Origin of the sequence: Caballeronia sp. LZ034LL (assembly GCF_031451215.1) — a bacterium.
Taxonomy (GTDB): domain Bacteria; phylum Pseudomonadota; class Gammaproteobacteria; order Burkholderiales; family Burkholderiaceae; genus Caballeronia.
The window spans coordinates 2,665,517-2,721,371 of the sequence record NZ_JARUXR010000001.1; the positions used below are offsets into that span (position 1 = coordinate 2,665,517).

A 55,855-nucleotide genomic window follows, 5' to 3' on the forward strand; every position below is an offset into this window, starting at 1 on the left:
AACCACTGCACTTCTGTCTTGCGTCGCTGCATCAGCAGCAGAGAAACGAGATTATGAACAACGTTTTGAAGTCTGTCAACAAGAAATTCGAACTTTCTTATCAACCAAAACTACTTGCTTCGATCTGCCACACTTAAAGCAAACGGGCCGTGCGGACTTCACACGACCCGTCGACAGACTTGGTGCCGGCTGCAGGACTCGAACCCGCCACCTCATGATTACAAGTCAAGCGCTCTACCTGATGAGCTAAGCCGGCGAAGGACGAAATTCTACTTCATTTGACGACTTTGAGGTGGGACCTCACAGCCGATTTCGAAGCGTCTTCTTCGAGCCCGGACTGCGGCTCATCGCGCGCGGCATCGGCCGCCTCACCCGGCGATTCCTCGACCTGGCGAGGAGCGCGCTCAGCGGGACGCGGCGCAAGCGGCGCACCGACCGGCTCCGCGCCAGGATGCGCCGCCGGCTCGACCGGGAACGCCATGCCCTGCCCATTCTCTCGTGCATAAATGGCGAGCACATTCGCCACCTGCACTTCGATCTTGTGCGACTTGCCAGAAAACCGCGCGCTGAACTCGATCCATTCATTGCCCATCTGCAACTGGCTCGTCGCCTCGAAGCTGATGTTCAACACGATCTCGTCGTTGCGGACGAACTGCCGCGGCACGCGCGTGGCCGCGTCGACCCGCACCGCGATGTGTGGCGTGAACCCGTTATCCGTGCACCATTCGTACAGCGCGCGCAACAGATAAGGCTTGGTGGAAATCTCTTGCATCAACTTTCCTCCGCCGGGAGCGCCGCGCCGCACAATGCGCGCCGCCGCGTCCCAACGCTCTCAGACTAGCGACGCATCACCTTTTCGGAAGGCGTCAGCGCTTCAATATAAGCCGGTCGGCTGAAGATCCGCTCGGCATACTTCATCAACGGCGCTGCATTCTTCGACAGCTCGATGCCATAGTGATCCAGACGCCACAACAGCGGTGCGATTGCCACGTCGAGCATCGAGAATTCTTCGCCCAGCATGTACTTGTTCTTCAGGAAGATCGGTGCGAGCTGCGTGAGACGGTCGCGGATGGCACTGCGCGCCTTCTCGTGGTTCTTCTCAGCGGCCTTGCCCTTCTCGTTCTCGAGCGTCCCGACGTGCACGAACAACTCTTTCTCGAAATTGAGCAGGAACAGCCGCGCACGAGCGCGCTGCACGGGATCCGCGGGCATCAGCTGCGGATGCGGAAAGCGCTCGTCGATATATTCGTTGATGATATTCGACTCGTACAGGATCAGGTCCCGCTCGACGAGAATCGGCACCTGGCCGTACGGATTCATCACCGCGATGTCTTCCGGCTTGTTGAACAGGTCAACGTCGCGAATCTCGAAATCCATGCCCTTTTCGAACAACACCAGCCGGCAGCGCTGGGAGAACGGGCAAGTAGTGCCGGAATACAGAACCATCATGTTTTTAAAGTTCCTTCAGTAAACTCGAAGGGCCGGCCGCGGCATTTTCCTGAGAAAACGCCGTCGCGCCGACCCACGCCGTTGAAGGCGCGCTATTTGATATCTTTCCAGTATGCCGCGTTCAGGCGCCACGCGAGGAAACTCAAGAGCGCCAGGAACAGCAGAACCCAGACGCCGAGCCGCTTGCGCGTCTGCTGCGCGGGTTCCGACATCCACGACATGTACGAAACGAGATCGGCTACAGCAGAATCATAATCCACGGACGACATGGCGCCCGGTGTAACCTGAGTGTAACCCACGAATCTTCTTACCTTTTCGCCGGTGTGCTCGTCCGTATCAGTCTCGAACTTCGCGTCCCGGATGCCCTGCAGCGTCCACAACACATGGGGCATGCCGACGTTCTCATACACGAGATTGTTCCAGCCCGTAGGCCGGGTCGGATCACGGTAGAAGCTCCGCAGATACGTGTACAACCAGTCCTTGCCGCGCGCCCGCGCCTCCACCGACAAATCCGGCGGCGCCGCGCCGAGCCACGCCTTCGCGTCATCCGGACGCATCGCAATGGACATGGTATTGCCGACCTTGTCCGTCGTGAAGAGCAGATTTTCCTGAATTTGCTTCTCGCTGAGGCCGATGTCCGTCAGCCGGTTGTACCGCATCAGCGTCGCGCTATGGCAGTTCAGGCAGTAGTTTACAAAAATCTGCGCGCCATGCTGCAGGGACGCGAGGTTGTCGGAGCTGTCCGGCGCGCGATCGAGGACGGCGCCCTCCTGGGCATGCACCGTCGTCGCCGTTCCGAACGCAAACAGCACCGCACCGATCATCGATATTGTAGAGAGCCATTTTTTCATCGTATTCGTCTCCGGACGTGAGCTCAGTGAGGTTTGTAGTGCACTCGCTCCGGCGGCGTCTTGAATTTGCCGCGCGGCGTCCAGAACGGCATGCCGAGGAAAAACGCGAAGTAGATCAGCGCACAGATCTGCGCGATCAGCGTCGCGGCGGGCGATGGCGGTCGCGTCCCCAAAAAGCCCAGCAGCAGGAAGGCGAACACGAAGATCCCGTAGAACACCTTGTGGAACAGCGGCCGGTAGCGGATCGACTTGACCGGACTGCGGTCGAGCCACGGCAGGAAGAACAGCGACACCACCGCCGCGCCCATCACCACCACGCCCCAGAATTTCGATTCGGTCAGCGCCATGAAGATCAGCACGAGCACCGCCAGCACCGGCAGGCCCAGCCGCCACTTGCCGCGCGCCTTCAGCAACGCGAGCAGGCCGAGCACCGCGATCACGATCATCAGCACGATCTTGAACGGATCCGTGGTCGCGCGGAGCATTGCGTAGAACGCCGTGAAGTACCAGACCGGCGCGATTTCCGGCGGCGTCTGCAACGGATTGGCCGGCACGAAGTTGTTGGCTTCGAGGAAATACCCGCCCATTTCCGGCGCGAAGAAGATGATCGCCGCGAAGATCAGCAGGAACACGCTCACGCCCATGAAGTCGTGCACGGAGTAGTACGGGTGAAACGGAATGCCGTCGACCGGAATGCCGTTCGCGTCCTTCTTCGCCTTGATCTCGATGCCGTCCGGATTGTTCGAGCCCACTTCATGCAGCGCGACCAGATGCGCGACCACGAGACCGAGCAGCACCAGCGGAATCGCAATGACATGGAACGCGAAGAAGCGGTTGAGCGTGACATCGGAGACGACGTAATCGCCGCGGATCCACAGCGACAGGTCCGGCCCGATGAACGGAATCGCCGAGAACAGGTTCACGATCACCTGCGCGCCCCAGAACGACATCTGCCCCCACGGCAGCAGATAGCCGAAGAACGCCTCGGCCATGAGGCACAGGAAGATGGCGCAGCCGAAGATCCACACGAGTTCGCGCGGCTTGCGGTACGAGCCGTACATCAGCCCGCGGAACATGTGCAAGTAGACGACGACGAAGAACATCGAGGCGCCCGTCGAGTGCATGTAGCGGATCAGCCAGCCCCAAGGCACTTCGCGCATGATGTACTCGACCGATGCGAACGCAAGCGTCGCATCGGGCTTGTAGTTCATCGTCAGGAAGATGCCGGTGACGATCTGGTTCACCAGCACCAGCATGGCAAGCGAGCCGAAGAAGTACCAGAAGTTGAAGTTCTTCGGTGCGTAGTATTCGGAAACGTGCTTCTTCCACGTGGAGGTCAGCGGAAACCGGCGATCGATCCAGCCGATCAGGCCCGTGGTCTCCACTTCCTTGTCTGCGGTCGCCATTTACGCCTCTCCCTTTTCGTCCTTGCCGATCACGAGTTGCGTCGCGGAGGTGAACATGAACGGGGGAATGTCCAGGTTCTGCGGCGCAGGCTTGTTTTTGAAGACGCGGCCCGCCAGGTCGTACGTGGAGCCGTGACACGGGCAGAGGAAACCGCCCGGCCAGTTATCGGGGAGATTGGGTTGGGCACCTTCCTGGAAGCGCGGCGTCGGCGTGCAGCCCAAATGGGTGCACACGGCGACCGCCACGAGAATGTTCTTGCGATCGGTACGGGACCGATACTCGTTGTTGCAGTACTCCGGCAACGGCATCGAGAATTCCATCTTGGACTTCGGGTCGGCCACTTCGTTGTCGGCCTTCTTGATGTCCGCGAGCATCTCGTCGGTGCGGTTGAGGATCCACACCGGTTTGCCGCGCCAGGCAACCGTCATCATTTCGCCCGGCTTGAGTCCGCTGATGTCGACCTCGACGGGCGCGCCCGCCGCCTTGGCCTTCTCCGATGGAGCGAACGAGCCCACGAAGGGCACGAGCGTTGCCACACCTCCGACACCACCTGCTACGGTCGTCGCAATCAGCCAGGTACGGCGGCCGCCGTCGACGCGTTTCTCATCCTTGTCTCGCATCACACGCCCCACTTCTGAGTTGGATTTATACCGTCACATCAGTGTTCCGCCGTTAGTGTGCGCGAATGGACTTGGCATTTACAAGGGCTGACTAGCAAAAATCACTCGAAGTAATTGATGCTTCAGGGTTTTCCCCACGTTTTTCGCGCAATCTCGTGAAGCATTCTTTTAACGCTGTTAAGGCGGTTGCAAGCAGAAATAATCGACGCTGCGACTTAATGGCGCATTAAACCGGGTTATCGATGTCGATAAAAAGATGCTCGATATCGAACTGCTCGGAGAGGTGTGCGCCCAGCGCCTGCACGCCATAACGTTCGGTGGCGTGATGACCCGCGCCGATATACGCGACGCCCGATTCCGCCGCCGTGTGCATGGTCTGCTCGGAGACCTCGCCGCTCAGATACACATCGGCGCCGGCCGCGATGGCTTCGTCGAAATAACCTTGCGCGCCGCCGGTGCACCATGCCACGCGGCGTAGTTCGCGGTCCGCGTCGCCGAATACGAGCGGCTTGCGGCCGAGCGCATTCTCGACCATCGCGCTGAAGTGCTCGAGCGAAAGCGGCATCCCGAGCGTCGCGATCCAGCCGAGGTCCTGATCCGCGAAACGATTGTCCGCGATCAACCCGAGCCGCGCGCCGATCTGCGCATTGTTGCCAAACTCCGGATGCGAATCGAGCGGCAGATGGTAGGCGAACAGGTTGACGTCGTTGGCGATCAGCGTGCGCAGCCTGCGATGCTTGCGCCCCGTGATCTGCGGCGCCTCGTTGCGCCAGAAGTAGCCGTGATGCACGAGCACGGTGTCGGCGCCCCATTCCAGCGCGGCTTCGAGGAACGCGAGCGAGGCCGTCACGCCGGTCGCGATCTTCTGCACGCGGCGCGTGCCTTCAACCTGCAGACCGTTCGGGCAATAGTCCTTGAAGCGGCCGATTTCCAGCAGATTGTTCAGATACAATTCGAGTTCGATCCGATCCATGAAATCCTCTATCCCTTCAAATGCTTAGACGCTTCTGGCTATTTTTTGCCCAAGCGGTCACCGTGCTTTTGGCCCTGATGTTCATCATTGCGACCTTGAAACCGCAGTGGCTTCAGCGCCAGGGCCAGTTCGGCAAGCAGCTTGCCGAGCCGATCGTCGCGTTGCAGGAAGTGGCGCCGAGCATCGGCTCACGCCCCGTTCAATCGTCCTATTCGGAAGGCGCGCAAAAGGCGATGCCGGCCGTCGTGAACGTGTTCTCCAGCAAGGACGGCAACCTGCCGCCCGACCCGCGCGCGAAAGACCCGCTGTTCCGCTATTTCTTCGGTGACAAGAACAAGCGCAAGAGCGACGAGCCGCCAGCGTCGAATCTCGGCTCAGGTGTCATCGTCAGCTCGGAAGGTTACATTCTAACGAACCAGCATGTCGTCGACGGCGCGGATCAGATCGAGGTTGCGCTCGCCGACGGCCGCACGTCCAGCGCAAAAGTGATCGGCGTCGATCCGGAGACCGATCTCGCGGTGCTGAAGATCAACATGACCAACCTGCCGTCCATTACGCTCGGCCGCATGGACCAGACGCGCGTCGGCGACGTCGTGCTGGCGATCGGCAATCCGTTCGGCGTCGGGCAGACGGTCACGATGGGCATCGTCAGCGCGCTCGGCCGCAATCACCTCGGCATCAACACGTTCGAGAACTTCATCCAGACCGACGCGGCCATCAACCCGGGCAATTCCGGCGGCGCGCTCGTCGACGTCAACGGCAACCTGCTCGGCATCAATACCGCAATCTACTCCCGCAGCGGCGGTTCGCTCGGTATCGGCTTCGCGATTCCGGTGTCCACGGCGCGCAGCGTGCTTGAAAGCATCATCACGACGGGCAGCGTGACGCGCGGCTGGATCGGCGTGGAGCCGCAGGACGTGACGCCGGAGATCGCCGAATCGTTCGGGCTGGACCAGAAGGCGGGGGCAATCGTGGCGGGCGTGCTGCAAGGCGGCCCGGCCGACAAGGCCGGCATCAAGCCGGGCGACATCCTCGTGTCCATCAACGACGACACGATCACCGACACCACGCGCCTGCTCAACGTGGTTGCGCAGATCAAGCCGGGCACCTCGGTGAAGGTTCACCTGATGCGCAAGAACAAGGAGCTCGACGTCAACGTGATGATCGGCAAGCGCCCCGCCCCGCCGCGCGCGCCGCAGATGCCGGAAGACGATCAGGGCGACCAGGGCGATCAGAACGACGAGTAAGCGGCGCCGCATCTGAATAGCGAAAAAGGCAGCTTCGATGACTCGAAGCTGCCTTTTTTATTTACCAGCAAGCGCAGGACGCGACAATCCGCCGCACCGCTTCGGCTATTCCGTTGCCGCTTCGTCCTTCTTGACGCCATCCTTGCCGATCACGATCCGCGCCGCAATGATGCCGGCTTCGTAGAGAATCACGAGCGGAATGGCGAGGATCAGTTGCGAGAACACGTCGGGCGGCGTGACCACCGCCGAAATGACGAACGCAGCGACGATCACGTAAGGGCGGATCTGCTTGAGCTTCTGAATGGACACGACGCCCATGCGCGCGAGCAGCACCACGACGATCGGGACCTCGAAGGTCACGCCGAACGCCAGGAACATGGTCAGCACGAAGCTGAGGTAGTTGTCGATATCCGTCGTCATTTCCGCGCCGAGCGGCGCGTTGTAGTGCGCCATCACGCGGAAGATGGTCGGGAACACGACGAAGTACGCGAACGCCATGCCGCACAGGAACAGCGAGTAGCTGCTGAACACGAGCGGGGCGACCAGCTTCTTCTCGTGCTGGTACAGACCCGGCGCGACAAACGCCCAGATCTGGTACAGCACGAACGGCAAGGCAATGACGAAGGCGACGAGCATGGTCACCTTCATCGGCACGAAGAACGAGCCGGTGACGTCGGTGACGATCATCTTGCCGTCGCGCGGCAGGTTCTGCATCAGCGGGCGCGCCAGCAGCCGGAAGATGTCCGGCGCCCAGTACACCAGCCCGATGAACACCACGATCACCGACGCACCCGCGCGAATGATGCGGTCACGCAGTTCGACCAGATGGGAAATGAACGTCTCTTCGACGGGCTCTTGCTTTGTTTCTTGCGGGTCGCTCACGCCGCCCTCGGTTGGAGTCATCGGTGAAGGAAGTGCGGCTCTCAGAAGAACTTCGTCGGCCGGCGCAGGGTGGCCGGCGTATGGCGGGCAACGCGCGCCGCGCCCGATTGCACGCGCGTGCGATGCACGGTGGTGCGCTTGTACCAGTTGGGGATTGCGCCCTGCTTGACGCGCCAGTTCTTGCGCTTCGCCGTGCCGGAAGTGGACGACGACCGCGCCCAGGGCTTGTCCGATGCAGCCGACGCCATGTCCACCGCTTCATCCGCGCCGCCCGCAATGCTCGGCGCGACCGACGTGCCCTGATTCCAAGCGTCGTTGAGTTCGGTTTCGTGGCGCTTCAGATTCTCGTGGATCGACGTTTCGACGTTGGACGCCGCCGTCTCGAACTCGGTGCGCATCTTCTTGAGCTCGTCGAGCTCCATCTCGCGCACGACTTCCGACTTGACGTCGTTGATGTAGCGTTGCGCGCGCCCGAACAGCGCGCCCGCCGTGCGAGCCACGCCGGGCAGGCGCTCCGGCCCGAGGACCACCAGCGCCACGACGCCGATGACCGCCATTTTTGTCAGACCGAGATCGAGCATTGAACGAGCTGTGAAGAGTTGCGGTCGGCGGACGGATTAACGGTAGTCGCCCGAACGGGACTTGTCCTTCGCTTCGACGTCCACCGCGCCGTCACGCGGCAGTTCGCGCTGGTCGGCCGGAGTGCCGGTCGTCTCGTTCTCGCGCATGCCTTCCTTGAAACCCTTCACCGCGCCGCCCAGATCGCCGCCGATATTGCGCAGCTTCTTCGTGCCGAAGACCAGCGCCACGATCAACAAGACGATCAACCAATGCCAAATGCTCAACGAACCCATGAATGAAAACTCTCCGTGATTCCGCCCCGATTGGGATTCGGGGACGGAAGGTCGGCCTTTCAGCCCGTGCCGAGACAAATCGCCTCTGCATCAATTATCGATTTTGCTCGCCCAATATTTCATTGGAAAGGAGAAAGCCAACAAACCTTTCAGTTTTAGCCCATCCTGCGCCACGGACGGTCGCCCGCCAGCAGATGCGCATGAATGTGGTAGACCTCCTGGCCGCCCCCTGGTCCGGTATTGATGACCGTGCGAAAGCCGGTTTCGCCGCCCGTATAGGCCACGCCCAGGTCTTTCGCCAGCCGTCCGACGAGGCTCACCATTCTACCAAGCAGCGGGGTATCGCTTTCCGTGCAGTGCGAAAGTGTCTCGATGTGTTTCCGCGGAATCACCAGCACATGCACGGGCGCCGCCGGATTGATGTCGTTGAAAGCGACGAATTCATCGTCTTCGTAGACTTTCGTGCTCGGTAACTGGCCCGAAGCAATCTTGCAGAAGATGCAGTTGTCTTGGCTCATGAATGTCCCGTGGATCAGAACCACGCGCGCGGTTCGATCGTCTTGTTTTCGTAGAGGAACAGCCAGCCCTTGACGACGCGGTAAAGCGTCCAGATGCTGACCGCGGCAAGAATCAGGAAGCCGACGCCGATCCAGATCGTCACGAGTCCGATCACGTGGCCGAGCAACGCCCACCAGAACGTGCGGATCTGCCAGGTGAAGTGATCTTCGTACGGCGTGCCGGCGGCGTCGCCGCGCTTGATGTAGTTGAGAATGATGGCGATCAGGCCGGTCAGCCCGCCCGTCAGCCAGTAGACGGCGTACAGCGCGTACAGCACATGGGTGAAGGTGCGCATGTTGCGCGGATCGCTCGAATCCTGCACGACAGGCGGCGGATACGGTTCATAAGGCCGGTTCATGCTTGCCCTCCTTCGCATCAAAGCGAAAAGCTCGTCAGCCGCCGTTCTGCTCGCGCTCGCGCGACTTGCGCAGCGCCTTCTCCTCGATTCCCGACAAACCTTCGCGCCGCTCCAGTTCCGCGATCACATCGGCAGGGCTCAAGTCGAAGTGCGACAGCATCACGAGACAATGAAACCACAAATCGGCGACTTCGCTGACGAGCGCCTTCGGCGCGCCGCCATGACGCGCGTCCTTCGCGGCGAGCACAACTTCCGTCGCTTCCTCGCCGATCTTCTTCAGGACCGCGTCGTCACCTTTGTGAAAGAGTCGCGAAACGTAGGATTGTTCCGGATCGCCGCCCTTGCGGCCGTCGATGACGGCGGCAAGGCGCAACAACGTGTCCAGCGTGGTGGCTTGCGTCATTTGTAGATGCGTTCGGGGTCTTTCAGCACGGGCTCGACGGCAACCCACTCGCCGCTGTCCGCCGTGCCTTCGAATTTCTGGAAAAAACAGGAATGGCGGCCGGTGTGGCACGCAATGCCCGACACCTGCTCGACCTTGAGCAGCACGACGTCCTCGTCGCAATCGAGGCGCACGTCGTGGACGTGCTGCACGTGTCCGGATTCCTCGCCCTTGAACCACAGGCGCTGGCGCGAGCGCGAGAAATACACCGCGCGCTTGAGTTCGATGGTCTTCGCGAGCGCCTCGCGGTTCATCCACGCGAACATCAGCACGTCGTTGGTCGAGGCTTCCTGCGCGATCACCGGCACGAGGCCGTTCGCGTCCCACTTGACGTGGTCGAGCCAGCTGGCGTTGTCAGTCATGCTTCAGGTCCTCACCGCGATGCCCTGCCCGGCCATGAAGCGCTTCGCTTCGCCGACCGTGTGCTCGCCGTAGTGGAAGATGCTGGCCGCCAGCACGGCGTCCGCGTGACCTTGCACGACGCCGTCCGCGAGATGCTGAAGCGAACCCACGCCGCCCGACGCGATCACCGGCACCGGCACTGCGTCCGAGACGGCGCGCGTCAGGGCGAGATCGAAGCCGGACTTGGTGCCGTCGCGGTCCATGCTGGTCAGGAGAATTTCGCCCGCGCCGAACTCGGCCATCTTGCGCGCCCATTCGATCGCGTCGATGCCGGTCGCCTTGCGGCCGCCGTGCGTGAAGACTTCCCAGCGCGACGGCTCGCCGTCCGCCGACACGCGCTTGGCGTCGATGGCGACCACGATGCACTGCGAGCCGTGTTTGTCCGAAGCGTCGCGCACGAGCTGCGGGTTCGCGACCGCCGACGAGTTCATGCTGATCTTGTCCGCGCCGGCATTGAGCAGGCGCCGCACGTCTTCCACGGCGCGCACGCCGCCGCCGACGGTCAGCGGAATGAACACCTGGGACGCGACGGCCTCGATGATCGGCAGGATCAGGTCGCGCTGGTCCGAGGTGGCGGTGATGTCGAGAAAGGTGAGTTCGTCGGCGCCCTGGTCGTCATAGCGGCGCGCGATTTCGACGGGATCGCCGGCGTCGCGCAGCTCGACGAAGTTGACGCCCTTCACGACGCGGCCCGCGGTCACGTCGAGACAGGGAATGATGCGTTTAGCGAGAGCCATGTTCTGCCACTACTGGTTCGGTACGAAGTGAGGGCGGCTCGCGCCGCCCGATGCGCTTCTCAACATGTCCGCGCTGCAACGGCTTCAGGCGCCGTCGGCCTCGCGCAGCGCGTCGGCGCGCGTCTGGGCCGACTGGAAGTCGAGGTCGCCGGAGTAGATCGCGCGGCCGCAGATCACGCCTTCGATGCCTTCCGACTCGACCTCGCAGAGCGATTCGATGTCCGCCAGGTTCGACAGGCCGCCGCTCGCGATCACCGGAATCTTCACCGACTGCGCGAGCCGCACGGTGGCGTCGATGTTGATGCCCTGAAGCATGCCGTCACGGCCGATGTCGGTGTAGATGATCGACTCGCAGCCGTAGTCCTCGAACTTGCGCGCGAGATCGACGACTTCGTGACCGGTCAGCTTGCTCCAGCCGTCGGTGGCGACCTTGCCGTCCTTGGCGTCGAGCCCGACGATGATATGCCCGCCGAACGCGCTGCAGGCATCGCGCAGGAAACCCGGATTCTTCACCGCCGCCGTGCCGATGATCACATAGGCGAGGCCGTCGTCCAGATAGCGCTCGATGGTCTCGAGATCGCGGATGCCGCCGCCCAGCTGCACGGGGATCTGGCCGCCGACTTCATCGACGATGGCGCGGATCGCGTCGCCGTTACGCGGCTTGCCTGCGAATGCGCCGTTCAGATCGACGAGATGAAGCCGCCGTGCGCCGCGATCGACCCAATGTCGGGCCATGGCCGCTGGATCTTCTGAAAAAATGGTCGCCTGGTCCATATCGCCCTGCTTGAGGCGCACGCACTGACCGTCCTTGAGATCGATGGCCGGAATGAGCAGCATAGGTATCGCGTATCTTCTGGGTGGAGTTGATCAAAACGGCGCCGGGCCGGTGCCCTTGCGGAGGCCTGCCCCGCGCGCCGTCTCGCTAGTGTAGTACAAGTCTTGCAGCGGTCATGCGCCCGTAGCAATACGCGCAAACGCAAGCGTATGCACGGTTTTACGGGTTCCAGTGCACGAAGTTCCGATACACGCGCAAGCCCGCTTCCGCGCTCTTCTCGGGGTGAAACTGGGTGGCGAAGAGGTTGTCGCGCGCCACGGCCGACGTGAACGCAGCGCCGTAGACGGTTTCGCCCGACGTATGCGCCGGATTCGCTGGCACCACGTGGTAGCTGTGCACGAAGTAGAAGAACGCGCCGTCCGCGACGCCGTCCCACAGCGGATGCCGCTGCGTCTGGCGCACGCGGTTCCAGCCCATCTGCGGCACCTTGAAGCGCGAGCCGTCGTCCTGCAGCTGGCCGTCCAGCTGGAAGCGCACGACCTTGCCCGGCAGCAGGCCGAGGCCCTTCGTGTCGCCTTCCTCGCTCCAGTCGAACAGCATCTGCTCGCCGACGCACACGCCGAGCATCGGTTTTTCGCGCGCCGCCTGCAGCACCGCTTCCTGCAAGCCGGATTCGCCCAGATGCGCCATGCAGTCGCGCATCGCGCCCTGCCCCGGCAGCACCACGCGATCCGCCGTGCGAATGCCTTCCGGCTGGGCGACGATCGCCACCTCCGCTTCGGGAGCCGCCTTCTTCAGCGCCTGGTAGACCGAGCGCAGGTTGCCCATTCCGTAATCAACAATCGCAATCGAAGTTTTCATTTCAAAGATGGCATCAGAGCCTTCAGACCGTTGACGATGAACTCCACCGCCAGCGCGGACAACATCAAACCCATGAGACGCGTCCCGATATTGATTCCGGTGCGTCCGACCCAGCGCGCGATGGGCTCCGCGAGATTCAGCGCGCCGAAGCACAGCCCCGCGATGATCGCGCCCAGCAGGACCAGTCCGAAGCGGTCGTACCAGTGCTGCGCATTGGCAGCATAGACGATCACCGTGCTGATCGAACCGGGGCCGGTGAGCAGCGGAATGGCGAGCGGCACGACCGCGATGCTGTTGCGTTCCTCGGCTTCCATGCGTTCTTCCGGCGTGGAGCGCGCGTTGCCGACCTGCGCGTTCAACATGCTGATCGCCATGAGCAGCATGATGATGCCGCCGCCCACTTCGAACGAGCCCACCGAGATGCCGAAGAACGCGATGATCTGCTGGCCGAGCAGCGCCGTCACCCCGATCACGCAGAACACCGAAATGGACGCGACGCGGATGGTATTGCGCCGTTCGATATCGGATTGCTGCGACGTCAGGCTGAGAAAAAACGGGATCGCGCCGATCGGATTGATCAGCGCGAGCAACGAGATGAACGACTTGAACAGATCCATCGTGGTCGCGGCACGCGCGCTCCGGGACAGCGTGATCGCTTAGAGACTGCCCTTGGTCGACGGAATCTGCCCCGCCGCGCGTTCGTCCAGTTCCACGGCCATGCGCAGCGCGCGGCCGAAGGCCTTGAAGACGGTCTCGACCTGATGGTGCGTGTTGAGGCCGCGCAGGTTGTCGATATGCAGCGTGACGCCCGCGTGATTCACGAAGCCGCGGAAGAATTCGATGGTGAGATCGACGTCGAAGGTGCCGATGCGCGCACGCGTGAACGGCACGTGGAACTCGAGACCGGGCCGGCCGGAGAAGTCGATGACGACACGCGACAGCGCTTCGTCCAGCGGCACGTACGAATGACCGTAGCGGCGAATGCCCTTGCGGTCGCCGATGGCCTTCGCCACCGCCTGCCCGAGCGTGATGCCGGTGTCTTCCACCGTGTGATGGTCGTCGATATGGAGGTCGCCATGCGCTTCGATGTCGAGATCGATGAGCCCGTGACGGGCAATCTGGTCGAGCATGTGATCGAGGAACGGGACGCCGGTGGCGAGCTTCTGCTTGCCGGTGCCGTCCAGATCGAGCTTCACACGGATCTGCGTTTCGCTGGTGTTGCGAACGACTTCCGCAATGCGCATGGTGATTCCTTGAGACTGATCGAATGTGGGGGTTAGTTTGGGGCGAGCGGTGCGAGCTTTTTCAGCGCCGCGACCATGTGCGCGTTCTCTTCAGCCGTTCCGACCGTCAAACGCACGCAATTTGCCAGCAATGGGTGCATTTTACCCACGTTTTTGATCAAAACCCGCGAAGTCAAAAGGGTTTCGAAAGCCACCGCTGCATCCGGCACGCGCACCAGCAGGAAGTTGCCGGCGCTCGGAAAAACCGTCATGCCGGGCAAGGCGGCGACTTCCGCCGCGAGCTGCGCGCGCTGGCGGCGCAACTCGGCGGCCTGGGCGTCGAGCACATCGAGGTGATCGAGCAGGAAGGCGACGGTCGCCTGCGTCAGCACGTTGATGTTGTACGGCGGGCGCACCTTGTCGAACTGCATGATCCAGCCGGGACGCGCCGCCATGTAGCCCAGCCGGATGCCCGCGAGCCCCAGCTTCGACACGGTGCGCATCACGACCACGTTGTCGAACTCCGCCGCGCGCGGCATCCAGCTCTTTTCCGCGAACGGCTGGTAGGCCTCGTCGATCACGACCAGACTCCGGCTCGCCGCGGCGATCACGCGCTCGATGTCGGCGTCGTCGTAGAGCGTGCCGGTCGGATTGTTCGGGTACGCGAGGTACACCAGCGCGGGCGCGTGCGTTTCGATGGCGGCGATCAGCGCGTCGATGTCCAGCGTGAAGTCCGTCTTCAGCGGCACGCCGATGAAGTCGAGATGCGCGAACTTCGCCGACATCTCGTACATGACGAAGCCCGGCACCGGCGCGACGATCTTCGCGCCCGGCTTCGAGCACGCCACCGACATCATGCTGATGAGTTCATCCGAACCGTTGCCGAGCAGCACGTCGCAGGCATCGGGCACCTGCATCGTGCGCTTGATCTTCGCGAGCAGTTCGGCGGGACGCGGCGCCGGATAGCGGTTCAGCGCGACGCCGGCGAGATGCTCGCCCAGCGCCTTCGCGAGACTCTCCGGCAGCGTCCACGGATTCTCCATCGCGTCGAGCTTGATGAGGCCCGTGGCGTCGGGCACGGGATAGCTCGCCATCGCGAGGACGTCGGTACGAATGATGTCTTGTGCTGTGGTCATGTTGTTCCAGCGTCTCTCTCGCCGGTCAGACGGCAACTCTCAGGTTGCCTCGTTCAGTGGGCCGGCCTCGTTCAGCCGACGTTCTTCATCCGGTATTCCGCGCTGCGCGCATGCGCCTGCAAGCCTTCGCCGTAAGCCAGTTCCGCGGCGATCTCGCCGAGCGTCTGCGCCCCGTCCGCGCTCACTTCGATCACGCTCGAACGCTTCATGAAATCGTACACGCCGAGCGGCGACGAGAAGCGCGCCGTGCGCGAAGTGGGCAACACGTGATTCGGTCCGGCGCAGTAGTCGCCCAGGCTCTCGCTCGTGTAGCGGCCGAGGAACATCGCGCCCGCGTTGTGGATCTGCGCGGCCCATTGATGCGGGTCGAGCGCGGAAATCTCCAGGTGTTCCGGCGCGATGTCGTTCGCGATCGCGCACGCTTCGGCCATGTCCTTCACCTTGATGAGCGCGCCACGGTCTTCCAGCGAACGCTGGATGACGTCGCGGCGCGGCATCGCCGGCAGCAGTTCGATGATCGCTTCCTCGACGCGCCGGATGAACGCCTCGTCCGGGCACAGCAGGATGGATTGCGCAAGTTCGTCGTGCTCGGCTTGCGAGAACAGGTCCATCGCGACCCAGCGCGGGTCCGTGGTGGCGTCGCAGATCACGAGAATTTCCGACGGTCCCGCGATCATGTCGATGCCGACCGTGCCGAACACGCGCCGCTTCGCCGACGCCACGTAGGCATTGCCGGGGCCGCAGATCTTGTCGACCGCCGGCACGGTCTTGGTGCCATAGGCAAGCGCAGCCACGGCCTGCGCGCCGCCGATCGTGAACACGCGGTCCACGCCGCCCAGCAGCGCGGCCGCGAGCACGAGCGGATTCTTCACGCCGTCGGGCGTCGGCACGACCATGACGATTTCCTTCACGCCCGCGACGCGCGCCGGAATCGCATTCATCAGCACCGACGACGGATACGCCGCCTTGCCGCCCGGCACGTAGATGCCCGCGCGGTCGAGCGGCGTGACCTTCTGGCCGAGGACGGTGCCGTCGGCTTCCGTGTATTGCCAGCTATGGCTGCCGCACTCGATGCGCTGCTTCTCGTGATAGCCGCGCACGCGCGCCGCCGCCGCTTCGAGCGCCGCGCGGCGCTTCGGTTCGAGCCCTTCGAGCGCGGCTTCCATCTCGGCGAACGGCAGTTCGAGCGCGGCTACGCTGTCCGCCTTCAGGCGGTCGAACTTGTTGGTGTAGTCGAGCACGGCTGCGTCGCCGCGCGCTTTCACATCGGCGAGGATCTGCGCGACCGAGCGCTCGATCGCTTCGTCTTCACTGGCCTCGAAGGCGAGCACCGCGCGCAGCGCCTGCTGGAAGCCGTCGGTGCTGGAATCGAGTTTGCGAATCTTGATGGACATGCCGGTTTTCCGTTTTGCTGATGGCGCGCCGCGCGTGCGGCCCGTCTAATTGCCTGACCCGCCGGTGGCGCGCTCGAACGCGTCGAGGTACGGCTTCAGCGCCGCCCGCTTGAGCTTCAGCGCCGCCTGATTCACGACGAGGCGCGACGAAATCTGCATGATCTCCTCCACCTCGACCAGATTGTTCGCCTTGAGCGTGCCGCCCGAGCTGACCAGGTCGACGATCGCATCCGCGAGTCCGACCAGCGGCGCCAGTTCCATGGAGCCGTACAGCTTGATCAAATCCACGTGCACGCCCTTCGACGCGAAATGCTGCCGCGCCGTCTCGGTGTATTTGGTCGCAACCCGCAGGCGCGCGCCCTGGCGCACCGCGCTCGCGTAGTCGAAACCGGCCTTGACCGCCACCGACATCCGGCATCGCGCGATATCCAGATCCACCGGCTGATACAGGCCGCCGCCGCCATGCTCGATCAGCACGTCCTTGCCCGCCACGCCGAAGTCCGCCGCGCCGTATTCGACGTAGGTGGGGACATCGGTTGCGCGCACGATGATGACGCGCAGATTCGGGTTGGTGGTCGGCAGAATGAGCTTGCGCGAGCTTTCCGGATCCTCGGCCACCTGCACGCCGGCCGCCGCGAGCAGCGGCAGCGTTTCCTCGAAGATACGCCCTTTCGACAAGGCGAGCGTCAGCGGCGCGCTCGCCGCCAGCGACGACGACGTCTGCGGCAACGAACTCATTGTTCGCCTCCGCTGCCCGCGATACGGCGCACGTTGGCGCCGACCGCCGTCAGCTTCGCTTCCATGCGGTCGTAGCCGCGGTCGAGATGGTAAATGCGGTCGATCAAGGTTTCGCCGTCCGCGCACATCGCCGCGATCACGAGGCAGGCCGAGGCCCGCAGGTCCGTTGCCATGACCTTCGCGCCGGACAGCTTCTCGACGCCGGCGACCAGCGCCGTATTGCCGTCGATGGTGATGCTCGCGCCCAGACGGTTCAGCTCCTGCACGTGCATGAAGCGGTTCTCGAAGATCGTCTCGACCACTTGCGAGGTGCCGTTGGCAATGGTGTTGAGCGCCATGAACTGCGCCTGCATGTCGGTCGGGAACGCCGGGTATTCGGAGGTGCGGATGTTCACCGCTTCGGCGCGCTGCGCCATGCGCACGCGCATCCAGTCGTCGCCTTCCTCGATGCTCACGCCCGCCTCGCGCAGCTTGGCCGTCACGGCATCGAGCAGATGCGGCCTGACGTGACGCAGCGTGACGTCGCCGCCCGCCGCCGCGACCGCGCACAGGAACGTGCCCGCTTCGATCCGGTCCGGCACGACCGCATGCTGCGCGCGGTGCAGTTTCTCGACGCCCTGGATCACGAGCCGGTCCGTGCCGATGCCGTCGATCTTCGCGCCCATCTTCACGAGCAGTTGCGCGAGGTCGGTCACTTCCGGTTCGCGCGCGGCGTTCTCGATCACCGTCTCGCCATCGGCGAGGACCGCTGCCATCAGCAGGTTCTCGGTGCCGGTCACGGTGATCATGTCGGTGATGATGCGCGCGCCCTTCAGACGCTTCGCGCGCGCTTCGATGAAGCCGTGCTCGATGTTGATCTCGGCGCCCATCGCCTGCAGGCCCTTGATGTGCTGATCGACCGGACGCGCGCCGATCGCGCAGCCGCCCGGCAGCGACACCTTCGCCTCGCCGAAGCGCGCGACCAGCGGCCCGAGCACGAGGATCGACGCGCGCATCGTCTTCACGAGTTCGTACGGCGCGACGAGGTTGTCGACCTTCGATGCATTGAGCGTCACGCGGCCGTCCGCCGACACTTCCGACTGCACGCCCATCTGCTTGAGCAGCTTGAGCGTGGTGCGCACGTCCTGCAGGTTCGGCACGTTCGACAGATGAACGTCGTCCGCGGTGAGCAGGCAAGCGCAAAGAATCGGCAGCGCCGCGTTCTTGGCGCCCGAGACGGTGATTTCGCCGGAAAGCTGGGTGCCTCCCGTAATGACCAGTTTATCCATGATGACGTGTCCTTCGACCGAGCTTCCTGCTGCGGAGCCGCTTTCGACGCCGCGGTTGTCTTTGATGATTCGCACTGTCTACTGCCTATGTCTGCGTGATTCTCCCGGCGATGCCGGCATGGCCGGCCGGTTTCAGGCCGCTTGCCACTCCTCGGGCGTGAGCGTCTTCATGCTGAGCGCGTGAATTTCCTCGCGCATGCGCTCGCCGAGCGCGGCATAGACGAGTTGATGACGCGCGATCGGCCGCTTGCCGGCGAACGCGTCGCTCACGATGGTCGCGAAGAAGTGCTGGCCGTCGCCCTCCACTTCGAGATGCTGGCAGGCGAGACCGGCTGCGATATAGCCTTTCACCTGCTCCGGAGTCGGTTGCATGGAAGTCTCCTTGAATTTAATGACGCAGCTTGAAGCCGCTCGCGAGCATGCGCGCGGCGATCAACGCCAGCGCGGCCAGGAATGCGCCGACGATGCACAGGCTCACCAGCGGATTCACGTCCGAGACGCCGAAGAAGCCGTAGCGAAAGCCGTCGATCATGTAGAAGAACGGGTTCAGATGCGACACCGCGCGCCACAGCGGCGGCAGCGAATGTGTCGAGTAGAACACGCCGGAAAGAAACGTGAGCGGCATGATCAGGAAGTTCTGAAATGCGGACAGATGGTCGAACTTGTCGGCCCAGATGCCCGCGATCAGGCCCAGCGTGCCGAGGATGCCCGAGCCGAGGACCGCGAACGCAATGATGTAGAACGGCGCGGAAAAAGACATCGGGATGAACCATATCGTCACGATGAACACGCCCAGCCCGACGCACAGGCCGCGCGCCACCGACGCCAGCACATAGGCGAAGAACATTTCCCAGTGCGCGATGGGCGGCAGCAGCACGAACACCAGATTGCCGGTGATCTTCGACTGGATCAGCGACGACGAGCTGTTGGCGAACGCGTTCTGCAACACGCTCATCATGACGAGGCCGGGCACGAGGAAGCTCGTGTAGCCGACGCCCGGATAGACCTGTACGTGCCCCGACAACGCATGACCGAAGATGGTCAGGTACAGGAGCGCCGTCACCACCGGCGCGAGCACGGTCTGGAACGATACCTTCCAGAAGCGCAGCAGCTCCTTGTAGAACAACGTCTGGAAACCGCTCATGAAAGTCCCTCGACCACTTCGGGCCCGTTCATCACCTGCATGAACACGTCTTCGAGATCCGCCTTGCGCACTTCGATTTCGTCGAAGGTGCAGCCCGCTGCGCGGCATTTGGCGAGGATCGGCTCGACGTCGTCGTAGCTCGTGAGCCGCAGCAGATGCTGGGCGCCGGACACGGCCTGCGGATCCACTTCGAGCGCACGCAGTTCGGCGGGCAACGGGCCATTCGCCAGACGCAGGTAGAGCTGCATGCCGGCGAAGCGCTGCAACAGCGTGCTCGTGCGTTCCAGCGCGACGACTTCGCCGCGCCGCAGCATCGCGAGGCGGTCGCACAGGGATTCGGCTTCTTCGAGATAGTGCGTGGTCAGCACGATGGTGTGACCTTCGCGATTCAGGCGCGAGATGAATTTCCAGAGCGTCTGGCGCAATTCGACGTCGACGCCGGCAGTGGGCTCGTCGAGCACGATCACCGGCGGCCGGTGCACCAGCGCCTGCGCCACCAGCACGCGGCGCTTCATGCCGCCCGACAGCGCGCGCGTGTTGACGTCGGCTTTCTCGGTGAGATCGAGATTGGCCATCACTTCATCGATCCAGTCGTCGTTGCGGCGCAGGCCGAAGTAGCCCGACTGGATCCGCAGCGACTCGCGGACGGTGAAAAAAGGATCGAACACGAGTTCCTGCGGCACCACGCCCAGCGCGCGGCGCGCCGCGCGAAAGTCGCTGACGACGTCGTGTCCGCGCACGGAGATCGTGCCGCTATCGGCACGGGCAAGGCCGGCCAGGATGCTGATCAAGGTGGTTTTGCCCGCGCCGTTCGGGCCGAGCAGGCCGAAGAACTCGCCCTCTTCGACCGTGAGGCTCACGCCTTTGAGCGCCTGGAGCTCCTTGTAGCGCTTCCTGACGTTTCGGATTTCTATCGCTGACATGGACTGTGCGCGGGCCACGTTCGGCCGCGCCTCGATTTGTGCGGGGATGGCGCTTTCGGGCCCGCTCGAACCGGCTCGCATAAAGAGGGCCGGGGCAACGCCCGAAAAAACGTTTGATTATAGGGCAAAGCGGCCTGAGCCGACCTCGCGGCGATCCTGCTGGCGTGAACGCAGCGGCCACCTGGGCCGCTGCGAGTTCAGTGCAGGATCAATGTCGGAAGGAGAGAAGCGTATCGACGCCATAGGCTCGCGCAAGACTCTCGAGCCCGGAGGGAAGATTGAAGACGCCGAGCGCGGCGCCACGCGCCGACGCGGCGCGCTGCCATGCAAGCAGCACGGCGAGCGCGGAGGAATCGAACTGCGTGAGCGGTGCGCAATCCACCTCGCTCGCGCCTGCCGCGATGCGCGACAGGCCGGCTTCGAGCGCGGCCTTCGCGCTCTCATGCGTCAGCGACGCGGCCGTCTGGAAACGGCCGCCCGTGGCCGGCGTACTCACGATGCCTTGCCGCTCGCGAGTTGCTGATTGCGCTGCGTGAGGAACTGCAGGAGGCCGCTCACGCCATGCTGCTGGATCTGCTCGTTAAACTGCTGCTGATACGCCTGGATCAGCCACGCGCCGAGCACGTTGATGTCGTACACGCGCCAGCCTTGCGGCGTCTTGTACAGACGGTAGTCCAGCTCGACCGGCGAACCGTTGTTCATCACGACCGAGCGGACCACGACATCGTTATCTTCCGGCGACGCGCGGAACGGCTTGTACTGGATGGTCTGGTTGCGCACTTGCGCCAGGGCGCCCGCGTAGGTGCGGATCAGCAGCATCTTGAACTGCTCGACGATCTGCTTCTGCTGTTCCGGCGTAGCCGTGTTCCAGTTGCGGCCCATCACGAGACGCGTGGTGCGCGTGAAATCCGTATAAGGCAGGATCTTTTCGTTGACGAGCTTGGTGATCTCGTTGATGTTGCCCGACTGGATCTGCTTGTCGGACTTGAGTTGATCGAGCACTTGCGTGGTCACGGTCTTGATCAGCTGGTCCGGCGAATTCGCATCCACCGACTGCGCCGACGCCGAACCGCAGAAAGCCACCAACATGGCGAGAAGGGGAAGAAGGAATAGTTTTTTCATCGCAAACCCTGCAGAGATAGAGGCTTCAGTTTGAGCGTGCTGCCTGAATCGAGTTCAGGCGAGACACGCTCCAAATCGTAAGAAATGACGTCAGCTATGTTACCGCGCGTTAGCAAACCACCGCTCAACGCAGGCGGAACGAAGGGAACCCGGGCGGCGCGCGCGGCGGCACGTACTGGTTGCCGGGCACGGTACCGCTGACGTCGCTCGCCGGAGCAGGTGCAGCCGCCGTGCCTGATGCCGGCGCGGCGCCCTCCGCTGCCGCTGACGCCGACGCAGACTCGGCGGGTGCTGCGGTTTCCGATGCCCCGGTCGCGGCGGCCGCGCCTTCGCTGTCGGAATAGTTCGGCGGCGGCGTTTCGTAGTCGGACATGCTGCTGCCGCCACCGGTGATCAGGAACTGGCGGCGCTGCAGGTACGTGTTGCGCACGAACGTGTATTTGTCGAGGGCGGCGTCGGCCAGCAGGTCGGAGACGTCCAGCAGATTCGCCCGCGTGTTGATGAGGTTCACGCCGTACAGCGCCCAGCTCACCGAATCCGGGCTGACGTAGGTCAGCGGATTACCGAAATAGTCGACCACCAGGCCGGCGGAATCGCGCACGGTGCTCGGGCCGAGCAGCGGCAGCACGACATACGGACCGGGCGGCACGCCGTAATGGCCCATGGTCAGGCCGAAATCGCCCACGTGCTTCGGCAGCTTCGCGAGGGTCGCGACGTCGAACAGGCCGCCGACGCCGAACACCGTGTTGATCGCAACGCGCATGATGTCCGACACGCCGTCCGCGATCTTCAACTGCATCAGATTGTTCGCGGCGATGTACACGTCGCCGATGTTCGAGAAGAAGTTGGTCACGCTGTTGCGCACCGGCTCCGGCACCGCCCACACGTAGCCCTTCGCCACCGGCTTCAGCGCGTAGCGGTCCACCGTGTCGTTGATCGTGAACATCGTGCGGTTGTAGCTCTCGAACGGATCGCCCTTGCTGGGCGTCGTCACGGTGGCACACCCGCCGAGTGCCGCTGCGCACACGATCATCGCCGCGCACCGCATCCCCATGGCCTGCATGTTCTTCTCCTTATTGAGCCGCGCCCGATGCGGGCGACGCAGCCGATGCACCCATTGCGCTCGCCGCGCCCGGGAAGGCCGGTGCTGCGGGAGCCGGCGCCGGTGCAGCCGGCGCCTTCGATGCGCCGGAATCCGCCGCCTTGTTATAGAGGAACTGGCCGATCAGGTTTTCGAGCACCACGGCGGACTGCGTCATCGTGATGGTGTCGCCGTTCTTGAGCATCTGGTCGTCGCCGCCGGGATCGAGGCCGATGTACTGCTCGCCGAGCAGGCCCGAGGTCAGGATCTTCGCCGACGAGTCCTTCGGAAACTGATACTGCTTGTCAATGTCGATGGTGACCACGGCCTGGTACGTGTTCTGGTCGAAGCCGATGCTGCCGACCCGTCCCACGGTCACGCCCGCGCTCTTGACCGGCGCGCGCGGCTTCAGCCCGCCGATGTTGTCGAACTTGAGCTTCACCGCATAGGTTTGCTGGAACGACAGGGAACTCATGTTGCCCGCCTTCAGCGCGAGAAACAGCAGCGCCACGAAACCGAGCACCACGAACAGGCCGACCCAAAAGTCGAGAGCAGTCTTTTTCATCGTCTTCCCAAAGAGAATCTTTTCGCAGATGGCGCGTGACGGTCTGTGGCCTTCACAACGCCCGCGCCGGATCCGGCGCCTGGCACCGGGTTCTAGCTGAACATCAGCGCGGTCAGCAGGAAATCGAGCCCGAGCACGGCCAGCGACGCGTACACGACCGTTTTCGTCGTCGCGCGCGACACGCCTTCCGGCGTCGGCCTCGCTTCGTAGCCCTGGAACAGCGCGATGAACGTCACCGCGAAACCGAACACCACACTCTTGAGGACGCCGTTGCCGACGTCGCGCCAGACATCCACGCCGCTTTGCATCTGCGACCAGAATGCGCCCGGATCTACGCCGATCAACATCACTCCGACCACATAGCCGCCGAGGATGCCCACCGCGCTGAAGATTGCCGCGAGCACCGGCATGGCGATGATGCCCGCCCACAGGCGCGGCGCCACGACCACGCGAAGCGGGTCGACGGCCATCATTTCCATGGCCGTGAGCTGCTCGCCGGCCTTCATCAAGCCGATTTCAGCCGTCAGCGACGTGCCCGCGCGCCCGGCGAACAGCAGCGCGGTGACGACCGGGCCGAGTTCGCGCACCAGCGACAGCGCGACCAGCAGGCCGAGCGCCTGTTCGGAACCGTAGCGACTCAGTGTGTAATAGCCCTGCAAGCCGAGCACGAAGCCGACGAACAAGCCCGACACCGCGATGATGACGAGCGAATAATTGCCGACGAAGTGAATCTGTTTCGTGACGAGCCGCGGACGGCGCAGCAGCGGGAAGAATTCGAGCACGAGCCGCGCGAACATGCGCGTGGCGTAGCCCGCGGTGCCCAAGCCGTCCAGCACCCAGCGTCCGATTGCGCTGATCATGCGCGCCCTCCGATGCCGAAATCATCAGCCAGCGCAGTGCTCGCGTAATGGAACTTGAACGGGCCGTCCGGCGTGCCGTCGATGAACTGGCGGACGGTCGGGTCTTCCGACGCCCGCAGTTGCGCCGGCGTGCCTTCGGCGTGAATGCCGCCGTTCGCGATGAAGTACACGTAGTCGGCGATGGCGAACGATTCGGGCACGTCGTGCGTGACCAGAATGGACGTGGCGCCGAGGGCGTCGTTGAGCGTGCGGATGAGCTGCGCCGTGATGCCGAGCGAGATGGGATCGAGGCCGGCGAAGGGCTCGTCGTACATCATCAATTGCGGATCCAGTGCGATGGCGCGCGCCAGCGCCACGCGCCGCGCCATGCCGCCGGAGATCTCCGACGGCGCGAGGTCGCGCGCGCCGCGCAGGCCGACCGCGTTCAGCTTCATCAGCACGAGGTCGCGGATCAGATCTTCCGGAAGATCGGTGTGCTCGCGCAGCGCGAACGCGACGTTTTCGAACACGGTCTGGTCGGTAAACAGCGCGCCGAACTGGAACAGCATGCCCATCTTGCGACGCAGTGCGTAGAGGCCCTCGCGCGTCTGCGCGCCGACGTCCTGGCCGCCGAACATTACCTGACCGCGGCTCGCCTTCACGAGGCCGCCGATCAGACGCAGGGTGGTGGTCTTGCCACAGCCTGAGCCGCCCATGACGGCGACCACCTGCCCACGCGTGAAACGCATGTTCAGGTTGGATAGAACGAGCCGGTCGCCGTAGCCGAAATCGACGTCGCGCAGCTCCAGCAGAGTCTCGGAAGAAGCAGGCACTGGGTAAGAGATTCCGTTGACGCAAGAGGCCGAATTATAGGGCCTGCGCGCAATCGGTGCTTTGCCTAGGGCCGTGCCTCCGCCTTTTTGAGAGTTTTCATGGTTGACCAGCAAACATTTGTTGCAATGTCGAAACCGCTGCGACGGTATCCGGCGCCTCGGTGACGGCACGCACGACCGCGCCACTGCCGACGCCCGTCGCGAGCACGCCGGGCATCGCCCGGGCATCGATTCCGCCGATCGCCACCAGCGGCACGCGGCCCGACAGCAGCTGCACGTAGCGCGCGAGCCGCGCCAGGCCCTGCGGTTTGGTGGGCATGACCTTGGTCGTGGTCGGGAACACGGCGCCGAGCGCGAGATAGCTCGGCCGGAAATGCAGCGCGCGCAGCATCTCGTAGTAGCCGTGCGTAGACAGCCCGAGCCGCAAGCCGGCCCGCGCGATCGCGTTCAGATCCGCCGTCTGCACGTCTTCCTGGCCGAGATGCACGCCATAGGCGCCCGCCTCGATCGCCTCGCGCCAGTGATCGTTGATGAATAGCTGAGCGCCGTGCCGGCGCCCTGCTTCGACCGAAAGCGAGATTTGCTCGCGCAGAACGGCGGGCGTGTCGGATGCGGTCGACTTGCGGCGCAGCTGCGCCGTGCGCACGCCGAGATCGAGTACCCGTTCCACCCAGGCGGCATCCGGCAGCACCGGATACAGCCCGAGCCGGTCCGGACACGGCGCGAAGCCGCCTTCCGGCGCGGGCGGCAGCTCCGCGACGCGCGGGAACGTGGCGAAATCGACGGGCCATGCGTCGTCGCGCGCCTCGTCGCCGGCACGCCACGCGAGCGCGAGCACCAGCGCGTCGTGCGGCTCGAAGTTGCAATCGAGGAACGCCGCGAGCGCGGCGAGCCAGTCGTCGCTGCGCGCGCCTTCCAGCGCGAAACGCTCGCCGCCCCGGCGCAGCACCGTGTGCTCCCCGTGGGCGTCGAGCACGGCCGCGCCCTGCTTCGAGATGCGTTCGGCATCGGCGTCGCGCGCTTCGGTGAACACGATCAGGTCGTTCGCCTGCGGCGCTTCGGGCGCGGTCAGGCAAATGCGCCAACGCGTTTCCGCGGCGGGCCAGTCGCCCAGCCGGGCACGGATCTGTTCGGCGACCTCGATCAGCTCGTCCGCCGGCGGCCAGAAAACTTCACGGTTCAGGAGACTCATGCCGCGCCTCCTTCCTGATGCCAGAACGGCATGCCGACCACCGGCGTGCTCGCCTGCGCGCTGTCGCGCTCGGCCATCGGTCCGGCGAGAAACGCCGTGCGTCCCGCCTCGACGCCCAGCGCGAACGCCCGCGCCATCTGCGGCGGAAAGGTCGCCTGCGACACCGCCGTGTTGAGCAGCACGCCGTCGAAGCCCCATTCCATCACCTGACTGGCGTGCGACGGCACACCGAGCCCGGCATCGACGATCAGCGGCACGTCCGGCAAACGCTCGCGCAGCGTGCGCAGCCCGTACGGATTGGTCACGCCGCGACCGGTGCCGATCGGCGCGCCCCATGGCATCAGGGCCTCACAGCCCACGTCGAGCAGGCGCCGGCCGATCACGAGGTCTTCCGTGCAATAGGGCAGCACCTTGAAGCCATCGCGGATCAGCTTCGACGCCGCCTCGACCAGACCGATCGGATCGGGCTGCAAGGTGTAGTCATCGCCGATCAGTTCGAGCTTGATCCAGGGCGTCTCGAACACTTCACGGGCCATGTAGGCCGTGGTCAGCACCTCGTCGACGCTCTGGCAGCCCGCCGTGTTCGGCAGCAGCGCGACGCCGTGACGCTTGAGCACGTCGAAGAAGCCGGCCTCGCCGGTCTCCGACTGGCGCCGCAGCGCCACCGTCACCATGCCGGGACGTGCGGCGTCGATGGCGTCCGACAGCGATTGCAGCGACGGATAACGCGACGTGCCGAGCAAGAGCCGGCTCGGGAACGACTGGCCGTAGAGCGTGAGCACGTCGGCGGTCTGTGTGGTCATGATGGGATCCTTCGATTCTTCGGTGTGCGTCATGCGACTCAGCCGCCCGCGACGGGCGACACGACGTCGAGCCGGTCGCCGGCGGAAAGCGTACGGATGGCGTGCTCGCCGCGCGCGACGAACTGGCCGTTGAGCGCGACGGCGAACGGCGGTTTCGCGCCGAAGGCGGCGAGCGCCTCGCCGACAGTGGCGGCGTCGGGCAGATCGAAGGCGCGCTGATTGATGTGGATGTTCATGGCTTTATGTCTCTTGTCTAGTGCGACAGCGCCGGCGCCGCTGCCGGCCTGGCAACGGTGTCGGCCGCGCCATGCAGCAGTTCCGGCCAGCGGGCGGCGCGGCGATGTTCATCGAAGCTCGCGTGATTGGCCACGTCGCCGACGATGAGCGCTTCTGCCAGCCGGCACGCGGTGTCCGCGACTTCGGGCGCAATCATGAAGCCGTGCCGATACAGCCCATTCACGCGCACCGTCCGCGCCCCGTCCCAGACGATGGCCGGGCGGTGATCCGGCAAGGTCGGCCGGCAGTGGGCATTGAGTTCGAGAATGCGCGCCTCGCCGAAACCCGGATGCACGGCGAACGCGGCGCTCAGCAGTTCGAGCGCCGACCGCACGCTCACGGGCGACATGTCCTCGCCTTCGACTTCCGTCGCGCCGATCACGTAGAGATCGTCCTGCTTCGGCGCGATATAGAGCGGATAGCGCGGATGCAGCAGCCGCACCGGCCGCGACAGCCCGATGCCCGGCGCGTGCACCCGCGCCACCTCGCCGCGAATCCCGCGCAGCGCGGGCCAGGCGGGCTTGCCGCCGAGGCCGCGGCAATCGATGATCCAGCGCGCGTCGGGCATGGCCTCGACCGTCGTGTTCCAGTGCGTGCGCACGCCGCGCGCGGCGAGTCCCGCGGCCAATGCGGCGAGCGCCTGGCGGTTGTCGAGCTGGCCTTCGTTCGGCAGCAGCCAGCCTTGCGCGAAACGCGTGCCGAGCGCCGGTTCCGCCTGCGCGACCTGGTCGCCGGCGAGCTTGACGAAACCGCCGTCGAGCAGACCGGCGGGCGAATTGGCGCGCAGCCGGGGTTCGAGCAAGGGCGCCTCGGCGCGATCCGCGCCATGCCAGACGACGAGCGTGCCGTTGCGCTGGAAGAAGACCGGCTCGGGCAATTGCGCGATGAGCCCCGGCCAGCGTTCGAGCGACGCCGCGCCGAGCCCGACCACGAGTGGTTCCGCGCTGGCCGCTTCGGCGAGCGGCGCCAGCATCGCGGCCGCGACCCAGGCGGCCGATTGCGTGCCGGGCGCGTCGCCGCGCTCGAAAAGACTCACTCGATGCCCCGCGCCCGCCAGCTGCCAGGCCACGAGCCGGCCGACGAGCCCGCCGCCGATCACGGCAAAATCCGCCTGGGGGTCGGCGGTCTGATGGATTCTGTTCAATTCGATGTCTCCTAACGGCCGGCGCGGGCACGTGGAGCGTGCGCACGAGGCTCATGCCTGGCGCTGCATCGGAAAGGAGAAAGGCAGGAATGGCCTGATCCGTCCGTGCAGGCGCTGCGGCACATCACAAGGACGACATGGGCGGAGAGACCGGCCCGGCTGCGGATGCGCGCCGGACGGAAAGGACAAGGTGCGGAAGAAACTGGAGGAATGGCGCGGGTGGCGCGCGTTCTCCGGAAACTTCCCTCGCCGGTATTACCCGGATCGGGTGCAAAGGGTCTCTCTCAGCCTCGCTGCGTGAGGGCCGGTTCCGACCGTCGATGCATGCAAAGCACCCCTGTTTCGTCGAAGGTCATTAGAACATGAAAGGCGAAGGCGCTGCAAACCGGGATTGTGCCCTGCTTTTTTCCTGTGCGGCAGCACTCTGGCACAATGCCGCGAACATGGTTCAGCCGGCGAGCGCGCGAAATTAAGTGAGCGTTAAGGCAAACCCGGAACAATTTGCAGGCCCGAAACTGGCTGCCCGGAAGATAACGGCGGGCCGCAGCCGGCCGCACCGCGCAGCACGCCCGTCGCGCGACCACGCAACAATCCGCCGCCCGAAGGGCGCATCGGCAGGAAGCTCATGATCGACACCCGTACTGAAAACACGCAGCAGAAGGCCGACGAAGTCTCGGCGTGGAGCCTCATCAAGCCCTACTGGGTTTCCGAGGAACGCGGCTTCGCGTGGGGCCTGCTCGTGGCGATCATCGCGATCAACATGACGGTCGTGTGGATCAACGTCCGGCTCAACAGCTGGAACGCGGACTTCTACAACGCGCTGCAGAACAAGAACGTCAAGGATTTCCCGCACCTGCTGCTGATCTTCACCGGTCTGGCCTTCGCGTACATCCTGCTCGCGGTGTACGGACGGTATCTGCGGCAGATGCTGGCGTTCCGCTGGCGCCAATGGCTGACGAACAAGTATCTCGAACAGTGGTTCGGCGACAAGGCGTTCTACCGCATCGAACGCGACCGGCTCGCCGACAACCCCGACCAGCGTATCAGCGACGACCTGCAATCCTTCGCGACCACGACGCTTTCGCTCTCGCTCGATTTGCTCTCGACGCTCGTCACGCTGGTCACGTTCATCACGATCCTGTGGACCATCGCGGGCGCGCTGACCTTCTCGCTCGGCGGCACGCCGATCACGATTCCGGGCTACATGGTCTGGGCCGCCGCGCTGTACGCGATCCTGGGCTCGCTGATCATCCAGAAGGTCGGACATCCGCTGGTGTCGATCAACTACCAGCAGCAGAAGGTGGAGGCAGACTTCCGCTTCGGGCTGATCCGCGTGCGCGAGAACGCCGAACAGATCGCCTTCTATGACGGCATCACGACCGAAACGGCGAACGCCAAATCCATTTTCCAGCGCATTCGCGACAACTGGTGGCTGATCATGAAGTACACGAAGCGCATGACCTTCGTGCTGAGCTTCTATGGCCAGATCGCCATCATCTTCCCGATCATGGTCGCGGCGCCGCGCTACTTCGCGGGCGCGTTCTCGTTTGGCGTGCTGATGCAGATTTCATCGGCGTTCGGCACGGTCAGCGACTCGTTTTCCTGGTTCATCAATAGTTATTCGACCTTGGTCGAATGGCGCGCCACGGTGAATCGTCTGCGTGAATTCAAGCGCGTGATGCGTTCCACCCACATCCGCGAGGAAAACTCGCCGGCGACCGCGCGCGGCGGCATCAACCTGCACTACACGAGCACGCCGTCGCTCACGACCCAGGATCTCACGCTCGCGCTGCCGAACGGCACGCCGCTGTCGCGGGTGGCGAACGTGTCGGTGGAGCCGGGCTCGCGCTGGCTGGTGGTCGGGCCGTCGGGCTCGGGCAAGAGCACCCTGATGCGGGCGCTCGCGGGACTGTGGCCGTTCGGCGACGGCACCATCGACGCACCCGTCGACGCGAAGATGATGTTCATCCCGCAAGTAAGCTATCTGCCGATCGGCACGCTGCGCGCGGCGCTCGCGTATCCGTCGCCGGGCGGCACGTTCAGCGACGAAGAAACCCGCGAGGCGCTGCGTCTCTGCAATCTCGGGTCGTATGTGGATCGGCTGGAGGAAAGTGCGCATTGGGCGCGGAGTTTGTCGCCGGGTGAGCAGCAACGTCTGGCCGCGGCGCGCGTGCTGCTGCACAAGCCGGATTTCCTGTTCCTCGACGAGGCGACCAGCGCGCTCGACGCGGAGAACGAACTGCACATCTACAACACGGTGCTGGAGAAGCTGCCGAAGGCGGCGATTCTGAGCGTCGCGCATCGTGAGTCGGTGGCGATGTTCCATGACTACAAGATCGAGATCGAAAGGACGATGGCGGAGGCTTGAAGCGGGCTTGATGGTTCGGGCTGGTCGTGAGGACCGCATCGGTGAGGGATCGCTGGTGCGGTTTTGTCTTATTTGTTGGGTGGGTTGGTTGAGGCTGTGTCGCTGAATCTAGACTGTCTAGTCCTGTTCACATCACATTGAGACAACGGATGGACTTCCGGCTTTTAACCGACGACGACCTTAACGCCATGCGACTTGCACCGAAGCTGATTGTGAACCCGCGAGCAAGGTGGGTGATAAAAGGCACCCATCGGGAAAAGAATTTTGTGCTGCATGACGCCCGGGACGCCACGCAGGCATACCGGATCTTTCTGCGCGTTTCGTCCACGAATCCCTCGGTTTTCTCAGTCGGACTGACGCGGGTCTGGTCTGCCGAAATGACCCTGATCCTCGCCCGGTACAACGGTCCCTATCATTCACACAGGAACATCCTGGAACGCATCAAAGTCCCAGTGGGCCATCATCGACATCTGGCAACCCATCGTTACATCAATGCGGGCCTCGACGCGGACGGGTACGCCGAGTCGGTGTCCGACTACAACTCGGTCGGGAGCGCGTTCGAACGTCTATGCAGAGATTGCGGCATCGCCTGGTTCGAATCCAGCTCCTTCCAACCTGAATTAGCGGTCTGACATGTTGCCTAACACTCCAGACGCAGTGAAGCGACTGCTGTGCGAGTCGTGGTGTTCCGAACTCGACGTAGCGCAAGACGGCGAGGCGTTGCGGCTCTCCATGCCCTTGCTCGAACCGGACGGTGACTGCGTGACAGTCTGGCTCCGACAAACGATGGGCGGCTGGCGGCTCGAAGATGCTGGCGCAACGCTCATGCGCGTCTCATACGACTCCGACGTGTCCGCCCTCATGCGAGGTCCGCGTCGGGTCTTGCTCGACAGGATGCTCGCGGAGCACGGCGCGCGTCTCGCTGATGATGGCCAGATCGTGGCTGAGGCGGACGAACAATTACTCGGCGTTTCACTGCTGCGTTACGGCCAAGCCTTGTTGCGCATCAGTGACTTGAAGAGCTGGACTCGGACGCGCGTTGCATCAACATTTTTTGACGATCTTCGGCTAAACCTCACAGAGATCGTCGGCGTCGACCATGTGATCGAGAATTACCACGCGCCCGAAGTGCCCGATGCGTCCGATTATCCAATCGATTTCGCCATCACAGGCGCGAGTACGCCGCTTTTTGTCTTCGGTGTGACTGGTCAGGAGCGGGCACGGCTGGCGACAATCGTGCTTCAACACATCGAGCCATTCATCGAGCGCTACGACTCGATTGTCGTGTTCCAGGACGCAAGCGCCATCCCGAGCAGCGATCTGCGCCGCCTCATGAACGCGGCGAACGACATGGTCGACTCGATCGATGCCAAGGCTGCGCTGGCCAAAAAAATCCAGCACCGAATGCGCTCAGCCTGAAAACCAAAAAGGCGGACAGCCTTTCGACCATCCGCCTTCTCTCAACCCTTCCGGGACAAGCCCTTTACCGCGGCAACTCACTGCTCCCCATCAGGAACGCATCGACCGACCGCGCGCACTGGCGTCCTTCGCGAATCGCCCACACCACCAGCGACTGGCCGCGCCGCATATCGCCCGCCGTGAACACCTTGTCCACCGACGTGTAATACGCCTTGTCGCCTTCGGTCGAAGCACGCACGTTGCCGCGCGCATCCTTCTCGACGCCGAACGCTTCCAGCACCGGCGACACCGGCTGCGTGAAACCCATCGCGAGCAGCACGAGATCGGCCTTCATCTCGAACTCCGAACCCGGCACTTCCTGCATCTTGCCGCCCTTCCACTCGACGCGCACCGCAATCAGCTTCTCGACCTTGCCGTTCTTGCCTTCGAAGCGCTTCGTCGCCACCGACCAGTCACGCTCGCAGCCCTCTTCATGCGACGAGGACGTGCGCAGCTTGATCGGCCAGTACGGCCACACGAGCGGCTTGTTCTCTTCTTCAGGCGGTTGCGCCAGCAGTTCGAACTGCGTCACGCCCTTCGCGCCATGCCGGTTCGACGTGCCGACGCAATCCGAACCCGTATCGCCGCCGCCGATCACGACCACATGCTTGCCCTTGGCCAGCAGCTGGTCCGGGACCTTGTCGCCGGCATTGACCTTGTTCTGCTGCGGCAGAAATTCCATCGCGTAGTAGATGCCCTGCAGCTCGCGGCCGGGCACCGGCAGATCACGCGGCGTTTCCGAACCGCCGGCGATCACCACGGCGTCGAACTGTTCCTTCAGCTCGTCCGGCGTGATGGTTTCCTTCGCCGTGTTGGCGATGTAGTCCGGCATCGCTTCCTTGCCGATGAACACATTGGTGCGGAACGACACGCCTTCCGCTTCCATCTGGCGCATGCGGCGGTCGATCAGCCACTTCTCCAGCTTGAAGTCGGGAATGCCGTAGCGCAGCAGGCCGCCGATGCGGTCGTTCTTCTCGAACACGACGACGTCATGTCCCGCGCGCCCGAGTTGCTGCGCGGCGGCCAAGCCCGCCGGACCCGAACCCACCACGGCCACCTTCTTGCCCGTCTTGTGCTTCGGCGGCTGCGGCACGACCCAGCCTTCGGCGAAGGCCTTGTCGATGATCGCGTGCTCGATCGACTTGATGCCGACCGGATCGTCGTTGATGCCCAACGTACACGCCGATTCGCACGGCGCCGGGCAGATGCGGCCCGTGAACTCCGGGAAGTTGTTGGTGGAATGCAGCACGTTGATCGCGCTCTTCCAGTCCTGCTGGAACACCAGATCGTTGAAGTCCGGAATGATGTTGTTGACCGGACAGCCGTTGTTGCAGAACGGAATGCCGCAGTCCATGCAGCGCGCGCCCTGAACCTTCGCGTCTTCATCGGTCAGCGCTGCAACAAATTCCTTGTAGTGCTTGACGCGGGTCAGCGGTGCTTCGTACGCCTCGTGCTGGCGCTCGAACTCGAGAAAACCGGTTGCCTTGCCCATTTCTTTCTCTGTATTTGGTGAGGATCACGCGCTCTGACGTCTTTGCGGCAGAGCGCGCTTGTTTCTGTGTGAACGAGGCGTCAAGCCGCGATGGCGTCCTTCGACTTCTTCGCGCCAATTTCAGCCAGCGCGCGCTTGTACTCCGTCGGGAAGACCTTGACGAACTGGCGGCGCGACGCGTCCCAGTTTTCAAGCAAGGCCTTCGCGCGCGGCGAGCCGGTGAACTGGAAGTGACGCTCGATCAGCCCCTTGAGCAGCGCTTCGTCGGTCTTGCCGGCGTGCCACAGCGCGCGATCCACCGTGCGCTCCTGTTCGGCCTGCTGCAGCACCGGATCGAGTGCGACCATCGACTTGTTGCACTTGCCCGCGAAGCTGCCATCCGGGTCGTACACGAACGAGATGCCGCCCGACATGCCCGCCGCGAAGTTGCGGCCGGTCTCGCCGAGCACGACCACCGTGCCGCCGGTCATGTATTCGCAGCCGTGGTCGCCGGTGCCTTCGACGACCGCCGTCGCACCCGAGTTGCGCACGCAGAAGCGCTCGCCCGCGACGCCGCGGAAATACGCTTCGCCTTCGATCGCGCCGTACATCACCGTGTTGCCGCAGATGATGTTTTCCTCGGACTTGCCGCGGAAGTCGTTGGTCGGACGAATGATGATGCGCCCGCCCGAGAGACCCTTGCCGACGTAGTCGTTGCCGTCGCCGACCAGATCCAGCGTCACGCCCTTCGCGAGGAACGCGCCGAAGCTCTGACCCGCCGTACCCTTCAGCTGGATGTGGATGGAATCGTCGGGCAGGCCGTCGTGGCCGTGCTTCTTCGCGATCGTGCCGGACAGCATGGCGCCGACCGTACGGTTCACGTTGCGCACCGGCTGGATGAACGACACATGCTCGCCCTTCTCGATGGCGGCCTTCGACTTCTCGATCAGGATGTGATCGAGCGCCTTGTCCAGACCGTGGTCCTGCACGTCCACATGCTTGCGCGCGACTTCTGCTTCCACCGGCACCTGATAGAACACGCGCGAGAAATCGAGACCCTTCGCCTTCCAGTGCTCGACGCCCTTCTTCGTGTCGAGCAGCTCGGCGCGGCCGATCAGGTCGTCGAACTTGCGGATGCCGAACTGCGCCATGATTTCGCGCACTTCCTCGGCCACGAAGAAGAAGAAGTTGACGACGTGTTCCGGCTGGCCGGAGAACTTCGCGCGCAGCACCGGGTCCTGCGTCGCGACGCCGACCGGGCACGTGTTCAGATGGCACTTGCGCATCATGATGCAGCCTTCGACGACGAGCGGCGCCGTCGCGAAGCCGAACTCGTCCGCGCCGAGCAGCGCGCCGATCACGACGTCGCGGCCGGTCTTCATCTGGCCGTCGGCCTGCACGCGGATACGGCCGCGCAGACGGTTCAGCACCAGGGTCTGCTGGGTTTCGGCGAGGCCGAGTTCCCACGGCGTGCCCGCATGCTTGAGCGACGAGAGCGGCGAAGCGCCCGTGCCGCCGTCATGGCCCGCGATCACGACGTGATCCGCCTTCGCCTTCGCGACACCGGCCGCCACCGTGCCGACGCCCACTTCGGACACCAGCTTCACGGAAATGCTCGAACCGGAGTTCACGTTCTTCAGATCGTGGATCAGTTGCGCCAGGTCTTCGATCGAATAGATGTCGTGGTGCGGCGGCGGCGAAATGAGGCCGACGCCCGGCACCGAGTAACGCAGCTTGCCGATGTAATCCGACACCTTGTGGCCCGGCAACTGACCGCCTTCGCCGGGCTTCGCGCCCTGCGCCATCTTGATCTGGATCTGGTCCGCCGACGCGAGATACTCCGCCGTCACGCCGAAGCGGCCCGACGCCACTTGCTTGATCTTCGAGCGCAGCGAATCGCCTTCCTTCAGCGGGATGTCGGTGACGACTTCCTTGCCGATGATCGATTGCAGCGTGTCGCCGTTCTTGATCGGAATGCCGCGCAGTTCGTTGCGATAGCGCGTTTCATCCTCGCCGCCTTCGCCGGTGTTCGACTTGCCGCCGATACGGTTCATCGCGACCGCCAGCGTGGCGTGCGCTTCCGTGCTGATCGAGCCGAGCGACATGGCGCCGGTCGCGAAGCGCTTGACGATGTCCTTGGCCGATTCGACTTCTTCGAGCGGAATCGCCTTGGCCGGGTCGACCTTGAATTCGAACAGACCGCGGAACGTCATGTGACGCTTCGTCTGGTCGTTGATGATGTGCGCGTATTCCTTGTACGTCTGGTACGAGTTGCTGCGCGCCGAGTGCTGCAGCTTGGCGATGGCGTCGGGCGTCCACATGTGCTCTTCGCCGCGCACGCGGTACGCGTACTCGCCGCCTGCGTCGAGCATGTTGGCGAGCACCGGGTTGTCGCCGAACGCATCGCGATGCAGGCGAATCGCTTCCTCGGCCACTTCGAAGATGCCGATGCCGCCGACCTTCGACGCCGTGCCCTTGAAGTACTTCTCGACCAGATCCGCCGACAGGCCCACGCCTTCGAAAATCTGCGCGCCGGTGTAGGACATGTACGTCGAGATGCCCATCTTCGACATGACCTTGAGCAGGCCCTTGCCGACCGCCTTCGTGAAGTTGTAGATGACCTTCTCGGCCGAGAGATCGCCCTTCAGGCCCTCGGCCATGTTGGCGAGCGTCTCCAGCGCGAGGTACGGGTGCACGGCTTCCGCGCCGTAGCCCGCGAGCAGCGCGAAGTGATGCGTCTCGCGCGCCGAGCCGGTTTCGACGACCAGACCCGTGCTCGTGCGCAGACCATGCGCGACGAGATGCGAGTGAATGGCCGAGGTGGCGAGCAGCGCCGGGATCGCGACGTTGTCACGGTCCGCGCGGCGGTCCGACACGATCAGGATGTTGTAGCCCGACTTGACGGCGTCCACGGCTTCGGCGCACAGCGAGGCGATGCGCGCCTCGATGCCTTCCTTGCCCCAGGCAACCGGATAGCAGATGTTCAGTTCGTACGAGCTGAATTTGCCGCCGGTGTACTGGTCGATGGCGCGGATCTTCGCGATGTCCTTGAAGTCGAGCACGGGCTGCGACACTTCGAGGCGCATCGTCGGGTTGATGTTGGTCGTGTCGAGCAGGTTCGGCTTCGGGCCGATGAACGACACGAGCGACATCACCATGTTCTCGCGGATCGGGTCGATCGGCGGGTTCGTCACCTGCGCGAACAACTGCTTGAAGTAGTTGTACAGCGTCTTGTTCTTGTTGGACATGACCGCCAGCGGCGAGTCGTTGCCCATCGAGCCGATGGCTTCCTCGCCTGATTGCGCCATCGGCGCCATCAGGAACTTGAGGTCTTCCTGCGTGTAGCCGAACGCCTGCTGGCGGTCCAGCAGCACGGCGGCTTCGCGGCGCTGCGTCTCGACGTCTTCCGCCTTCGGCTCGATTTCGTCGAGCTTGATGCGCACGGCCTCGATCCAGCTCTTGTACGGCTTGGCGTTCGCGAGGTTGTCCTTGAGTTCCTTGTCCTGGATGATGCGGCCCTGCTCCATGTCGATCAGGAACATCTTGCCCGGCTGCAGGCGCCACTTCTGGACGATCTTCGACTCGGGAATAGGCAGCACGCCCGACTCCGACGCGAGGATCACGAGGTCGTCGTCGGTGACAAGATAGCGTGCCGGACGCAGGCCGTTACGGTCCAGCGTCGCGCCGATCTGACGGCCGTCGGTGAATGCGATCGCGGCGGGGCCGTCCCACGGTTCCATCATCGCGGCGTGATATTCGTAGAACGCGCGGCGGTTGTCGTCCATCAGCGTGTGCTGCTCCCACGCTTCCGGGATCATCATCATCATCGCGTGGACGAGCGGGTAGCCGGCCATCACGAGCAGTTCGAGACAGTTGTCGAACGAAGCCGTGTCCGACTGGCCCGGGTAGATCAGCGGCCAGAGCTTCGGCAGGTCGTCGCCGAGCACGTGCGAGGCGATCGCGCCGGTACGCGCGTTCAGCCAGTTGACGTTGCCCTTCACGGTGTTGATTTCACCGTTGTGCGCGATCATGCGGTACGGGTGCGCGAGCTCCCATGCCGGGAAGGTGTTGGTCGAGAAGCGCTGGTGCACGAGCGCCAGCGCCGAGACGACGCGCTCGTCCTGCAGGTCGCGGTAATACACGCCGACCTGGCCCGCGAGCAGCAGCCCCTTGTAGACGACAGTACGCGACGACACCGACGGCACGAAGTATTCCTTGCCGTGCTTGAGCTTGAGCGCCTGGATGCGGTGGCTGGCGGTCTTGCGGATGATGTACAGCTTGCGCTCGAGCGCGTCCGTCACAACGATGTCCTTGCCGCGCCCGATGAAGATCTGGCGGATCAGCGGCTCGGTGGCCTTGACGGTGGGCGAGATGGGCATGGTGGAGTCGACGGGGACGTCGCGCCAGCCGAGCACCACCTGGCCTTCTGCCTTCACGGTACGTTCGAGTTCCTGTTCGCACGCGAGACGCGAGGCGTGTTCCTTCGGCAGGAAGATCATGCCGACGCCATATTCGCCCGCCGGCGGCAACGTCACGCCCTGCTTGGCCATTTCCTCGCGATAGAAACCGTCCGGCACCTGGATCAGGATGCCGGCGCCGTCGCCCATCAGCGGATCGGCGCCCACTGCGCCACGGTGGTCCAGATTCTCGAGAATCTTGAGACCCTGCTGAATGATCTCGTGGCTCTTTTTCCCCTTGATGTGGGCGACGAAGCCGACGCCGCAGGCGTCATGCTCGTTGGCAGGGTCGTACATGCCCTGCGCGGCGGGAAGCGAACCGACTGCCGGTTGCTGATGATCGTTCATGGGGACACCGTCTCTACTGTGAGGGGCCGACTGACGCGGCCGTTGAACCATTTTCTTGTTGCTGCGCGACTGTTTTGTTTCAACGATCAGGTCGCACCGCACGGTCGTGCGCGGCACGCTGCACCGCGGCAATCGCCGGAAATCGAAATATACGCGACGAATCAAAAAGATGGCAAACAAAATGTGATGGTCTGGCACCTATTATCGTTATGGTGCAAACTTGCCCCGTTTATTTGGGGCCACATTGAAAATGCCCGATAAAAAACGGCGCTCCGTTGAAATCCGAGACGCCGTTTCGTTTTTTTCTTCAGCTTTGTATTGACGGGCCGTTATTGGGCCTGTGGAGTTTCGCGAACCTTGCGCGGCCGGCCGCGCGGCAGCGGCGACACCCGGCGATTGGCCGCCCGCGCGGCCCATTCCCGATAGGAATCGCTGCCGAGCACCCAGCCTTTGAGTGTCGCTTGCAGGAGACGCGTGGTTTCGCGTTCATCGAGCGGTTGTTCGCACAGTTCCTTGTAGGCGTGCTGGCGTTCGAAAGGCGTGTTGCCGAGCGACCAGAACAACGGATGGTCGGTGATCAGCCCATCGAGCGTGAGGCCGATGTGATGACGGAAGCTCGACCACTTGTAGTCTTGCGGCGCCGCGACGAGTTGCGCACGCACCGGCGCCATCTCGACGACGCGCGTAGCAAGAAGGAAGTAACGCTCGCCCTCGATGACGGTCGCCCGGTAGCGGCCTTCCCAGAGTGTGCCGCGTCGCATGTAACGTCGATTGAAGTGCGCTACGTAACGACGTCCGACTGCCTGCATCGCTTTGGGCAAGCTGGATTCGTCGCGCGGCGTGACCAGCAGATGCACCGCCTGCGGCATCAGTGCATAGGCGTGAATGGAGAGGTGATGATCACGCGAAGCCGTTCTCAGGCAGTCGATGAAGAGCTCATAGTCCTGGTCATCAACGAAGGCGGGCTGCTGGTCGAGACCACGCAGGATGACATGCTGCGGCTGTTCGGGAACGTAGAGTCGTGCAAGCCGTGCCATTCTGGATATTCCGTTGGTCGCGTTTGTGTTACCCCGGCAGGGGTCCTTGGGAGCCATTCCGGCAACATGTGCAAAAGCCATGCAAATGCCGTGCAACGAGGCTCCGAAGCCGCTCTGTGCCCTAGGGAAAATGCTCTACGGCACCGCTATGGTTACTTTGAAATGTTGTGTTCATAATGAGCGTGCTTTTTCGGAGGAGCACAAATTGAAAATAAAACAGGTCATCACGGGGATCGCGGCATTGGCGTGTGTGTCCACAGCGGCGCATGCGCAATCAGCCGGATCCTTCTATGTCACTGGAGGCTGGTTTCATTTTGCCCCGCAAGACAGCAGCGGTCCGCTCAAAGAAACAAGTGTAGGCGGATCTCCCGTCAATATCGATGTTCCCGGCACGGGCGCCGGCATTTCAAGCGCTGATACCGCCGGCTTCACGTTCGGTTACTTCGCAACAGATCACATCGCCGCGGAACTCGAGATGGGCATCCCGCCCACGTTCGACCTCGAAGGCACCGGCACGCTCTCGCGCTACGGCAAGCTTGGCAGCGCGAAGCAGTGGAGCCCGACGCTGCTCTTCAAATACTTCTTCAATGCTCCTCAAGCGAAGTTCCGTCCGTTCGTCGGCATTGGCGTAACGCGCACCTGGTTCACCGATGCCAAGATCACCAATGACCAGTTCGAAGGCTCGGTCCTGCATGGTCCGACCAGCGTCGACACGGATAGTTCTTGGGCACCGGTCTTTAACGTCGGCGCAACCTACAACTTCACCGAGCATTGGTTCGCCGGATTTTCGGTTTCGTTCATTCCGCTGAAGGCAACGGCCAAGCTCAACACCGCCGCGCAAACGCCGGTGGGTACGCTCAATGTTCAATCGCAGGCGAAAATCACGCTCAATCCGATCGTGACGTATTTGCGCGTAGGTTATCGCTTCTAAAAAGCGGGTTGCTGCGTATGCGAGATTGAAAGATCGAAGCGAAAGCGCATTAACAAAGATAACGCCGGCATGTTTTCATGCCGGCGTTTTTATTTGCACAATGCTTGTAAATGTGACCTTCTATGGATGGCATCGCTTGCACATCTTACGTGCCGTGTGCATGTACCATGTCTCTCCGGGCGCGCCCACGCGTCCCGTCATCGATTCATGAACCACCGGCACCGAACTTGCTCAGTCATGGGTTTTTCCCGCTGATTCAAGGGCGGGCTATCCACGACTCATCCATCGACGGAGCGATCTATGAACGCACTGCCCAACACGCGTGACGCCATCGGAGATTCATGGACCACGACCAGCCGCCGGGCTCGACGCATGGCGCGGCATGGCCGTGAAGCAGCCGAGGATATCGGCTCGGAACTGCGCTCCTTGCTGAGCGAACTGGAAAGTGCACTGTCCGAAGGCACGTCCGCCGACGCCGCCGCATTGCGCGCGCAGATCAGCGATCGGCTCGACAGCGCCCGCGCGCGCCTCAACGATACCCACGCCGTGCTGCGTCAGCGCGCGGGTGCCGCGCTCGAAGATGCCGACGCATTCATCCACGAAAAGCCCTGGCAGACCATCGCGCTGGTCGGCGGCCTTGCGCTCGTCGCCGGGATTCTGCTCGCCCGCGTGCGTTGATCGAGCGTTGACCTTCTAGTCCGACGCCGCTTCCAGAAAATCCGCGCCAATGATGTCGATGCGATCCGTACAGATCGCATCGACGCCCCATTGCGCGAGCAGGCGCGCACGCGCGGGATCGTTGACGGTATAGGCGAGGATGCGCAGTCCGGCATCCTTGATCTGTGCGACCAGCGTTTCATCCAGCGCGCGGTGGTTCGCATGCAGCGACACGCACGCCAGCGCCGACGTCTGCGCGTGCCAGTCCGCCGGCACGCGCTCGTAGAGCATGCCGCGCGGCAGGTCGGGTGCGGCATCGCGGGCCGCTTCAAGCGCCGCATAAGAGAACGACGACAACAGCGGCGCCGGATCGGCATCCGCCCACAGGCTCGCCGCTTCACGCGCCACGATCTCGCCGGTCCGGACGTCGCGTCCCGTGCTCGGCTTGATCTCGATATTCGCCGCCAGTCCATGACGCACGCAGCGCTCGCGCACCTGCGCGAGCGTCGGCATGCGCGCGTGCGCGAACGTCGCGCCAAACCACGCGCCCGCATCGAGCGCCTGCAATTGCGCCAGGCTCAGCGCCTGCGCCGCGCCCTGGCCATTCGACGTGCGATCGACATCGTCGTCATGCAACAGGAAGACGAGGTCGTCGGCGGAAAGCTTCGCGTCGAATTCGATCATCCGGTGTCCGTAACGCGCGCCGACGTCGATGGCTTCCAGCGTGTTCTCCGGCGCAAGCTTGCCGCCGCCGCGATGCGCGACGATGGCGGGATAAGGCCAGGTTCTCATCGTCGCTCCTTCAGTTGGCGCGCCTTCCGGTTGCTGCATCGAAGAAATGCAGATGGCGCGCCGGCAGCGACAGCGCCAGTTGCTCGCCCCGCCGCGGCCGATGCTCGTGCGGCAGCCGCGCCGCCACATCGTGCTTGCCCCACTTGCCGTGGGCCAGGTTGTCGGCGCCGAGCAGTTCCGCCGAATCGACCTCCAGCGTGGCACTCGGCACGCCTTCGATGCCCGGCGTCATGTGCTCGGGACGAATGCCGAGCGTCCACTCGCGCCCGTGCATCTCGCGCGTGACGCCGTTCGCTCCCGACACGGGCAGTGCCGGCCCGTCGCCGGCCACATGAAACGTCGCGCCGTCGTCCGCAAGGCGCCCTTCGAGCAGATTCATCGCAGGCGAACCGATGAAGCTCGCGACGAACACCGTCGCCGGCCGCTCGTAGACTTCGGTCGGCGCGCCGATTTGCTCGGCATGGCCCTTGTTCATCACGATGACGCGTTGCGCGAGCGTCATCGCCTCGATCTGATCGTGCGTGACGTAGAGGCTCGTGGTCGCGAGACGCGCGTGCAGGCGCTGGATTTCGAGGCGCATCTGCACGCGCAGCTTGGCGTCGAGATTGGACAGGGGTTCGTCGAACAGGAACACCGCCGGTTCACGCACGATCGCGCGGCCCATCGCGACGCGCTGCCGCTGTCCGCCCGACAGTTCGCGCGGCTTGCGCGCGAGCAGATGCTCGAGTTCGAGGATGCGCGCGGCATTGGCCACGCGCGCGTCGATCGTCTTACGGTCCGCGCCGCCGATCTTCAGCGCATACGCCATGTTCTGCGCCACGCTCATGTGCGGATAGAGCGCGTAGTTCTGGAACACCATCGCGATGTCGCGATCCTTCGGCTCCAGCTTGTTCACGACCTTGCCGCCGATCTCGATCGCGCCTTCCGAGACGCTCTCCAGCCCCGCCACCATGCGCAGCAGCGTGGACTTGCCGCAGCCCGACGGGCCCACCATCACGACGAACTCGCCATCGCCGACTGCCACGTCGATGCCGTGCAGCACGTACTGCGAGCCGTCGTAGGTCTTCTTCACGCCCTTGAGATTCAGCGCAGCCATCTATCCAGAGTCTCCGATTATTTTTCCGCGTCGACGAGGCCGCGCACGAACCAGCGCTGCATCGTCAGCACGACGGCGAGCGGCGGCAGCATCGCGAGCAGCGTCGCGGTCATGACGAGATGCCACTCGGTCGCGGTGTCGCCGGACGCGATCATGCTCTTGATGCCGACCACCGCCGTCTGCAGCGATACCTCGTTGGTGATGAGAATCGGCCAGAGATACTGGTTCCAGCCGTAGATGAACGTGATGACGAAGAGCGCCGCGATGTTCGTCTTCGACAGCGGCAGCACGACGTCCCAGAAGAAGCGCAGCGGCCCGGCGCCGTCGATGCGCGCGGCCTCCATCAGCTCGTCGGGCAGCGTCATGAAGAACTGCCGGAACAGGAAGGTCGCGGTCGCCGATGCGATCAGCGGCAGCGTGAGGCCCGCATACGTGTTCGACAGATGCATCGACGACACGACCTGCACGGTCGGAAAGATGCGCACTTCGACCGGCAGCATCAGCGTGATGAAGATGAGCCAGAACGCGAGGTTCTTCAGCGGAAAACGGAAGAACACGATGGCATAGGCCGAGACGATCGACACCGCAATCTTGCCGATGGAAATCACGAGCGCCATCACGAGGCTGTTCAGCAGCATGAGCCCGAACGGCGCCGCCGCGTTGCCGCTGCCGTAGGTCCAGATGCGCGCGATGTTCTCGAAGAGATGCGTGCTCGGCACGAGCGAGAGCGGCACGCTGAAGACTTCTTTCGAGTTCATCGTGGCCGCGCAGAACGCGACGTACACCGGAAACACGATCAGCGCGACGCCTGCCAGCAGCACCGCGTGACAGAAGATATCGAAGCCGCGACGGTTCTCGATCATGAGTATTGCACCCTGCGTTCGACGAAACGGAACTGCACCACGGTCAGCACGATGACGATCACCATCAGCACGACCGACTGCGCACCCGAACTGCCGATGTCGAGTCCTTGGAAGCCTTCCGCGAAGATCTTGTAGATCAGCGTCTTGGTGGATTGCGCGGGTCCGCCGCCGGTGGCCGCGTCGATGACCGGGAAGGTATCGAAGAACGCATAGACGAGGTTCACGACCAGCAGGAAGAAGCTGGTCGGCGACAGCAGCGGCAGCGCGATGCCGAAGAAGCGTCGCACGGGTCCGGCGCCGTCGATGGCGGCCGCTTCGATCAGCGATTGCGGGATCGCCTGCAGGCCGGCATAGAAGAACAGGAAGTTATAGCTCACCTGCTTCCAGACCGAGGCGAGCACGACGAGGAACATGGCCTGCGTGCCGTTGAGCGCGTGATTCCACTGGATGCCCTGCTTCGCCAGCGCATACGTGACGAGCCCGATGCTCGGATTGAACAGGAACGACCAGAGCACGGCGGCGATGGCGGGCGCGACCGCATACGGCCAGATGAGCAGCGTCTGGTACGCCTTGGCACCGCGCGTCACGCGATCCGCGCACGCCGCGAGCAGCAGCGAGATCACGAGGCCCGACACGGTGACGAGCGCGCAGAAGATCATCGTCGTGTTGAACGAGGACAGATACAGCGGGTCCGCGAACAGCTGCCTGAAGTTCGCCAAGCCGACGAATTCACTCGACGTGCCGAACGCATCCTGGCTCTGCGTGGCCTGCCAGAGCGCCTCGCCGGCCGGCCACAGGAAGAACAGCGCGGTGATGGCGAGCTGAGGGGCGACGAGCAGATACGGCAACACGCTCGTATCGAAACGAGACCGTTTTTCCATGCGGTGTGTCCTGAACGAAGGCGCCCGCGCCGTGCGCGGGCGCACATGCTTGCACGTGCTTAGTTGCCGGCCTTCTCGAAACGGGTCAGCAGTTCGTCGCCGCGAGAGACTGCTGCGTCGAGCGCCTGTTGCGGCGTCTTCTTCTCCGCCCAGACCTGCTCCAGCTCTTCATCGACGATGGTGCGGATCTGCGGCATGTTGCCCAGACGCAGGCCCTTCGTGTACGGCAGCGGCGGCTTGTTCAACATCTGCTTGATCGCGATGTCGGCGCCCGGGTTCTTCGCGTAGAAGCCCTGCTTCTGCGTGAGTTCGTACGCGGCCTGCGTGACCGGCAGATAGCCCGTGTCCTGGTGCCACTTCGCGGCGACTTCCGGCGTCGAAAGATACGCGAGGAATTTCGCGACGCCCTTGTACACGGCCGGGTCCTTGCCCGACAGCACCCACAGGCTCGCGCCGCCGATGATCGCGTTCTGCGGCGCGCCCTTCACGTTCGCGTCGTAGGGCATCATGCCGACGCCGTAGTCGAACTTGGCGAACTTCGCGATGGTCGCCCGCGAGCCCGACGAATTCGTGATGATGCCGCAGTCGCCGCTATAGAACTTCGACACCGGCTCGTCCTTGCGGCCAACATACGTGAAGGTGCCTTCCTTCGCCATGTTCTGCAGGAACTGGATGTGCGCCACCTGCAAGGGCTTGTTGAATTCGAGCTTCGCGTCGAGGCCGTCGAAGCCGTTGTTCTTCGTCGCGAACGGCGCCGCATGCCACGCGCTGTAGTTTTCGAGCTGGATCCAGCTCTGCCAGCCGGACGAATAGCCGCACGAGTAGCCGGCCGCCTTCAGCTTCTTCGCGTCGGCTTCGACGTCGGCCCAGGTCTTGGGCGGCTGGTTCGGATCGAGACCGGCCTTCTTGAACGCGTCCTTGTTGTAGTACAGCACGGGCGTCGAGCTGTTGAAGGGCATCGAGAGCAGATGGCCGGTCTTCGCGTCGCTGTAGTAGCCGGAGATGGTCGGCACGAAGGCTTTCTCGTCCAGCGGCACGCCGGCCTGCTTGAAGACGTCGTACACCGGAATGACGGCCTTCTTCGCCTGCATCATCGTGGCGGTGCCGACTTCATAGACCTGCAGGATGGCCGGCGCGTTGCCGCTGCGATACGCCGCGATGCCTGCCGCCAGCGCCTGGTCGTAGGTGCCCTTGAACACGGGGACGATCTTGTAATCGCTCTGCGACTTGTTGAAATCGTTGGCGATGTCGTTGACGCGCTCGCCGAGCGCGGCTTCCATCGCGTGCCAGAACTGGATTTCCGTAGCGGCGTGCGCCGCGGTGCTGGCGCCAAAGGCCAGAACGGCCGCGGCGGAGATCGTGCGGAACAAGGGCTTGCAGCTCATCGATGAGTCTCCTTTGTGACAGGTTCGCGCTCTGAAACGCGCGATATTAATTGTTGTCGATGACAAACAGGCGTTGATACTCTTTCAAGGCGTAGCGGTCGGTCATCCCGGCGATGTAATGCGAGATGAGCCGCGCCTGGGCGCTGTCGCGGCTGACGGCAGGCGCGTCGTTCGCCGATTCCTCGGCCACCGGCTCGCGTGCCTGATAGGAAGGCGGCAGCAGGCGCGGGTCTTCTGTGAAGGCTTCGAAGAGACCCGTCACGACGCGCCGGGCCTTGTTGGCCATCCGCATCACGCGATAGTGCCGGTACAGGTTCTTGAACAGAAAGCGCTTGAGCTGCGCGGCCTGCGCGGCGACCTCGTCGCTGTGCGCGACGAGCGTCGGCGCCGCGCGCACGTCGTCGAGCGACTGCGGCATCACGCGCTGCAGATTGCGGCTCGTGGAATCGATCAGATCGACGATCAGCGTATTGATGATCCGGCGGATGGTTTCATGAATCAGCCTCCGCCCTTCGATGTCCGGATACTCGCTGCGCGCGGCGTCGAAATGCGTATGCCAGAGACTCACCTCGGACAGCTGTTCGAGCGTGATGAGACCGGAGCGCAGGCCGTCGTCGACATCGTGATTGTTGTAGGCGATTTCATCGGCGACATTGGCGATCTGCGCTTCCAGCGACGGCTGCTTGCCGGTCAGGAAGCGCTCGCCGAGATCGCCGAGCCTGCGGGCGTTGTCACGCGAACAATGCTTGAGAATGCCTTCGCGCGTTTCGAAGCAGAGGTTCAGTCCGTTGAACGCGCCATAGTGTTCTTCCAGCTGGTCGACGACCGCGAGGCTCTGCAGATTGTGTTCGAAGCCGCCGTGATCGCGCATGCATTCGTTCAGCGCGTCCTGTCCAGCATGGCCGAATGGCGTATGGCCGAGATCGTGCGCCAGCGAAATGGCTTCGACGAGATCTTCATTGAGCCGCAGATTGCGTGCGACCGACCGCGCGATCTGCGCCACTTCGAGACTGTGCGTGAGACGCGTGCGGAACAGGTCGCCTTCGTGGTTGACGAACACCTGCGTCTTGTATTCGAGCCGGCGGAACGCGGTGGAATGCACGATGCGGTCGCGGTCGCGCTGGAACTCGGTGCGCGCGGCGGGCGGCGTCTCGGCGAAGCGCCGTCCGCGCGACTGCGACGAATGCGCGGCGTACGGCGCGAGATGCGCTTCGAGTGCCAGCGACGAGGGCGCGCTCGCCGGAAGATTCAATTCTTGTTCGCTCACCGGCTGCTCCGCATCGTCTTGATTCTCGCCGCCGCTCGCGTGGATCAGACGCTGGCCGCGAGGGTTTCGCGCACGGTCCCGTCCGGCGCGCTGGTGATCTCGGTTGCGCCGAAGCGGGTCAGCAAGATGAACTTGATCTCGCCGGCCTCGGCTTTCTTGTCGACCTTCATCAGGTCGACGTAGCGGTCGGCGCCGAGCTTCGGCGCCTTGACGGGCAGTTTCGCCGCCTCGATCACGCGCACCAGACGCTGGCGCGCGGCTTCGTCGAGCCGGCCGAGCCGCACCGAAAGATCCGCCGCCATCACCATGCCGCAGCCGACGGCCTCGCCGTGCAGCCATTCACCGTAGCCCAGGCCGGCTTCGATGGCGTGGCCGAACGTATGGCCGAAGTTGAGAATGGCGCGTTGGCCGCCTTCGCGTTCGTCCGACGCGACGACCGATGCCTTGATCTCGCACGACCGCTTGACGGCGTGCGCGAGGGCGTCGAGGTCGCAACGGTTGAGCGCGTCGACGTTCGCTTCGATCCATTCGAAGAACGCGGCGTCCGCGATTGCCGCGGTCTTGATGACTTCCGCGATGCCCGCCGCCATCTCGCGTTCCGGCAGCGATTGCAGCGCGCCGATGTCGGCGATCACGGCCTGCGGCTGGTAGAACGCGCCGATCATGTTCTTGCCGAGCGGATGATTGATGCCGGTCTTGCCGCCCACGGACGAATCCACTTGCGAAAGCAGCGTGGTCGGCACCTGGATGAACGGCACGCCGCGCATGTAGCTGGCGGCGGCGAAGCCGGTCATGTCGCCCACGACGCCGCCGCCGAGCGCGATCAGCGTGGTCTTGCGGTCGGCGCGTTCGGTCAGCAGCGCGTCGAAGATCAGGTTGAGCGTTTCCCAGTTCTTGTGCGCCTCGCCGTCGGGCAGCACGACGGTGGTCACCTTCTTGCCGAGCGGCGCGAGGGCCGCGCGCAACTGCTCGCCGTACAGGGGATCCACGGTGGAGTTGGTGACGATGGCAACCGACGCGCCCTTGATGTGCGGCGCGAACAACTCCGTGCGGCCGATCAGGCCCGCACCGATGTGGATGGGATAGGCGCGCTCGCCCAGGTCGACGCTGACGGTAATGGTTGGGGAATTCATGGCGGACATTATGACTGAGCCGACTTGACGACGCCGGCCACCTCCAGTTGCATCAGGACCATGTTGACGAGCGCGTTGACGGTCGGCCGCCCGGTCTCGACGACGAAATGAGCGGTTTCATGATAGAGCGGATCACGCGACTGAAACAGCGCTTCGAGCTTGCCGCGCGGGTCTTCGGTCTGAAGCAGCGGACGGTTCTTGTCGCGCCGGGTGCGCTGCCAGAGATCGTGCGGATTGGCGCGCAGATAGATGACGATGCCGCGATTCCTCAGATGTTCGCGATTCTCGGGCCGCAGCACCGCGCCGCCGCCCGTGGCGAGGACGATGCCGCTGCGCTGCGACAGGTCGTCGATGACGTTCGCTTCGCGCTGCCGGAAGCCGGTTTCACCTTCCAGCTCCCAGATGACCGGAATGCGCGCGCCGGTACGTGCTTCGATCTCGTGATCCGAGTCGATGAACGAGCGCTGCAGACGGCGCGCAACCGCACGGCCCACGGTGGTTTTACCCGCTCCCATGAGTCCGACGAAAAAGATGTTCGCGTTCGCGTGCCCTTCCTGCAACTCGTTTTCCTTCCAGTCCGATGCAATTTGTTCGTGCGGCAGCTTAAGGGCAAACCGCCCGCTTTGTCGAGTCGCGCCAGCCGTGGCGCGGGTCCGGCGCGGGTCCGGCGTGTGTCGTGTGCTCATCCGGCGCTCATCCGCCGCTTGCGATGACATGCGGCGTGATCAGGATGACCAGCTCGCTTTTCGAGCGGCGCCGGGCCTCATGACGAAACAGCCAGCCGAGCAGCGGCAGTTTCGACAATCCCGGCACGCCGGTCGTGTCGTCGCGCTCGTCGTCGGAATAGATGCCGCCGATCGCCACCGTCCCGCCATTCTCCACTTCGACGCGCGTCTGGACGTGCTTCGTATGGATCGCCGGCCCGTTCGCGGTCTGCTCGCCCAGGCTGTCTTTCGTGATGTCGAGATCGAGAATGACGTGCCCGTGCGGCGTGATCTGCGGCTCGACCTCCAGTTTGAGCGTGGCGCGCCGGAACTGCACGCCCGACATGCCGTTGCCCACTTTCGCCTGGTACGGCACTTCCATGCCCTGCTCGACGATCGACTTGACCCGGTCCGCCGTGACCACGCGCGGCCGCGACACGATCTGCCCGCGCCCTTCCGCCTCGAGCGCGCTCAGTTCCAGATTGAGCAGCCGCGTGGCGTGCGCGACGAACAGCGTGAGCCCGGCCGTGGCGGCGTCGAAGCCGTTGAGCGGTCCCGCCGACAAATCGTATACCACACCGTCCTTGCCGCCCGCGAAACCGCTCGCCGGATCGTTCTGCGCCGCGAGGTTCAACTTGACGCCGAGATTGCGCGACAGCCCGGCCTCGCCTTCGACGATCTTCGCTTCGATCATCACTTGCGGCGTCGACCGGTCGATCAGCGCGAGCAGATCCGCGATCTGGCGCACGCGCGCATCGAGATCGGTGACGAACAGCAGGTTGGTGCGCGCGTCGGCCATGGCGGAGCCGCGCTTCGACAGCACGCGCTGGCTGCCGGAGCCGCTCAGCATCTTGCGCATGTCCTCGGCGCGGGCATAGCGCAGTACGAACGTACGGCTGGCGAGCGGTTCCAGGTCGGCGGCGCGGGCGTGCGCCTCGTAGCGCAGTTTTTCGCGCGCCGCGAGTTCGGCCAGCGGCGCGACCCAGATCACGTTGCCGTGCTGTTCCATCGCGAGGCCGTTCACTTCGAGCAGCGTGTCGAACGCGCGCCGCCACGGCACGCCGGCAAGATTCAGCGAAACCTGACCGCGCACCTTCTCGCTCACGACGATATTCAGGCCCGTGAACTGCGCGAACGTGTGCAGCGTGGCGCGCAGTTCCGCGTTCTTCAGGTCGAGCGTGATGGTCTTGCCGTCGCCGCCGGGCACCGGGTCGGCGTCGCTCAGCCGCTCGACGGGCCGCAACGGCACCGGCGGTCCTTCGAGCGGCGTGTCGGGCGCAGCGGCCGGAGGTTCGGCGACGGGCTTGGCGGCGGGCACTTCCGGAGCGGGTGGTTCGGACGGAAGATTCGCATCGGCTGTCGCTTGCTCCGTGGTCATTTCGTCGAACGCGGCCGGTAGCGGCGGCAGCGGTGCGACGGCCGCGTCGTCGCTTCCCACGGCAAGCGAGGCCTGGGCGAACAGACACACGACGGCAGCCGCGAACAGGACCGGCCTGGCGACGCCGCGAAGGAACTGCGCGCGCGGGCTCACTTGCGATCCTCCGCCATCGTCAGTTTCCGCGACGGGCCGCGGTCGGGCATGAGTTCCACGACACGCGGCACGACGCGCGCGAGCCGTTCAGCGCCAATCTTCTGCCCCGCCGCGTATCCGCCGACTTCGTTGCCGCTTTGCAGGAGCGCCATCGCCCGCCGGGTGCCGACCAGCGTGCCCACCAGCAGGATATCGCCGCCCTGGGCGAGCGCATCCCCGCTGCCAAAAGGATCGATGACGAACGAACTGGCGCGCGGCGCAGCGACGGTCAGCGGAATCCCGGGCTGATTCTCGAACACCCGGAGCGACGCCTCGACTGCGAGCGCATCCGCGAGGCCGCCGGATGGCTGTCTGATCTGCGCGCCTTCGGGCACCACGAGCCGCGGCAATCCGGCCAGCGCCTCCAGGAAACGGTGAATCTCGTTGAAAGAACCTTCCGCGCGAAGCTTGAGCGCCCGCCCGGACTCGACTTGCGACGGCGCTTCCGGACCGGCGCCCGCGCGCGCACCCGGCTCGATCGACACGTCGCGCAGCCCGCTCTGTGCCGCCAGCTCCACGATGGCACGCAGCGCATCCGCCGTGCTCCATTGCTCCGGCTGCAGGCGGGCCGAAAGCGCGCGCGCCTTCAGGCCAGGCAACTCCGCCCTGATGCGCCTGACTTCGTGCTCGCGGGTTTGCGCCGCCGTCAATTCGGCGCGTGCGAGTTCGAGTCCGCCCGGATCCGACATTCGCCACGCAGCCGCGCCCGCCGCACCCATGAGCAGAGTCAGCGCAAGCGCGCTTGCCGCAAGCCGGGTATGCGACCAGGCATCGAGCGGCCGCAGCAGCGCAGCCACGCGCATGTCCCGGCGTTTATCCCGGTGCAACAAGAGATTCATCGGCATCGCGTTCATGGCCGCCTCCCTTGCGCGCCCGGGCGGCCCGCCGTGAGTACCGGTCGGGCACGACGCGACGCGTCCTCATGGCCGAAGCGGTCCGACTCGTAACGCACGAGCGCGACGAACTCGTAGTGCCCTGCTCCTTCAGACGACGTCCCGCCACGCCCCCCTCGCGTAGCCACAGCGGTGCGCCGCTTCATCTCGACGACCTCCACCGCCTCCACCCCGCGCACCTGCTCCAGCCGCTTGAGCCAGCGCGCGGCCGCCTGCGAATCGGGTGCGCGCGCCGCGAGTTCGACTTCGCTCGGCCGCTGCGAGACGCGCTGCAGCGCCACCCCGGTTTGCGCCGGCACGTCGGCGAGCGCTTCCAGCAGCGCAAGAAAGCGTTCGCGCGGCGCAGCCAGCGGCTGGGCGCTTTCACGGGCGCGCCGCCGTTCCTCGGCGGCACGCACCAGCCGCGCGTGTTCGTCGACCGGTGCGCTCGATGCCAGCAGCGAGGCCTCCAGCGCCGCGCGACGCTCGGTCAGCCGCGCGTGCTCGAAGGCATCGCGGCCCGCGACCACGCCCACTGCGGCGCAGCCCGCGATGCTCGCGGCCGCCAGCAGCGCGAGCCGCCGCCGCCTCACCTCGCGACGCCGCCGCGCCCGATACGGCAGCAGATTGAATCCGTCCAGCATGGCGGCGCTCATTGCATCACCTCGCGCAGCGCCAGTCCGAACGCCGCCACGAAGCGCGGCGAATGCCGGTGCGAAGCGACGATCGCCGCCGTGCCGTTGCAATACGGCGCCGCCTCGAACGGCAGCGCGGGACAGCCCAGGGTCTTGCCCAGGACCGGCAGCGCCAGACCCGCATGCTCCAGCAGTTCGATCCGGCCGCCCGCATAAATGCTGTCGAGCGGCGCGCCGTCACTCGCCAGATCCTGCAGCGCCTCGGCCATGCTGCGATATTCGAGCGCGGGATAGCGCACCTCGTTCTCGACACCCCGCGCGCCGACGACCCAGCCATGCAGTCCGGTGTTCTCCAGCCAGCAGACCATATAGCGCGCGTCTTCATCGAGTTCGACCGAGCCCACGTGGCGCATGGCCCGCAAGGCGGCAGCCGGTTCGCCGTCGATGGCCGACAGCGCGACGCCCGCCTCCGCCGCCGCTTCGACACGCGCTTCGACGTGCCGCCGCGCCGTTGCCGCGATCGACACCTGCGCGTGGCCGTCCTCGCCGGTCTGCACCGACCAGTCCACGGCAAGGGCCGCGCGCTCGACGCCCGTCGCACGCTCGGCCTCTGCGAGCACGGCCGGTTCGAGCACGCCGTGCGGGTCGCTGCTGACGCCCGTGGGCAAGGGTTCACGGGCTTCCATCAGACGCGCCAGCGGCACCTGCGTGGTGACCGTGGCCACCGCGGGCAGACCCATCGCGCAACGCAGCGCCCGCCACGCGCCGCCGCTCGGCAAGCACGTGAAGGCCTCGCGCAAGGCCGAGACGATTGCCGCGCGGTCGATGAAATCCCCGTCGATCACCGCGCCCGAGGGCAGCGGCACGAACGCCAGCTGCTCCACGCACACCGCCGCATTCGCCCGCAACCGTTTGCTCATGACCACGAGACGCACGCCGTCCTCGCCTACGTCGATACCCGCCGCATAGCGCCGCGTCACCGTCAACATCGTGCCGCGCAGCGCACTTTCCTTGCCCATGTCCTGCTCCTTCCATTCACTTGCGCGCCCGAACCGTTCGAGCGCCTGAGGTGGAAGAATTGTCGCGAGCAGGGACGACGGCGAACATTCAGCCGAACGGCCAGCGTGCACGATAAGAAGGTGCTTCCGCGCGTGATCGCGCGTATTGTCGAAACAGCAGCGGGCGAGCGTCACGGCCGGCGGCGCTGTAAGCGTCCAGAAAAGTCCCGAATGCGGGCGGCTATAATCGCGTCACTGTTTCTGGTGGTGCCATGCAATCCTCTTCCCCGAACAACCCTTCATCCACGCCGCCCGAGGGGCACAAGAAAGCCAGGCGCCCATGGTGGGCGCGGCTGCTGCTGGGCTTCTGCGTCAGCATGTTCGCGCTCGTCGTCTGCGCGGGTCTGGTGCTCGGTTACGCGCTCGTCGTCGCGCTGCCGAACCTGCCCTCGCTCGAAGCCCTGACCGACTACAAGCCCAAGGTGCCGCTGCGCATCTATACGGCGGATCACGTGCTGATCGGCGAATTCGGCGAGGAGCGGCGCCGCGTCGTGCGCATCCAGGATGTGCCCGACTACATGAAGAAAGCCGTGCTCGCCATCGAGGACGCGCGCTTCTACGATCACGGCGGCGTCGATCTCACCGGCATCCTGCGCGCGGGCACGGTCGCGCTGACCAACGGCCATGCCTCGCAGGGCGCGAGCACGATCACCATGCAGGTCGCGCGCAATTTCTTCCTGTCGAGCGAAAAGACCTACACCCGCAAGATCTACGAGATGCTGCTCGCGTACAAGATCGAGCGCGCGCTGACGAAAGATCAGATTCTCGAGGTCTATATGAATCAGATCTATCTCGGGCAGCGCGCCTATGGTTTCGCCAGCGCGGCGCGGGTGTATTTCGGCAAGGACCTGAAGGACGTCTCGCTCGCCGAGGCCGCGATGCTCGCCGGTCTGCCGAAGGCGCCGTCGGCCTACAACCCGGTGGTGAATCCGAAGCGCGCCAAGGTGCGTCAGGAGTACATCCTGCAGCGCATGCTGGAGCTGGGCTTCATTACGCGCGACCAGTACGAGCAGGCCATCGCCCAGCCGCTCGTGGTCAAGGGGCAAGGCCGTGAATTCAGCGTGCATGCCGAATACGTCGCGGAAATGGTGCGTCAGATGATGTACGCGCAATACCGCGAGGAAGCCTATACGCGCGGCCTGAACGTCGTGACCACGATCGATTCCGCCGACCAGGACGCTGCCTATCGCGCGGTGCGCCGCGGCCTGATGGACTATGAACATCGGCACGGCTATCGCGGGCCGGAAGGCTATATCGACCTGCCGGCCAATCCGGACGATCGCGAGCAGGCCATCGACGACGCCCTCGCCGAGCATCCGGACAACGGCGAAATTGTCGCGGCGGTGGTGACGTCGGCGAGTCCGAAGGAAGTGAAGGCAAGCTTCCTCGACGGCAACACGGTGACCATCAGCGGCGCCGACCTGCGCTTCGTGCAGTTCGCGCTCAGCACGCGCGCGCAGCCGAACGCGCGCATCCGTCCAGGCGCGATCGTGCGCCTCATGAAGAACGACGACGGCGACTGGACCATCACGCAACTGCCGCAAGTGGAAGGCGCACTGATTTCAATGGTGCCGCAGGACGGCGCGATCCGCGCGCTGGTCGGCGGCTTCGACTTCAACAAGAACAAGTTCAATCACGTGACGCAGGCCTGGCGTCAGCCGGGTTCGAGCTTCAAGCCGTTCATCTATTCCGCCTCGCTCGAAAAGGGCCTGTCGCCCGCGACCATCATCAACGACGGTCCGCTCTTCTTCAGCGCCGCCGAAACCGGCGGGCAGGCGTGGGAGCCGAAGAACTACGGCGGCGGCTTCGACGGCCCGATGACCATGCGCTCGGCGTTGCAGCGCTCGAAGAACATGGTGTCGATCCGCATCCTCAATCACATCGGCACGAAGTACGCGCAGAACTACATCACGCGCTTCGGCTTCGACGCCGACCGCAATCCCGCCTATCTGCCGATGGCCCTCGGCGCGGGGCTCGTCACGCCCTTGCAGATGGCCGCCGGCTACGCGGTCTTCGCGAATGGCGGCTATCGCGTGAATCCGTATCTGATCGCGGACATCACGGACCCGTACGGCCGTGTCGTTTCGCACCCGCAGCCGCTCATTGCGCAGCAGAGCGCGCCGCTCGCCATCACGCCGCGCAATGCGTACGTGATGAACAGCCTGTTGCAGAGCGTCGCGCAGCGCGGCACCGGCGCGAAGACGAATCAGCTGAAGCGCACCGATCTTGCCGGCAAGACCGGCACGACCAACGATTCGCGCGACGCCTGGTTCGCCGGCTATCAACGCTCGCTGGTGGCAATCGCGTGGATCGGCTATGACAACCCGCGCAGCCTGGGCGACAAGGAAACCGGCGGCGGTCTCGCGCTGCCGGTCTGGATGGACTACATGGGCCGTGCGCTGAAGGGCGTGCCCGAGTACAAGCCGATGATGCCGCCCGATGTCACGTCGCTCGGCGGCGAGCTGTACTTCGACGACATGACGCCGGGCCACGGCTTTATCGCGACGGTCGGCGTGAGCCAGGCGCCGCCGCAGGACGGCGTGTCCGGCGTGACTGCACCCGCGCCCGAAGTGGGCGAGCAGGAGAAGCAGGACATCATGAACCTGTTCAAGGGGCAGTAGAGCCAGCAGGCGCGCCCTTGCAGTCTATGAAGCGAGCGGATCGCACGACCCGCTCGCTTTTTTTACGCCTTGAAGCGGACGGGTTCGCCGGCTTGCTCGGTCGAATACTTGCTCAAGGTCGCGAAGAATTCGCTGTTGTCGCGGGTGTCGCGCC

The 55,855-nt window shown here is 64.3% G+C and carries 58 protein-coding genes, 1 tRNA gene and 1 riboswitch (1 of these 60 only partly in view); of the genes, 7 read left to right on the forward strand and 52 right to left on the reverse strand.

Going from position 1 to position 55,855, the window contains the following annotated elements:
* Positions 1 to 180: 180 nt before the first annotated feature.
* The 7 genes from QCE83_RS12150 to QCE83_RS12180 all read right to left on the reverse strand — a co-directional run bounded on the left by QCE83_RS12150 (position 181) and on the right by QCE83_RS12180 (position 5,300).
* A tRNA-Thr gene (locus QCE83_RS12150) sits at positions 181 to 256 on the reverse strand.
* Between the two features lie 18 nt (positions 257 to 274).
* Positions 275 to 772, reverse strand: a complete 498-nt coding sequence (locus QCE83_RS12155; RefSeq protein ID WP_309811695.1) for a ClpXP protease specificity-enhancing factor — start codon at positions 770 to 772, stop codon at positions 275 to 277.
* A 65-nt stretch (positions 773 to 837) separates the two neighbouring features.
* Positions 838 to 1,449, reverse strand: coding sequence for a glutathione S-transferase N-terminal domain-containing protein (locus tag QCE83_RS12160; RefSeq protein ID WP_008344155.1), 612 nt, complete (start codon positions 1,447 to 1,449; stop codon positions 838 to 840).
* Between the two features lie 92 nt (positions 1,450 to 1,541).
* The gene (locus QCE83_RS12165; RefSeq protein WP_309810170.1) at positions 1,542 to 2,300 is read right to left on the reverse strand and encodes a cytochrome c1; all 759 of its coding nucleotides are present in this window, start codon (positions 2,298 to 2,300) and stop codon (positions 1,542 to 1,544) included.
* 23 nt (positions 2,301 to 2,323) lie between these two features.
* On the reverse strand, positions 2,324 to 3,706 hold the full coding sequence (locus tag QCE83_RS12170) for a cytochrome bc complex cytochrome b subunit (protein WP_309810173.1): 1,383 nt from the start codon (positions 3,704 to 3,706) through the stop codon (positions 2,324 to 2,326).
* Positions 3,707 to 4,327, reverse strand: coding sequence for a ubiquinol-cytochrome c reductase iron-sulfur subunit (petA, locus tag QCE83_RS12175; RefSeq protein WP_309811698.1), 621 nt, complete (start codon positions 4,325 to 4,327; stop codon positions 3,707 to 3,709).
* A gap of 226 nt (positions 4,328 to 4,553) precedes the next feature.
* Positions 4,554 to 5,300, reverse strand: a complete 747-nt coding sequence (locus QCE83_RS12180) for a Nif3-like dinuclear metal center hexameric protein (RefSeq protein ID WP_309810175.1) — start codon at positions 5,298 to 5,300, stop codon at positions 4,554 to 4,556.
* 20 nt (positions 5,301 to 5,320) lie between these two features.
* On the opposite strand from QCE83_RS12180, the gene QCE83_RS12185 reads away from it, so the two are divergent.
* On the forward strand, positions 5,321 to 6,547 hold the full coding sequence (locus tag QCE83_RS12185) for a Do family serine endopeptidase (RefSeq protein ID WP_309810178.1): 1,227 nt from the start codon (positions 5,321 to 5,323) through the stop codon (positions 6,545 to 6,547).
* A gap of 105 nt (positions 6,548 to 6,652) precedes the next feature.
* On the opposite strand, the gene tatC is transcribed toward QCE83_RS12185, so the two are convergent.
* The 29 genes from tatC to QCE83_RS12330 form a co-directional block, all read right to left on the reverse strand.
* On the reverse strand, positions 6,653 to 7,429 hold the full coding sequence (gene tatC, locus QCE83_RS12190) for a twin-arginine translocase subunit TatC (RefSeq protein WP_309810181.1): 777 nt from the start codon (positions 7,427 to 7,429) through the stop codon (positions 6,653 to 6,655).
* A 41-nt stretch (positions 7,430 to 7,470) separates the two neighbouring features.
* On the reverse strand, positions 7,471 to 8,010 hold the full coding sequence (gene tatB, locus QCE83_RS12195) for a Sec-independent protein translocase protein TatB (RefSeq protein WP_309810184.1): 540 nt from the start codon (positions 8,008 to 8,010) through the stop codon (positions 7,471 to 7,473).
* Between the two features lie 36 nt (positions 8,011 to 8,046).
* Positions 8,047 to 8,283: a Sec-independent protein translocase subunit TatA gene (gene tatA / locus QCE83_RS12200; RefSeq protein ID WP_309810187.1), complete on the reverse strand. Its 237-nt coding sequence runs from the start codon at positions 8,281 to 8,283 to the stop codon at positions 8,047 to 8,049.
* 155 nt (positions 8,284 to 8,438) lie between these two features.
* Positions 8,439 to 8,801 carry a histidine triad nucleotide-binding protein gene (locus QCE83_RS12205; protein WP_309811700.1) on the reverse strand — a complete coding sequence of 121 codons (363 nt, stop codon included), beginning with the start codon at positions 8,799 to 8,801 and terminating at the stop codon, positions 8,439 to 8,441.
* Between the two features lie 14 nt (positions 8,802 to 8,815).
* A complete protein-coding gene (locus QCE83_RS12210; protein WP_309810190.1) occupies positions 8,816 to 9,199 on the reverse strand; it encodes a hypothetical protein in 384 nt (127 codons plus the stop codon).
* A 34-nt stretch (positions 9,200 to 9,233) separates the two neighbouring features.
* The gene (locus QCE83_RS12215; RefSeq protein WP_309810192.1) at positions 9,234 to 9,602 is read right to left on the reverse strand and encodes a phosphoribosyl-ATP diphosphatase; all 369 of its coding nucleotides are present in this window, start codon (positions 9,600 to 9,602) and stop codon (positions 9,234 to 9,236) included.
* The gene (gene hisI, locus QCE83_RS12220) at positions 9,599 to 10,003 is read right to left on the reverse strand and encodes a phosphoribosyl-AMP cyclohydrolase (protein WP_309810197.1); all 405 of its coding nucleotides are present in this window, start codon (positions 10,001 to 10,003) and stop codon (positions 9,599 to 9,601) included. The genes QCE83_RS12215 and hisI overlap by 4 nt, the downstream gene beginning before the upstream one ends.
* Positions 10,004 to 10,006: 3 nt before the next feature.
* The gene (hisF, locus tag QCE83_RS12225; protein ID WP_309810200.1) at positions 10,007 to 10,780 is read right to left on the reverse strand and encodes an imidazole glycerol phosphate synthase subunit HisF; all 774 of its coding nucleotides are present in this window, start codon (positions 10,778 to 10,780) and stop codon (positions 10,007 to 10,009) included.
* A gap of 84 nt (positions 10,781 to 10,864) precedes the next feature.
* Entirely contained in the window at positions 10,865 to 11,617 is a 753-nt protein-coding gene (hisA, locus tag QCE83_RS12230) for a 1-(5-phosphoribosyl)-5-[(5-phosphoribosylamino)methylideneamino]imidazole-4-carboxamide isomerase (RefSeq protein WP_309810203.1), read from the reverse strand.
* 157 nt (positions 11,618 to 11,774) lie between these two features.
* Complete coding sequence (gene hisH, locus QCE83_RS12235; RefSeq protein ID WP_309810205.1) at positions 11,775 to 12,416, reverse strand: imidazole glycerol phosphate synthase subunit HisH; 642 nt, start codon at positions 12,414 to 12,416, stop codon at positions 11,775 to 11,777.
* Positions 12,413 to 13,033, reverse strand: a complete 621-nt coding sequence (locus QCE83_RS12240) for an NAAT family transporter (RefSeq protein WP_309810208.1) — start codon at positions 13,031 to 13,033, stop codon at positions 12,413 to 12,415. The genes hisH and QCE83_RS12240 overlap by 4 nt, the downstream gene beginning before the upstream one ends.
* Positions 13,034 to 13,072: 39 nt before the next feature.
* Positions 13,073 to 13,660 carry an imidazoleglycerol-phosphate dehydratase HisB gene (gene hisB, locus QCE83_RS12245; protein WP_309810210.1) on the reverse strand — a complete coding sequence of 196 codons (588 nt, stop codon included), beginning with the start codon at positions 13,658 to 13,660 and terminating at the stop codon, positions 13,073 to 13,075.
* A 32-nt stretch (positions 13,661 to 13,692) separates the two neighbouring features.
* The gene (gene hisC / locus QCE83_RS12250) at positions 13,693 to 14,775 is read right to left on the reverse strand and encodes a histidinol-phosphate transaminase (RefSeq protein ID WP_309810213.1); all 1,083 of its coding nucleotides are present in this window, start codon (positions 14,773 to 14,775) and stop codon (positions 13,693 to 13,695) included.
* Positions 14,776 to 14,846: 71 nt separating this feature from the next.
* A complete protein-coding gene (gene hisD, locus QCE83_RS12255; protein ID WP_309810216.1) occupies positions 14,847 to 16,169 on the reverse strand; it encodes a histidinol dehydrogenase in 1,323 nt (440 codons plus the stop codon).
* A gap of 45 nt (positions 16,170 to 16,214) precedes the next feature.
* Positions 16,215 to 16,907, reverse strand: a complete 693-nt coding sequence (gene hisG, locus QCE83_RS12260; protein ID WP_309810219.1) for an ATP phosphoribosyltransferase — start codon at positions 16,905 to 16,907, stop codon at positions 16,215 to 16,217.
* The gene (gene murA / locus QCE83_RS12265; RefSeq protein WP_309810222.1) at positions 16,904 to 18,175 is read right to left on the reverse strand and encodes a UDP-N-acetylglucosamine 1-carboxyvinyltransferase; all 1,272 of its coding nucleotides are present in this window, start codon (positions 18,173 to 18,175) and stop codon (positions 16,904 to 16,906) included. The genes hisG and murA overlap by 4 nt, the downstream gene beginning before the upstream one ends.
* Before the next feature lie 132 nt (positions 18,176 to 18,307).
* Complete coding sequence (locus QCE83_RS12270; RefSeq protein WP_309810225.1) at positions 18,308 to 18,547, reverse strand: BolA family protein; 240 nt, start codon at positions 18,545 to 18,547, stop codon at positions 18,308 to 18,310.
* A gap of 16 nt (positions 18,548 to 18,563) precedes the next feature.
* The gene (locus tag QCE83_RS12275; RefSeq protein WP_309810228.1) at positions 18,564 to 19,319 is read right to left on the reverse strand and encodes an ABC transporter permease; all 756 of its coding nucleotides are present in this window, start codon (positions 19,317 to 19,319) and stop codon (positions 18,564 to 18,566) included.
* Positions 19,316 to 20,242: an ABC transporter ATP-binding protein gene (locus QCE83_RS12280; protein ID WP_309810231.1), complete on the reverse strand. Its 927-nt coding sequence runs from the start codon at positions 20,240 to 20,242 to the stop codon at positions 19,316 to 19,318. The genes QCE83_RS12275 and QCE83_RS12280 overlap by 4 nt, the downstream gene beginning before the upstream one ends.
* A 208-nt stretch (positions 20,243 to 20,450) precedes the next feature.
* Positions 20,451 to 20,738 (reverse strand): STAS domain-containing protein, encoded by a 288-nt coding sequence (locus tag QCE83_RS12285; RefSeq protein ID WP_309810234.1) that lies wholly within the window; start codon positions 20,736 to 20,738, stop codon positions 20,451 to 20,453.
* A complete protein-coding gene (locus tag QCE83_RS12290; protein WP_309810237.1) occupies positions 20,735 to 21,364 on the reverse strand; it encodes an ABC transporter substrate-binding protein in 630 nt (209 codons plus the stop codon). The genes QCE83_RS12285 and QCE83_RS12290 overlap by 4 nt, the downstream gene beginning before the upstream one ends.
* 124 nt (positions 21,365 to 21,488) lie before the next feature.
* Positions 21,489 to 22,427, reverse strand: coding sequence for a VacJ family lipoprotein (locus QCE83_RS12295; protein WP_309810239.1), 939 nt, complete (start codon positions 22,425 to 22,427; stop codon positions 21,489 to 21,491).
* 10 nt (positions 22,428 to 22,437) lie between these two features.
* Positions 22,438 to 23,010 carry an outer membrane lipid asymmetry maintenance protein MlaD gene (gene mlaD, locus QCE83_RS12300; protein WP_309810242.1) on the reverse strand — a complete coding sequence of 191 codons (573 nt, stop codon included), beginning with the start codon at positions 23,008 to 23,010 and terminating at the stop codon, positions 22,438 to 22,440.
* A gap of 92 nt (positions 23,011 to 23,102) precedes the next feature.
* Positions 23,103 to 23,870: a lipid asymmetry maintenance ABC transporter permease subunit MlaE gene (gene mlaE / locus QCE83_RS12305; RefSeq protein ID WP_309810244.1), complete on the reverse strand. Its 768-nt coding sequence runs from the start codon at positions 23,868 to 23,870 to the stop codon at positions 23,103 to 23,105.
* Positions 23,867 to 24,682: an ABC transporter ATP-binding protein gene (locus QCE83_RS12310; protein WP_309810247.1), complete on the reverse strand. Its 816-nt coding sequence runs from the start codon at positions 24,680 to 24,682 to the stop codon at positions 23,867 to 23,869. Before QCE83_RS12310 ends, mlaE begins: the two co-directional genes overlap by 4 nt.
* Positions 24,683 to 24,779: 97 nt before the next feature.
* Entirely contained in the window at positions 24,780 to 25,874 is a 1,095-nt protein-coding gene (thiE, locus tag QCE83_RS12315; RefSeq protein ID WP_309810251.1) for a thiamine phosphate synthase, read from the reverse strand.
* Positions 25,871 to 26,677 (reverse strand): thiazole synthase, encoded by an 807-nt coding sequence (locus QCE83_RS12320; RefSeq protein ID WP_309810255.1) that lies wholly within the window; start codon positions 26,675 to 26,677, stop codon positions 25,871 to 25,873. The genes thiE and QCE83_RS12320 overlap by 4 nt, the downstream gene beginning before the upstream one ends.
* A gap of 38 nt (positions 26,678 to 26,715) precedes the next feature.
* On the reverse strand, positions 26,716 to 26,913 hold the full coding sequence (thiS, locus tag QCE83_RS12325; protein ID WP_309810258.1) for a sulfur carrier protein ThiS: 198 nt from the start codon (positions 26,911 to 26,913) through the stop codon (positions 26,716 to 26,718).
* 17 nt (positions 26,914 to 26,930) lie between these two features.
* On the reverse strand, positions 26,931 to 28,097 hold the full coding sequence (locus QCE83_RS12330) for an FAD-dependent oxidoreductase (protein ID WP_309810261.1): 1,167 nt from the start codon (positions 28,095 to 28,097) through the stop codon (positions 26,931 to 26,933).
* A gap of 224 nt (positions 28,098 to 28,321) precedes the next feature.
* Positions 28,322 to 28,446: riboswitch (TPP riboswitch) on the reverse strand.
* A 276-nt stretch (positions 28,447 to 28,722) separates the two neighbouring features.
* Here QCE83_RS12330 and QCE83_RS12335 point away from each other — a divergent pair.
* The 3 genes from QCE83_RS12335 to QCE83_RS12345 all read left to right on the forward strand — a co-directional run bounded on the left by QCE83_RS12335 (position 28,723) and on the right by QCE83_RS12345 (position 31,884).
* The gene (locus QCE83_RS12335) at positions 28,723 to 30,465 is read left to right on the forward strand and encodes an ABC transporter ATP-binding protein/permease (RefSeq protein WP_309810265.1); all 1,743 of its coding nucleotides are present in this window, start codon (positions 28,723 to 28,725) and stop codon (positions 30,463 to 30,465) included.
* A 149-nt stretch (positions 30,466 to 30,614) separates the two neighbouring features.
* Positions 30,615 to 31,097, forward strand: coding sequence for a hypothetical protein (locus QCE83_RS12340; protein ID WP_309810267.1), 483 nt, complete (start codon positions 30,615 to 30,617; stop codon positions 31,095 to 31,097).
* A gap of 25 nt (positions 31,098 to 31,122) precedes the next feature.
* Positions 31,123 to 31,884: a DUF1828 domain-containing protein gene (locus QCE83_RS12345; protein WP_309810269.1), complete on the forward strand. Its 762-nt coding sequence runs from the start codon at positions 31,123 to 31,125 to the stop codon at positions 31,882 to 31,884.
* A gap of 64 nt (positions 31,885 to 31,948) precedes the next feature.
* On the opposite strand, the gene QCE83_RS12350 is transcribed toward QCE83_RS12345, so the two are convergent.
* The 3 genes from QCE83_RS12350 to QCE83_RS12360 form a co-directional block, all read right to left on the reverse strand.
* Positions 31,949 to 33,415: a glutamate synthase subunit beta gene (locus tag QCE83_RS12350; RefSeq protein WP_309810271.1), complete on the reverse strand. Its 1,467-nt coding sequence runs from the start codon at positions 33,413 to 33,415 to the stop codon at positions 31,949 to 31,951.
* 80 nt (positions 33,416 to 33,495) lie between these two features.
* A complete protein-coding gene (locus tag QCE83_RS12355; protein ID WP_309810274.1) occupies positions 33,496 to 38,199 on the reverse strand; it encodes a glutamate synthase-related protein in 4,704 nt (1,567 codons plus the stop codon).
* Between the two features lie 329 nt (positions 38,200 to 38,528).
* The gene (locus QCE83_RS12360; protein ID WP_309810277.1) at positions 38,529 to 39,236 is read right to left on the reverse strand and encodes a transposase; all 708 of its coding nucleotides are present in this window, start codon (positions 39,234 to 39,236) and stop codon (positions 38,529 to 38,531) included.
* 205 nt (positions 39,237 to 39,441) lie between these two features.
* Between QCE83_RS12360 and QCE83_RS12365 the strand changes: the two genes are divergently transcribed.
* A complete protein-coding gene (locus QCE83_RS12365) occupies positions 39,442 to 40,167 on the forward strand; it encodes an OmpW family outer membrane protein (protein ID WP_309811703.1) in 726 nt (241 codons plus the stop codon).
* Between the two features lie 300 nt (positions 40,168 to 40,467).
* Complete coding sequence (locus QCE83_RS12370) at positions 40,468 to 40,845, forward strand: DUF883 family protein (protein WP_309810280.1); 378 nt, start codon at positions 40,468 to 40,470, stop codon at positions 40,843 to 40,845.
* 15 nt (positions 40,846 to 40,860) lie between these two features.
* Here QCE83_RS12370 and ugpQ read toward each other — a convergent pair whose 3' ends face one another.
* From ugpQ to pilM, 12 genes are all read right to left on the reverse strand, one after another.
* Positions 40,861 to 41,616: a glycerophosphodiester phosphodiesterase gene (ugpQ, locus tag QCE83_RS12375; protein WP_309810284.1), complete on the reverse strand. Its 756-nt coding sequence runs from the start codon at positions 41,614 to 41,616 to the stop codon at positions 40,861 to 40,863.
* Positions 41,617 to 41,626: 10 nt separating this feature from the next.
* Positions 41,627 to 42,712: a sn-glycerol-3-phosphate import ATP-binding protein UgpC gene (locus tag QCE83_RS12380; RefSeq protein ID WP_309810287.1), complete on the reverse strand. Its 1,086-nt coding sequence runs from the start codon at positions 42,710 to 42,712 to the stop codon at positions 41,627 to 41,629.
* Positions 42,713 to 42,729: 17 nt separating this feature from the next.
* Positions 42,730 to 43,575, reverse strand: a complete 846-nt coding sequence (ugpE, locus tag QCE83_RS12385) for a sn-glycerol-3-phosphate ABC transporter permease UgpE (protein ID WP_309810290.1) — start codon at positions 43,573 to 43,575, stop codon at positions 42,730 to 42,732.
* Positions 43,572 to 44,456: a sn-glycerol-3-phosphate ABC transporter permease UgpA gene (gene ugpA / locus QCE83_RS12390; RefSeq protein ID WP_309810293.1), complete on the reverse strand. Its 885-nt coding sequence runs from the start codon at positions 44,454 to 44,456 to the stop codon at positions 43,572 to 43,574. The genes ugpE and ugpA overlap by 4 nt, the downstream gene beginning before the upstream one ends.
* A 59-nt stretch (positions 44,457 to 44,515) precedes the next feature.
* Positions 44,516 to 45,841 carry a sn-glycerol-3-phosphate ABC transporter substrate-binding protein UgpB gene (gene ugpB / locus QCE83_RS12395; RefSeq protein ID WP_309810297.1) on the reverse strand — a complete coding sequence of 442 codons (1,326 nt, stop codon included), beginning with the start codon at positions 45,839 to 45,841 and terminating at the stop codon, positions 44,516 to 44,518.
* 46 nt (positions 45,842 to 45,887) lie between these two features.
* A complete protein-coding gene (locus QCE83_RS12400) occupies positions 45,888 to 47,108 on the reverse strand; it encodes a deoxyguanosinetriphosphate triphosphohydrolase (RefSeq protein WP_309810300.1) in 1,221 nt (406 codons plus the stop codon).
* Between the two features lie 44 nt (positions 47,109 to 47,152).
* A complete protein-coding gene (aroB, locus tag QCE83_RS12405; RefSeq protein WP_309810303.1) occupies positions 47,153 to 48,250 on the reverse strand; it encodes a 3-dehydroquinate synthase in 1,098 nt (365 codons plus the stop codon).
* Positions 48,250 to 48,756: a shikimate kinase gene (locus QCE83_RS12410; protein ID WP_404984771.1), complete on the reverse strand. Its 507-nt coding sequence runs from the start codon at positions 48,754 to 48,756 to the stop codon at positions 48,250 to 48,252. Before QCE83_RS12410 ends, aroB begins: the two co-directional genes overlap by 1 nt.
* Before the next feature lie 178 nt (positions 48,757 to 48,934).
* A complete protein-coding gene (locus QCE83_RS12415) occupies positions 48,935 to 50,476 on the reverse strand; it encodes a type IV pilus secretin PilQ (protein ID WP_404984574.1) in 1,542 nt (513 codons plus the stop codon).
* Positions 50,473 to 51,354 (reverse strand): type 4a pilus biogenesis protein PilO, encoded by an 882-nt coding sequence (pilO, locus tag QCE83_RS12420; RefSeq protein ID WP_309810305.1) that lies wholly within the window; start codon positions 51,352 to 51,354, stop codon positions 50,473 to 50,475. Before pilO ends, QCE83_RS12415 begins: the two co-directional genes overlap by 4 nt.
* Before the next feature lie 11 nt (positions 51,355 to 51,365).
* Entirely contained in the window at positions 51,366 to 52,031 is a 666-nt protein-coding gene (locus QCE83_RS12425) for a PilN domain-containing protein (protein WP_309810308.1), read from the reverse strand.
* An 8-nt stretch (positions 52,032 to 52,039) separates the two neighbouring features.
* Positions 52,040 to 53,041, reverse strand: coding sequence for a pilus assembly protein PilM (pilM, locus tag QCE83_RS12430; protein ID WP_309810311.1), 1,002 nt, complete (start codon positions 53,039 to 53,041; stop codon positions 52,040 to 52,042).
* Positions 53,042 to 53,292: 251 nt separating this feature from the next.
* Between pilM and QCE83_RS12435 the strand changes: the two genes are divergently transcribed.
* Positions 53,293 to 55,701, forward strand: a complete 2,409-nt coding sequence (locus QCE83_RS12435) for a penicillin-binding protein 1A (RefSeq protein WP_309810314.1) — start codon at positions 53,293 to 53,295, stop codon at positions 55,699 to 55,701.
* 62 nt (positions 55,702 to 55,763) lie between these two features.
* Here the strand turns inward: QCE83_RS12435 and cyaY are convergent, their stop codons facing one another.
* Positions 55,764 to 55,855: the 3' portion of an iron donor protein CyaY gene (gene cyaY, locus QCE83_RS12440; RefSeq protein WP_309810316.1), read on the reverse strand. Its footprint extends 226 nt past the window's final position; only the last 92 of its 318 coding nucleotides appear in the window; its start codon lies off the right edge, out of view; it ends in the stop codon at positions 55,764 to 55,766.

Coding starts and splice junctions, on each gene's coding strand:
- QCE83_RS12155 (WP_309811695.1), bottom strand. CDS start 772: ATGCAAGAGATTTCCACCAAGCCTTATCTGTTGCGCGCGCTGTACGAA.
- QCE83_RS12160 (WP_008344155.1), bottom strand. CDS start 1,449: ATGATGGTTCTGTATTCCGGCACTACTTGCCCGTTCTCCCAGCGCTGC.
- QCE83_RS12165 (WP_309810170.1), bottom strand. CDS start 2,300: ATGAAAAAATGGCTCTCTACAATATCGATGATCGGTGCGGTGCTGTTT.
- QCE83_RS12170 (WP_309810173.1), bottom strand. CDS start 3,706: ATGGCGACCGCAGACAAGGAAGTGGAGACCACGGGCCTGATCGGCTGG.
- petA (WP_309811698.1), bottom strand. CDS start 4,327: ATGCGAGACAAGGATGAGAAACGCGTCGACGGCGGCCGCCGTACCTGG.
- QCE83_RS12180 (WP_309810175.1), bottom strand. CDS start 5,300: ATGGATCGGATCGAACTCGAATTGTATCTGAACAATCTGCTGGAAATC.
- QCE83_RS12185 (WP_309810178.1), top strand. CDS start 5,321: ATGCTTAGACGCTTCTGGCTATTTTTTGCCCAAGCGGTCACCGTGCTT.
- tatB (WP_309810184.1), bottom strand. CDS start 8,010: ATGCTCGATCTCGGTCTGACAAAAATGGCGGTCATCGGCGTCGTGGCG.
- tatA (WP_309810187.1), bottom strand. CDS start 8,283: ATGGGTTCGTTGAGCATTTGGCATTGGTTGATCGTCTTGTTGATCGTG.
- QCE83_RS12205 (WP_309811700.1), bottom strand. CDS start 8,801: ATGAGCCAAGACAACTGCATCTTCTGCAAGATTGCTTCGGGCCAGTTA.
- QCE83_RS12210 (WP_309810190.1), bottom strand. CDS start 9,199: ATGAACCGGCCTTATGAACCGTATCCGCCGCCTGTCGTGCAGGATTCG.
- QCE83_RS12215 (WP_309810192.1), bottom strand. CDS start 9,602: ATGACGCAAGCCACCACGCTGGACACGTTGTTGCGCCTTGCCGCCGTC.
- hisI (WP_309810197.1), bottom strand. CDS start 10,003: ATGACTGACAACGCCAGCTGGCTCGACCACGTCAAGTGGGACGCGAAC.
- hisF (WP_309810200.1), bottom strand. CDS start 10,780: ATGGCTCTCGCTAAACGCATCATTCCCTGTCTCGACGTGACCGCGGGC.
- hisA (WP_309810203.1), bottom strand. CDS start 11,617: ATGCTGCTCATTCCGGCCATCGATCTCAAGGACGGTCAGTGCGTGCGC.
- hisH (WP_309810205.1), bottom strand. CDS start 12,416: ATGAAAACTTCGATTGCGATTGTTGATTACGGAATGGGCAACCTGCGC.
- QCE83_RS12240 (WP_309810208.1), bottom strand. CDS start 13,033: ATGGATCTGTTCAAGTCGTTCATCTCGTTGCTCGCGCTGATCAATCCG.
- hisB (WP_309810210.1), bottom strand. CDS start 13,660: ATGCGCATTGCGGAAGTCGTTCGCAACACCAGCGAAACGCAGATCCGT.
- hisC (WP_309810213.1), bottom strand. CDS start 14,775: ATGACCACAGCACAAGACATCATTCGTACCGACGTCCTCGCGATGGCG.
- hisD (WP_309810216.1), bottom strand. CDS start 16,169: ATGTCCATCAAGATTCGCAAACTCGATTCCAGCACCGACGGCTTCCAG.
- hisG (WP_309810219.1), bottom strand. CDS start 16,907: ATGAGTTCGTTGCCGCAGACGTCGTCGTCGCTGGCGGCGAGCGCGCCG.
- murA (WP_309810222.1), bottom strand. CDS start 18,175: ATGGATAAACTGGTCATTACGGGAGGCACCCAGCTTTCCGGCGAAATC.
- QCE83_RS12270 (WP_309810225.1), bottom strand. CDS start 18,547: ATGCAACCGACTCCGGAGCAGGTGAAAGGCTATATCGCAGCCGGTCTC.
- QCE83_RS12275 (WP_309810228.1), bottom strand. CDS start 19,319: ATGAGCGGTTTCCAGACGTTGTTCTACAAGGAGCTGCTGCGCTTCTGG.
- QCE83_RS12280 (WP_309810231.1), bottom strand. CDS start 20,242: ATGTCAGCGATAGAAATCCGAAACGTCAGGAAGCGCTACAAGGAGCTC.
- QCE83_RS12290 (WP_309810237.1), bottom strand. CDS start 21,364: ATGAAAAAACTATTCCTTCTTCCCCTTCTCGCCATGTTGGTGGCTTTC.
- QCE83_RS12295 (WP_309810239.1), bottom strand. CDS start 22,427: ATGCAGGCCATGGGGATGCGGTGCGCGGCGATGATCGTGTGCGCAGCG.
- mlaD (WP_309810242.1), bottom strand. CDS start 23,010: ATGAAAAAGACTGCTCTCGACTTTTGGGTCGGCCTGTTCGTGGTGCTC.
- mlaE (WP_309810244.1), bottom strand. CDS start 23,870: ATGATCAGCGCAATCGGACGCTGGGTGCTGGACGGCTTGGGCACCGCG.
- thiE (WP_309810251.1), bottom strand. CDS start 25,874: ATGAGTCTCCTGAACCGTGAAGTTTTCTGGCCGCCGGCGGACGAGCTG.
- QCE83_RS12320 (WP_309810255.1), bottom strand. CDS start 26,677: ATGACCACACAGACCGCCGACGTGCTCACGCTCTACGGCCAGTCGTTC.
- thiS (WP_309810258.1), bottom strand. CDS start 26,913: ATGAACATCCACATCAATCAGCGCGCCTTCGATCTGCCCGACGCCGCC.
- QCE83_RS12335 (WP_309810265.1), top strand. CDS start 28,723: ATGATCGACACCCGTACTGAAAACACGCAGCAGAAGGCCGACGAAGTC.
- QCE83_RS12340 (WP_309810267.1), top strand. CDS start 30,615: ATGGACTTCCGGCTTTTAACCGACGACGACCTTAACGCCATGCGACTT.
- QCE83_RS12350 (WP_309810271.1), bottom strand. CDS start 33,415: ATGGGCAAGGCAACCGGTTTTCTCGAGTTCGAGCGCCAGCACGAGGCG.
- QCE83_RS12355 (WP_309810274.1), bottom strand. CDS start 38,199: ATGAACGATCATCAGCAACCGGCAGTCGGTTCGCTTCCCGCCGCGCAG.
- QCE83_RS12360 (WP_309810277.1), bottom strand. CDS start 39,236: ATGGCACGGCTTGCACGACTCTACGTTCCCGAACAGCCGCAGCATGTC.
- QCE83_RS12370 (WP_309810280.1), top strand. CDS start 40,468: ATGAACGCACTGCCCAACACGCGTGACGCCATCGGAGATTCATGGACC.
- ugpQ (WP_309810284.1), bottom strand. CDS start 41,616: ATGAGAACCTGGCCTTATCCCGCCATCGTCGCGCATCGCGGCGGCGGC.
- QCE83_RS12380 (WP_309810287.1), bottom strand. CDS start 42,712: ATGGCTGCGCTGAATCTCAAGGGCGTGAAGAAGACCTACGACGGCTCG.
- ugpE (WP_309810290.1), bottom strand. CDS start 43,575: ATGATCGAGAACCGTCGCGGCTTCGATATCTTCTGTCACGCGGTGCTG.
- ugpA (WP_309810293.1), bottom strand. CDS start 44,456: ATGGAAAAACGGTCTCGTTTCGATACGAGCGTGTTGCCGTATCTGCTC.
- ugpB (WP_309810297.1), bottom strand. CDS start 45,841: ATGAGCTGCAAGCCCTTGTTCCGCACGATCTCCGCCGCGGCCGTTCTG.
- aroB (WP_309810303.1), bottom strand. CDS start 48,250: ATGTCCGCCATGAATTCCCCAACCATTACCGTCAGCGTCGACCTGGGC.
- QCE83_RS12410 (WP_404984771.1), bottom strand. CDS start 48,756: ATGGGAGCGGGTAAAACCACCGTGGGCCGTGCGGTTGCGCGCCGTCTG.
- pilO (WP_309810305.1), bottom strand. CDS start 51,354: ATGAATCTCTTGTTGCACCGGGATAAACGCCGGGACATGCGCGTGGCT.
- QCE83_RS12425 (WP_309810308.1), bottom strand. CDS start 52,031: ATGCTGGACGGATTCAATCTGCTGCCGTATCGGGCGCGGCGGCGTCGC.
- pilM (WP_309810311.1), bottom strand. CDS start 53,041: ATGGGCAAGGAAAGTGCGCTGCGCGGCACGATGTTGACGGTGACGCGG.
- QCE83_RS12435 (WP_309810314.1), top strand. CDS start 53,293: ATGCAATCCTCTTCCCCGAACAACCCTTCATCCACGCCGCCCGAGGGG.